The 45,906-nt window shown below is 63.6% G+C and carries 44 protein-coding genes and 1 pseudogene; 11 read left to right on the top strand and 34 right to left on the bottom strand.

All coding sequences use genetic code 11. From position 1 onward, the window contains the following. The 3 genes and pseudogenes from AC1DX4_RS34295 to AC1DX4_RS34285 all read left to right on the top strand — a co-directional run. Positions 1-185 (top strand): annotated as a pseudogene (locus tag AC1DX4_RS34295) (AAA family ATPase); the annotation flags it as partial. A 71-nt stretch (positions 186-256) separates the two neighbouring features. Continuing rightward, positions 257-1,393: a vWA domain-containing protein gene (locus tag AC1DX4_RS34290; protein WP_477224547.1), complete on the top strand. Its 1,137-nt coding sequence runs from the start codon at positions 257-259 to the stop codon at positions 1,391-1,393. After that, positions 1,393-2,280, top strand: a complete 888-nt coding sequence (locus tag AC1DX4_RS34285) for an amidohydrolase family protein (RefSeq protein WP_477224549.1) — start codon at positions 1,393-1,395, stop codon at positions 2,278-2,280. The genes AC1DX4_RS34290 and AC1DX4_RS34285 overlap by 1 nt, the downstream gene beginning before the upstream one ends. A gap of 9 nt (positions 2,281-2,289) precedes the next feature. Here AC1DX4_RS34285 and AC1DX4_RS34280 read toward each other — a convergent pair whose 3' ends face one another. From AC1DX4_RS34280 to AC1DX4_RS34250, 7 genes are all read right to left on the bottom strand, one after another. Next, on the bottom strand, positions 2,290-2,697 hold the full coding sequence (locus tag AC1DX4_RS34280) for a carboxymuconolactone decarboxylase family protein (protein ID WP_477224546.1): 408 nt from the start codon (positions 2,695-2,697) through the stop codon (positions 2,290-2,292). A gap of 398 nt (positions 2,698-3,095) precedes the next feature. After that, positions 3,096-4,592, bottom strand: a complete 1,497-nt coding sequence (locus tag AC1DX4_RS34275; RefSeq protein WP_477224545.1) for a sugar ABC transporter ATP-binding protein — start codon at positions 4,590-4,592, stop codon at positions 3,096-3,098. Next, positions 4,592-5,641 carry an SMP-30/gluconolactonase/LRE family protein gene (locus AC1DX4_RS34270; protein ID WP_477224544.1) on the bottom strand — a complete coding sequence of 350 codons (1,050 nt, stop codon included), beginning with the start codon at positions 5,639-5,641 and terminating at the stop codon, positions 4,592-4,594. The genes AC1DX4_RS34275 and AC1DX4_RS34270 overlap by 1 nt, the downstream gene beginning before the upstream one ends. Next, positions 5,638-7,761 carry an ABC transporter permease gene (locus AC1DX4_RS34265; protein WP_477224543.1) on the bottom strand — a complete coding sequence of 708 codons (2,124 nt, stop codon included), beginning with the start codon at positions 7,759-7,761 and terminating at the stop codon, positions 5,638-5,640. Before AC1DX4_RS34265 ends, AC1DX4_RS34270 begins: the two co-directional genes overlap by 4 nt. 75 nt (positions 7,762-7,836) lie before the next feature. Beyond that, positions 7,837-8,862, bottom strand: coding sequence for a sugar ABC transporter substrate-binding protein (locus tag AC1DX4_RS34260; protein WP_477224542.1), 1,026 nt, complete (start codon positions 8,860-8,862; stop codon positions 7,837-7,839). Between the two features lie 86 nt (positions 8,863-8,948). Beyond that, positions 8,949-9,935, bottom strand: a complete 987-nt coding sequence (locus AC1DX4_RS34255) for an ABC transporter permease (RefSeq protein ID WP_140892781.1) — start codon at positions 9,933-9,935, stop codon at positions 8,949-8,951. Positions 9,936-10,205: 270 nt separating this feature from the next. Further along, on the bottom strand, positions 10,206-11,639 hold the full coding sequence (locus AC1DX4_RS34250) for a DHA2 family efflux MFS transporter permease subunit (protein ID WP_477224541.1): 1,434 nt from the start codon (positions 11,637-11,639) through the stop codon (positions 10,206-10,208). Between the two features lie 121 nt (positions 11,640-11,760). On the opposite strand from AC1DX4_RS34250, the gene AC1DX4_RS34245 reads away from it, so the two are divergent. Together AC1DX4_RS34245 and AC1DX4_RS34240 are read left to right on the top strand one after the other, a co-directional pair. Beyond that, a complete protein-coding gene (locus AC1DX4_RS34245) occupies positions 11,761-12,762 on the top strand; it encodes an ornithine cyclodeaminase family protein (protein ID WP_477224540.1) in 1,002 nt (333 codons plus the stop codon). Next, complete coding sequence (locus AC1DX4_RS34240) at positions 12,759-14,267, top strand: HAL/PAL/TAL family ammonia-lyase (protein WP_477224539.1); 1,509 nt, start codon at positions 12,759-12,761, stop codon at positions 14,265-14,267. The genes AC1DX4_RS34245 and AC1DX4_RS34240 overlap by 4 nt, the downstream gene beginning before the upstream one ends. Here the strand turns inward: AC1DX4_RS34240 and AC1DX4_RS34235 are convergent, their stop codons facing one another. The 14 genes from AC1DX4_RS34235 to AC1DX4_RS34170 all read right to left on the bottom strand — a co-directional run bounded on the left by AC1DX4_RS34235 (position 14,268) and on the right by AC1DX4_RS34170 (position 28,382). Further along, complete coding sequence (locus AC1DX4_RS34235) at positions 14,268-15,071, bottom strand: 3-methyl-2-oxobutanoate hydroxymethyltransferase (protein WP_477224538.1); 804 nt, start codon at positions 15,069-15,071, stop codon at positions 14,268-14,270. 53 nt (positions 15,072-15,124) lie between these two features. Further along, positions 15,125-15,436 (bottom strand): MocE family 2Fe-2S type ferredoxin, encoded by a 312-nt coding sequence (locus AC1DX4_RS34230; protein WP_477224537.1) that lies wholly within the window; start codon positions 15,434-15,436, stop codon positions 15,125-15,127. Positions 15,437-15,464: 28 nt separating this feature from the next. After that, a complete protein-coding gene (locus AC1DX4_RS34225) occupies positions 15,465-16,547 on the bottom strand; it encodes a fatty acid desaturase family protein (protein WP_477224536.1) in 1,083 nt (360 codons plus the stop codon). Between the two features lie 49 nt (positions 16,548-16,596). Next, positions 16,597-17,772 (bottom strand): aldose 1-epimerase family protein, encoded by a 1,176-nt coding sequence (locus tag AC1DX4_RS34220; RefSeq protein WP_477224535.1) that lies wholly within the window; start codon positions 17,770-17,772, stop codon positions 16,597-16,599. Between the two features lie 10 nt (positions 17,773-17,782). After that, positions 17,783-18,565: an ATP-binding cassette domain-containing protein gene (locus tag AC1DX4_RS34215; protein ID WP_477224548.1), complete on the bottom strand. Its 783-nt coding sequence runs from the start codon at positions 18,563-18,565 to the stop codon at positions 17,783-17,785. Then, positions 18,562-19,566, bottom strand: a complete 1,005-nt coding sequence (locus tag AC1DX4_RS34210; RefSeq protein WP_477224534.1) for an ABC transporter permease — start codon at positions 19,564-19,566, stop codon at positions 18,562-18,564. The genes AC1DX4_RS34215 and AC1DX4_RS34210 overlap by 4 nt, the downstream gene beginning before the upstream one ends. A 61-nt stretch (positions 19,567-19,627) precedes the next feature. Beyond that, a complete protein-coding gene (locus AC1DX4_RS34205; protein WP_477224533.1) occupies positions 19,628-20,572 on the bottom strand; it encodes a sugar ABC transporter substrate-binding protein in 945 nt (314 codons plus the stop codon). A gap of 56 nt (positions 20,573-20,628) precedes the next feature. After that, positions 20,629-21,543, bottom strand: coding sequence for a sugar phosphate isomerase/epimerase family protein (locus AC1DX4_RS34200; RefSeq protein ID WP_477224532.1), 915 nt, complete (start codon positions 21,541-21,543; stop codon positions 20,629-20,631). A 55-nt stretch (positions 21,544-21,598) separates the two neighbouring features. Further along, positions 21,599-22,684, bottom strand: coding sequence for a Gfo/Idh/MocA family protein (locus AC1DX4_RS34195; RefSeq protein WP_477224531.1), 1,086 nt, complete (start codon positions 22,682-22,684; stop codon positions 21,599-21,601). A gap of 35 nt (positions 22,685-22,719) precedes the next feature. Continuing rightward, positions 22,720-23,781, bottom strand: coding sequence for an ABC transporter ATP-binding protein (locus AC1DX4_RS34190; protein WP_477224530.1), 1,062 nt, complete (start codon positions 23,779-23,781; stop codon positions 22,720-22,722). Between the two features lies 1 nt (position 23,782). Then, positions 23,783-24,874, bottom strand: a complete 1,092-nt coding sequence (locus AC1DX4_RS34185) for an ABC transporter ATP-binding protein (protein WP_477224529.1) — start codon at positions 24,872-24,874, stop codon at positions 23,783-23,785. After that, the gene (locus AC1DX4_RS34180; RefSeq protein WP_477224528.1) at positions 24,871-25,830 is read right to left on the bottom strand and encodes a carbohydrate ABC transporter permease; all 960 of its coding nucleotides are present in this window, start codon (positions 25,828-25,830) and stop codon (positions 24,871-24,873) included. Before AC1DX4_RS34180 ends, AC1DX4_RS34185 begins: the two co-directional genes overlap by 4 nt. After that, the gene (locus tag AC1DX4_RS34175; RefSeq protein WP_477224527.1) at positions 25,827-26,687 is read right to left on the bottom strand and encodes a carbohydrate ABC transporter permease; all 861 of its coding nucleotides are present in this window, start codon (positions 26,685-26,687) and stop codon (positions 25,827-25,829) included. The genes AC1DX4_RS34180 and AC1DX4_RS34175 overlap by 4 nt, the downstream gene beginning before the upstream one ends. A gap of 81 nt (positions 26,688-26,768) precedes the next feature. Next, the gene (locus tag AC1DX4_RS34170; protein WP_477224526.1) at positions 26,769-28,382 is read right to left on the bottom strand and encodes an extracellular solute-binding protein; all 1,614 of its coding nucleotides are present in this window, start codon (positions 28,380-28,382) and stop codon (positions 26,769-26,771) included. A gap of 357 nt (positions 28,383-28,739) precedes the next feature. Between AC1DX4_RS34170 and AC1DX4_RS34165 the strand changes: the two genes are divergently transcribed. Then, positions 28,740-29,768 (top strand): LacI family DNA-binding transcriptional regulator, encoded by a 1,029-nt coding sequence (locus AC1DX4_RS34165; RefSeq protein ID WP_477224525.1) that lies wholly within the window; start codon positions 28,740-28,742, stop codon positions 29,766-29,768. Between the two features lie 26 nt (positions 29,769-29,794). Here the strand turns inward: AC1DX4_RS34165 and AC1DX4_RS34160 are convergent, their stop codons facing one another. Further along, complete coding sequence (locus tag AC1DX4_RS34160; RefSeq protein WP_477224524.1) at positions 29,795-30,736, bottom strand: heme/hemin ABC transporter substrate-binding protein; 942 nt, start codon at positions 30,734-30,736, stop codon at positions 29,795-29,797. Between the two features lie 173 nt (positions 30,737-30,909). On the opposite strand from AC1DX4_RS34160, the gene AC1DX4_RS34155 reads away from it, so the two are divergent. Together AC1DX4_RS34155 and AC1DX4_RS34150 are read left to right on the top strand one after the other, a co-directional pair. Next, a complete protein-coding gene (locus AC1DX4_RS34155; protein ID WP_477224523.1) occupies positions 30,910-33,033 on the top strand; it encodes a TonB-dependent hemoglobin/transferrin/lactoferrin family receptor in 2,124 nt (707 codons plus the stop codon). Between the two features lies 1 nt (position 33,034). Further along, complete coding sequence (locus AC1DX4_RS34150; RefSeq protein WP_477224522.1) at positions 33,035-34,120, top strand: SIP domain-containing protein; 1,086 nt, start codon at positions 33,035-33,037, stop codon at positions 34,118-34,120. Here AC1DX4_RS34150 and AC1DX4_RS34145 read toward each other — a convergent pair. The 9 genes from AC1DX4_RS34145 to AC1DX4_RS34105 form a co-directional block, all read right to left on the bottom strand. Beyond that, positions 34,081-34,551, bottom strand: a complete 471-nt coding sequence (locus AC1DX4_RS34145; RefSeq protein WP_477224521.1) for an aconitase X swivel domain-containing protein — start codon at positions 34,549-34,551, stop codon at positions 34,081-34,083. The two genes, AC1DX4_RS34150 and AC1DX4_RS34145, sit on opposite strands and share 40 nt — an antisense overlap. Then, positions 34,548-35,798 carry an aconitase X gene (locus AC1DX4_RS34140; RefSeq protein WP_477224520.1) on the bottom strand — a complete coding sequence of 417 codons (1,251 nt, stop codon included), beginning with the start codon at positions 35,796-35,798 and terminating at the stop codon, positions 34,548-34,550. Before AC1DX4_RS34140 ends, AC1DX4_RS34145 begins: the two co-directional genes overlap by 4 nt. A 64-nt stretch (positions 35,799-35,862) precedes the next feature. After that, complete coding sequence (locus AC1DX4_RS34135) at positions 35,863-36,930, bottom strand: ABC transporter ATP-binding protein (RefSeq protein WP_477224519.1); 1,068 nt, start codon at positions 36,928-36,930, stop codon at positions 35,863-35,865. Next, positions 36,930-37,718: an ABC transporter permease gene (locus AC1DX4_RS34130; protein WP_477224518.1), complete on the bottom strand. Its 789-nt coding sequence runs from the start codon at positions 37,716-37,718 to the stop codon at positions 36,930-36,932. Before AC1DX4_RS34130 ends, AC1DX4_RS34135 begins: the two co-directional genes overlap by 1 nt. Continuing rightward, positions 37,718-38,587 (bottom strand): ABC transporter permease, encoded by an 870-nt coding sequence (locus AC1DX4_RS34125; RefSeq protein ID WP_477224517.1) that lies wholly within the window; start codon positions 38,585-38,587, stop codon positions 37,718-37,720. The genes AC1DX4_RS34130 and AC1DX4_RS34125 overlap by 1 nt, the downstream gene beginning before the upstream one ends. 66 nt (positions 38,588-38,653) lie before the next feature. Continuing rightward, entirely contained in the window at positions 38,654-39,715 is a 1,062-nt protein-coding gene (locus AC1DX4_RS34120) for an ABC transporter substrate-binding protein (RefSeq protein WP_477224516.1), read from the bottom strand. A gap of 38 nt (positions 39,716-39,753) precedes the next feature. After that, a complete protein-coding gene (locus AC1DX4_RS34115; protein ID WP_477224515.1) occupies positions 39,754-40,737 on the bottom strand; it encodes a PfkB family carbohydrate kinase in 984 nt (327 codons plus the stop codon). Beyond that, positions 40,734-41,777, bottom strand: a complete 1,044-nt coding sequence (locus tag AC1DX4_RS34110) for an ADP-ribosylglycohydrolase family protein (protein WP_477224514.1) — start codon at positions 41,775-41,777, stop codon at positions 40,734-40,736. Before AC1DX4_RS34110 ends, AC1DX4_RS34115 begins: the two co-directional genes overlap by 4 nt. A gap of 3 nt (positions 41,778-41,780) precedes the next feature. Next, positions 41,781-42,506, bottom strand: a complete 726-nt coding sequence (locus AC1DX4_RS34105; RefSeq protein ID WP_477224513.1) for a GntR family transcriptional regulator — start codon at positions 42,504-42,506, stop codon at positions 41,781-41,783. A gap of 187 nt (positions 42,507-42,693) precedes the next feature. Here AC1DX4_RS34105 and AC1DX4_RS34100 point away from each other — a divergent pair, with 187 nt between their 5' ends. From AC1DX4_RS34100 to AC1DX4_RS34090, 3 genes are all read left to right on the top strand, one after another. Beyond that, the gene (locus AC1DX4_RS34100) at positions 42,694-42,951 is read left to right on the top strand and encodes a hypothetical protein (RefSeq protein WP_477224512.1); all 258 of its coding nucleotides are present in this window, start codon (positions 42,694-42,696) and stop codon (positions 42,949-42,951) included. A 125-nt stretch (positions 42,952-43,076) separates the two neighbouring features. After that, on the top strand, positions 43,077-43,361 hold the full coding sequence (locus AC1DX4_RS34095) for a hypothetical protein (protein WP_477224511.1): 285 nt from the start codon (positions 43,077-43,079) through the stop codon (positions 43,359-43,361). A gap of 189 nt (positions 43,362-43,550) precedes the next feature. After that, positions 43,551-44,621, top strand: coding sequence for a sensor histidine kinase (locus AC1DX4_RS34090; RefSeq protein WP_477224510.1), 1,071 nt, complete (start codon positions 43,551-43,553; stop codon positions 44,619-44,621). 6 nt (positions 44,622-44,627) lie between these two features. Here the strand turns inward: AC1DX4_RS34090 and AC1DX4_RS34085 are convergent, their stop codons facing one another. From AC1DX4_RS34085 to AC1DX4_RS34075, 3 genes are all read right to left on the bottom strand, one after another. Then, a complete protein-coding gene (locus AC1DX4_RS34085; protein WP_477224509.1) occupies positions 44,628-45,113 on the bottom strand; it encodes a pyridoxamine 5'-phosphate oxidase family protein in 486 nt (161 codons plus the stop codon). 17 nt (positions 45,114-45,130) lie between these two features. After that, entirely contained in the window at positions 45,131-45,304 is a 174-nt protein-coding gene (locus AC1DX4_RS34080) for a hypothetical protein (RefSeq protein WP_477224508.1), read from the bottom strand. 274 nt (positions 45,305-45,578) lie between these two features. Next, on the bottom strand, positions 45,579-45,743 hold the full coding sequence (locus AC1DX4_RS34075; protein WP_080680761.1) for a DUF3309 family protein: 165 nt from the start codon (positions 45,741-45,743) through the stop codon (positions 45,579-45,581). Positions 45,744-45,906: the final 163 nt, after the last annotated feature.

Raw genomic sequence — 45,906 nt, 5'->3', positions numbered from 1 at the left:
TGGCCAAGCCCCCCGGCATCGCCGAAGCAGTCGAATGGGCCAACGCCGCCACCATCCTCGAAAAGGGCGGCAGCCCGTGGCCCGAAGCCTTCCGCCGCGCCATCGGTGTGCTGATCAAGGATGAGGAGGATTTGTCCTATATCGCGCCGGAGCTTGGCCGGATTGTCGAGGAGGCGCTGGCGTGATGCGGGATCTTAGCGACCGCTTCTCCCCGTTCATTCCGCAACGCTGGCAGGACAGAGCGGGGCGACACAGAATGATGCGGGAAGAAAGCTTGCCCCGCGCCGCAGCCCCCCTGCTCGGCTTCGGCCGCCTGCTGCGCCGCTACGGCTTCGCCATCGCCCCCGAACAGGTCTCCGGCTTCATGCAGGCGGTGACCCTGCTCGGCCCCCGCTCAATGGCCGATATCCGCGAGGCCGCCCTTGCCACGCTGGCGCCACCCCCCGACCGCCGCGACGAATTCGAAGCGCATTTCCAGAGCCATTTCTATGGCAACACTTCAGCCGTAATCGAAGGCGACGCCGACGAAGAAACCCGCATCAAGGATAATGACGGCGCCGACGACGAGCGGATTGGAGTCGAGCACAGCCAGGAAGGCGGCGAGCTGTCCTCCGCCCTGGAGCAGTTGAGCACCCGCGATTTCCAGCGCGACGACGACAGGCTGACCGCCTTCCGCCGCAACCTCGCTTCCGCCCTGCCAGCCCGCCGCTCCTTCCGTACCGTGCGCACCCATTCGCGCGGCAAGCTCGATTTGCGCCGCTCGCTGCGCGAAATCGTCAGCGCCGATGGCGATGTCCCCTCGCCGCTGCTGCGCCGCCGCCAAACGGTGCCGCGCAAGCTGCTGCTGCTGATCGACGTCTCCGGCTCGATGAAACTGCATACAGCGGACTATCTCAAGCTGGCGCATGCCGCCGTGCAGGGCGCGGATCGCGCCGAGATCTTCACCTTCGGCACGCGGCTGACCCGCATCACCTCGGCACTGCGCATCCGCGACCGCGACCAGGCGCTGGCGCGCGCGGCCGCCCAGGTCGACGACTGGGACGGCGGCACCCGCATGGGACCGACGCTGCTGGCTTTCCTCTCCGTGCCGCGCTTTTCGTCCTTCGCGCGTGGCGCCGCGGTCGTCATCCTGTCCGATGCGCTGGAGCGCGGCGACCATGCCGAACTGGAGATGGCGATGCGCCGCCTGAGTGCCCGCGCCTTCCGGCTGTCACTGGCCACACCCTTGGCCGGCGACCCGCGTTTTCGCCCAGTGACGGCTGCTCTCCGCGCCATCCTGCCTGACCTGGACGATCTGGTCGACGGCTCGTCGCTCGCCGGCCTCACCGATTTCATCCTGTCGCTTGCCCACCCTGCCCCAGCGGCATCGACAATCTGGAAAAGGGTTTCGTGATGCAGAAAGCCATCGACGCGCATTTCCACATCTGGCGCCAACAGGACCAGCCCTGGCTGGTCGGGCCGATGGTGCCGCGCATCTTCGGCCCCTACGAGCCGATCCGCCGCGACTATCCGATCGGCGAATTCCTCAAAGACCAGAAAGGGTCAGGCGTCGAGAAGGCCGTCTATGTCCAGACCAACTGGGCCAAGGAGGATTTCGAGAAGGAAGTTGCCTTTCTGCAGAAGAACGCTGACGAGACCGGCTGGCCGCATGCCATCGTCGGCTATGCCGACATGACGGTGGACGATGTCAGGCCGCAGATCGACCGGCTGATGAAATACAAGCTGCTGCGCGGCGTGCGCATGCAACTTCATTGGCACGAGACGCCGGCCTTCCGCTTCGCCGCCTCTGCCGACCAGGTCATCGACCCCAAGGTGCGCGCCAATGTGGCGAGGTTGAAGGACTATGGCCTGTCCTTCGACCTGCAGCTCTTCCCTGCCCAGATGAAGGACGGACTAACGCTGGTCGGCGAAAACCCGCTAACCAACTTCATCCTCACCCATGCCGGCATGCTGACCGGCATGGAGCCGGAAACCACCGAAGCCTGGAAGGCCGGCCTGCGCACGCTGTCAGCCGCGCCCAATTTCTACGCCAAGCTGTCCGGTCTCGGCACCTTCGTCCACCGCAACGATCCTGCGCTGATCACCTATATCGTCGACAACGCGCTCGACATTCTGGGCGCGGACCATCTGATGTTCGGCTCGAACTTCCCGATCGAGAAATTGTGGACCAGCCACGCCGAGCTAATCAAGGCGCACCGCGATGCGGTGGCGAAGCACGGCGCGGCGGCCGAGGTCGATATTTTCTGGAACACGGCGGAGAAAGTTTATCGGCCGGTGTAACGCGCCGCCTCACTTCACCTCGAATTGCGGGTCGACCGGGATCTGCATCGCCGTCACCAGATGGTTGGTCTGGCCGGCCAGCCCGATGATCGACACCAGCTCGCCATGCTGCGCATCGCTCATGCCCTTGGCGCGCGCTGCGGCGGTATGCGAGTGGACGCAGTAGGAGCAGCCATTGGCGGTCGACACCGCGATGTAGATCATTTCCTTGGTCAGCGGATCGATGGCGCTATCCGCCACCATCACCGCCTTCAGCTGCTCCCACACCCGCTTCAGCGACGCCGGATCATTGGCCAGCCCACGCCAGAAATTGTTGACGAAGTCGGATTTGCGCGCCGCCCTGATATCGTCGAACACCGCCTTCACGGCCGGGATCTTTTCGACCTCGGCATCGCTCAGGAGTTTTGTGGTGGCCATGGCGTTTCCTTTCGTTTCGATCGATGAATTAGGTCGTTGAATCAGGTCTCAAACAAAGATGGCTAATCGGCTCTTCTGATTCAGTTTTCGCTGCAGATTAGCGCAGAACCGTGGAGGTTGGCCGAAGCACCTCACCTTCGTCATCCTAGGGCGAAGCAGGAGCGAAGCTCCGTCGCGGAGACCCTGGGATCCATTCCGTGACGTCTATCGGAGTGTGCAGCGGAGCAGAATTCTGTACCGTGCCAGCGCATCCGAGTCCCGGCATGGATCCTCGGGTCTGCGCCGCGTCGCTACGCTCCTTGCTCCGCCCGTGGATGACGAATTGACGAATGCCTCGGCTAATCTCCAGTGTTCGATCCAACGGTGCGATCATCCGCCTTGCCTCACCGGCCAGCAACCTAATGCACCGCGGCGTACATGATCTTCTCCTCCGTCGCCTCCGCCGGCGAGAATTCCTCAACGATACGCCCTTGCCGGCACACCAGAATCCGATCCGACAGGTTCATGATCTCCGGCAAGTAGGACGAGATAACCACCACGGCCAATCCCTCATCGGCCAGCCGGTTGATGATCTGGTGGATCTCGGCGATGGCGCCGACATCGACGCCGCGCGTCGGCTCGTCGAAGATGACGATGCGCGGTTGCTGCACCAGCCCCTTGCCGATCACCACCTTCTGCTGGTTGCCGCCGGACAGCTCGACGACGCGCGCATTGTCGTTGATCGTCTTGATGTTCAACGTCTTCGTCCACTCCGCCGACAGCTGCCGCATCTCCTGCTGGTTGATCACCCAGGCCTTTTCGCGCCCTGCCGCCAGCAGTCCGCCAAACAGGTTCTCGGCAATGCCCATCGTCTCGAAAATGCCCTCGCTCTTGCGGTCCTCGGTGACATAGACGATGCCGTCGGCAACAGCTTCACTCGGCACGAGATAGCGTACCGGTTTGTCGTCGAGCTCGATCGCGCCACCGCGCAAAAAGTCGCGCTTGTAGATGCCCGACACGATCTTGAAGGTCTCGGTGCGGCCGGAGCCGATCAGCCCGAACACGCCGGTGATCTGGCCCTCGAAGATCGAGAAGGAATTGTTGCGCACGACATTGCTCATCGAAATGTCCTGCACCGACAGCACCTTCTTGCCGGCCTTGCGCAGCTTGGCCTCGTCGCGCTGGCGGTAGATCTGGCCAGACAGTGTGCGCCCGACCATGGCGGCAACGATCTTGTCGCGGTCGAAGGCCGGCGTATCGTCGGTGATGACAAGCTCGCCGTCGCGCAAAATGGTGATGCGGTCGGCAATGGCAAGCGCCTCTTCCAGCGCGTGGCTGATGAAGACGATCGACACGCCGCTCGCCTTCAGCCGCCGGATAAGCGCGAAGAAGTGGCGCTTCTCCTCCGGCGTCAGCGTCGCCGTCGGCTCGTCGAAGATGATGATCTCGGCATTATGGTGCACCGCGCGCGCGATCTCGACCATCTGCCGCTTGGCCGCACCCAGCGTCGCCACCATGGCGTTCGGATCGACCGGGAAATTCAGCGACTGCAAGAACTGCTGTGCTGAAATATACGTGCCGCGCAGCCGGTTGAGGAATTTTTCAGTACCGAGATAGAGGTTCTGCGCCACCGTCATCGATGGCACCAGGCTGGTCTCCTGGAACACCATGGCAATGCCGGCTTCAAGGGCTGCATGCGGCGAGGCGTAAGCGATCTCCCGGCCCTTGTGGAACATCTTGCCCGAGGTGGCGTCGACGACACCGGCGATGATCTTGGTCAGCGTCGATTTGCCGGCGCCGTTCTCGCCGAGCAGCGCATGGATTTCGCCCTTGCGCAATTCGAAGCTGACATTCTTCACAGCGGGAACGCCGCGATAGTTCTTGGTGACATTCTCCAGGCGAACGATCGGTTCCATCAGAAACCTCCCGCGTCGACAGCCAGCACGCAATCACCGCCCTTGGAAGCGATGAACAACCGGCCGTTCTTTTCCGCCACGCTGCAGATGCCGTGGCGCGTGCCGTTGGCGCGGCTGTGCAGGCTGAATTGCGGCTGCATCTTCTGGTCGAGCCTTACCACCAGCCCATAGGAACGGCTCGGTGACCATGGCTTGTGGATGCCCATGGTTTTGATACCGCCGCATTGCAGCGGCTCGAGGAAGCTGCGGCTGGAGGCCAGCGCCGGCGCGATCCAGTAGGCCGGCGGCACCTGGTCGATCATGTCCTGCCGGTAGTGCGTCTCCTGCAGCACGAATTCGATCAGCCGGTTGCGCGGCGCGAACAAGGTTAGCCATGCCCCGCCATCGGCGGACGGCGCCAGCCGCGCGGGATAGCCGGGCAGATGCGTCAGCACCGTCTGGCGGTTGCCAGTCGCGCCATCGAAGCGGATGAGCTGATGGCGCCAGCTCTCGCTGACCAACACATCACCGCCGACCGGATGGAGCCCATAGGGAAAAGCGAGATCGCCGGCCACCTTGCGGAATTCGCCGCCTGCCGCGTCCCGTTTCCAAAGCGAACCGGACGCGCCTTTCTTCATCAGATCGGCGGCCCACTGCGATGGCGCATGCTCGGCCGAGCCATTGGCCAGCCACAGCGTGCCGTCCTCGGCATAGGCAAGTGCTGTGATGCAGCGGATTTTGGACGGCAGCGAAAACTCCTTGCCGGCGACCAGCAGCTTGCCGCTTTCGAGCGCCACCGTCAGTTCGCCCGACGGCGACAGCGCCAACGCGGTGACGGGAGATGGAAATGTCTCGACAACCTCGGGTGCCGCGCCAGCAGCAAGCGAATAGATGGTGTTGCCGCTGGAGGCGAGCAGCCGGTCACCGTCGGCCAGCAGATTGTCCGGCTCGCTCAACTCAGCGAAAGCTGGCGCATCATCCAGCCGCGTGTTGGGGCGGAAGGCGCCGTCGAGCGGCGGGATTGTCACCGCCTTGCCGCGAAACATGTCCAGGATCGGATCGAGGATCATGATTTCGCTCCCCAATAGGAAGCGGGGCTGGTCCAGCTCGGGTCGGCGCCTGATATCTTGTAGCGGCCGATGCGGTTGTTGAGGATGCCGCCAACGAAGAGAAAACCTTTGTGCTCGCGCATCGAGGTGACCATCGGATGCGCGCCGCCTGAGAGGTCGCCCATCGCCTCGACGATGCTGCCCTTCTCCGTAAATTTCACCACGCCGCCGGTGTTGATGTTGGGAAACAGCCACTCGTCCTGCGGCAGCCGGCGCGTCATGCGCTTGCGCATGTCGGGATGACGCAGCGACAGATCGAAGCTCGGCGTGCGCATACCGAGCCACGCCATCCAGTAATTGCCGTCCGAAGCACGGTTGATATTATCGGGATAGCCCGGCATGTCGCGGATGACGCATTCGGCTGTGCCGGCCTTCGGCCCTTCCAGCCAGTAGCGATGCACGCGGCAGGCCCAGCTTTCAGCGAAGAACAGCGACTTGCCGTCATGCGCCATGCACACACCATTGGTGTAGCGGTAGCCGTCAAGCAGCGTCTTCGTCGAGCCGTCCTTCGGGTCATAGACCAGCAGCCGGCCGGTGGCGCGGTTCTCGATCGAGTCCAGCGCCCAGTCATGGGCGTCATAGCGCTTCGTCGAGTCGGTGAAATAGATGCGGCCGTCGGGTGCGATGTCGCAGTCGTTGGGATCGCGTAGTCGCGCATCGTCGACGATCGAGGTCCAGGAGCGCGACGTCTCGGCCGACAGACGTTTTACGTCCCGATCCGGCGACACGGAATAGAGCCCCATGGCGCCGACGCAGCTGATGAGATTGCCTGACTTGTCGAAGGCCAGCCCCAGCGGGAAGCCGCCAATATGGGCAAACACTTCCGATTTGACGTAGTCCGGTGCGAAGAAGCGGACGATCTCGCCATGGCGCGTGCCGCAATACAGATGGTCGTCGCGGTCGAGGATGACGTCCTCCGGCCCTTCCAGCTCGCCAAGCCCGATATGGTCGGCGGCCGACAGCCGATTGTCGAGTTCGTAGGGCGTGCCGGAGCCCGGCACCGCCGACTGCGTCTCGCCCATCTTGAGATAGACCGGCGCGACATAGACCTCGTTCAACACCTTGTGGCGGTTCTTCAGCCAGCGGATGTCGATGGTCACCGCCACCGCCAGCATGATGCCGAGCACCATCTGGTTGGTGCCGGTGCCGTAGCCCAGCCGGATAAGCCCGTTGGTCATGGTCAAGACGATGATGGCGCCCATCAACCCCTTGATCACCGAACCGCGGCCGCCGCCCAGGCTGACGCCACCGACCACCGCTGCCGTCAGCGCCATGATTTCGAGGTTGAGGCCTGTGCCTGGCCCTGCCCCGCTCAGCCGGCAGGCGATGAGGAAGCCGCCGATCGAGGCGCAGAAACCGGAGAAGACATAGGTCATGAAGACGGTGCGGCGCACGCGAATGCCGGCATTGTGCGCCGAGCGCCGGGAACCACCAACCGCCAGCACGTGCCAGCCGGGCCGCGAGCGCGTCAGCGCGATATGGGTGACGATGGCCAGGATGATCGCCAGCCAGACCGAGACGGATAGCCCCCAGAACGTGCTGTCGCCGATGAAATCGAGCACATCCGAGGTGGCGGTCGAGAGCTGCACGTCGGCGGCATAGGTGGTGACCAGGATGTCGAACAGCGCCCGTCCGAAAATGAAGGTTACCAGCGTGGTGAGAAAGGCGCGCAGGCGGAGGTAACCGACGAGGTAGCCGTTGATGGCGCCGAAGATGAGACCGGTGGCGAGCGATGCGGCCATCGCCAGCCAGATCGACTGTTCGAGGATGAAGAAGACATAGACGGCGGAAAAGCAGGACAGCGCGAAGATCGAGCCGACCGAAAGGTCGATGCCGCCACCCAGCATCACCACGGTCATGCCGGTGACCACCATCGAGAACTCGCCGAGCTGGCGGGTCGATTCCTGCAGCGCGTTCAGCTTGAAGAAGCCCGGAATGACCGAGCCGAAGGTCGCCAATGTCACCACCAGCGCCAGGAACGGAATGGCGTTGTCGGTCCAGCGTTTGGTCAGGATCTCGCCGACCAGATGGTCGGGCACGAGATTGTAGCGCCAGGACTGGAGGCGTTCGCGAAAGGACATTGGCTGCCGCTGCTCAAGAGAAAGAGGTGGCCGAACTGATCCGGCCACCTCGTGGAGTCTACTCGACGGCGTGGCTTACTTCGCCGCCGCTTCGGCCTGCAGCGCCTTCAGGTCCCAGCAGCTGTCGGGCTTGAGGTCTGCCTTGGTCGTCGCCTTCTCCAGCGTGTAGATGTAGGTGTGCGAGGTGCCGGCCGGCTGGCCGCTCTGCAGCAGGAACTTGATGATGGCGTTCATGTCACCCGACTGGCGGGCAAGATCGGTCATGACGACCGCGCCATAGGTTCCATCGGCGAGCTTGTCGCAATCGGCGGCCTTCTCGCCGCCGCCGGTGGTGACCAGAAACACCTTGCCATCGAGCTTGGCGTCGCGGATCGCGGCGGATGCGCCGGTGGCGTCACCATCCCAGAAATCGATGATCGAGCAGATGTCCGGGTTCTGCTGCAGCATTGTCGTCGTCACGTTGCGCGAGGTCGTCGCGTCCCAGTTGGAGTCGGGCTTGGCCACCACTTTGAAGTCGGGATGCTTGTCTAGCACCTTCATGATGCCGGCATACTGATAGAGGCTCGACGAGTTCGCCTGGTCGCCCTGCACCAGTCCGATCTTCTTCGACGAGTTCTCGCCACAGCCCTTGATCGCCGCTTCGGCCTCGAGCTGGCCAAGCCGATCCCAGTCGCTGCCGACAAAGGCGTCGGCCGGGAAGTTGGCGGGATTGTCGACCAGGATCACATAGGTGCCGGCGGCCTGCGCCTTCTTCATCAGCTTGGAATAGGAGTTGAGGTCCGGCGCATGGATGATCAGCACGTCAGGCCTGGTGTCCGACGAGATCGCGTCGGTGATCGCCTGAGCGCCGGCATCGACCACCCAGTTCGGATCGCGCGTCTCGAACGTGCCGCCCCAGGCGTCTACTTCCTTCTTCAGATAGTGCGCCCATCCTTGCGCGAGGTCGAAGCCCATCGCCAGCGGCACCAGCATGACGCGCTTGCCCTTGAGCGCCTGCGCGTAGGCGGCCGGGCCGGGATCGTCGGCGGCGAAGGTCGGCGCCACGAAGGCGGTAACGGCGAGCGCCGTCGCGGCGGCCATAAGTGTCTTGATCAGTCTCATGTCACGTCCTCTGGTTCGGTTTTCATTGCCGGCCGATCGTCGCGATCGCACCGGGTACCCCGAGCAGATGGGCTAGCCCATCTGCTCTAAATGTCACCCTGTTGCGCGGTCTGTTCGTCACGCGGATTGATGATGCCGTCGACGATGATGGCGCCGAGCAGGATCGCCGCCTTGATCAGGTTCTGGTAGAGCAGCGGAATGTCGATGATGGTCATGGCGTTGAGCAGGATACCGATCAGAGCCGCCCCGACCAGCACATTGCGCACCCCGCCCCTGCCGCCCGACAGGCCGATGCCGCCGATCACCGCCACCAGCACGATGTCGTAGAGCAGCGTCGAGTTGACGATGCGGGTGTTGATCGAGTGCAGACTGGCCGCCGTCAGCAGGCCGGCGATAAGCGCCACGAAAGCCGATAGCACATAACGCAGCACCAGCATCGGCCGCACCGGAATGCCAATGTTGCGGGCCGCGACCGGATTGTCACCGGCGAAATAGATGTAGCGGCCCCATTTGGTGTAACGCAGGAAGAGGAAGAACAGGAAAGCCAGCCCGGCGAAAACGAACACCTCGATCGGAATGTCGAGAAAGCGCAGGCCGCCAAGCAGTTCGACCCAATGGCCCTGCGGCACCGGCACCGCATCCTGCGTGATCAGTTGCGAGCGGACATAGCCGAAGACGAAGGAGCCGGTAGCCAGCGTCACGAAAATCGCCGGCACGTCAGCATAGGCGACGAGAAAGCCGTTGAGCAGGCCGATGGCGAGCACGCCGGCCAGCACATAGGCGAAGGCAAGCCCGTCCGAAGTGCCGGTGTTGAGCAGTTGCAGATACCAGGCGACCGACATCGCCATGATGGCCACCGCCGACAGGTCGATGCCGCGGCCGATGATGACGACCGCCATGCCGAGCGCCAATATGCCCAGCACCGACACCGAGCGGACGATGGCAACGAGGTTGTTGGGGTCGATGAAGCCCGGCAGGCCAATGGCGGCGGCAACGAACAGCACCACCGCGATGGCAAAGACAATGCCTTCCTGATTCAGGCTCCTGAGATTTAGCCAGCCAATCGCGTTCATGTCTGCATTTGCCCCGATGGCAGCGCTGCCATCCCGAACGCAGAGCTAATCGCCTCGGCGCCAGTTCGTCAAATGAATCTGCGTTCAGAACGAGCCTTGGTGTCGATATTTGCCGAGTGGACGCATCGATTGCCAAAACTGGCGCAATGCGCGGAAACTCCTGTATTTTTTGGCAATCGATTGCGCCATCGCAGCCATTCGCGAAAGCGCTGTATCAAGGCGAAAGGATGAGGCGGAATTTATCTCCGCATCAAGCGAGGAAACTCGATTTCAATTCCGAGCTTCATGGCCGGAAACCTCTGCCCCGGCGGCGGGCGGCAACACCAGAAAACGCAGCGCCGCCACCAGCCCGATGGCGCCGATCACCAGAAAGGCGATTCGAAAATCCACGAGGTCGAGCGCCGGCTGCGCCCTGGCGATCTGCGACAGGTTGAGGATCGCCGCCGCGACCGCGACGCCAAACAGCATCGCCACCTGCTGCAGCATCGATGACAGCGTCGCCGCCGAGCTGCGCTGCGCCGCATCGATATCGGCGAAGGCCAGCGTGTTGAGCGCCGTGAACTGCATCGAGCGCGACAGGCCGGCGATCAGCATCAGCGCCACCACCAGCGCTTGCGGTGTCTGCGGCGAGATCGCTCCACAAGCCATGATCGAGGCCGAGGCAATGATGCCGTTGACCACCATCACCGAGCGAAAGCCGAAACGCCGCAGCGTTGGCGTCGTCACCGTCTTCATGCCGAGATTGCCGAGGAAATAGGCCAGGATCATCAAGCCGGCATCGACGGGCGAGAGGCCGAAGCCAACCTGGAACAAAAGGGGCAACAGGAACGGCGTGGCGTTGATCGCCACGCGGAAGATGGTGCCGGCGGCAAGCGTCGAGATGGCGAAGGTCAGTACCTTGAACGAGGAGAGATCAAGCAGCGGATACACCGCGCGGCTCAGATGCCTTATCGCCAGCCAGCCGATGACGATGCCCGCCACGATCAGCAGGACCGTCGCCAGCACGCCATCCTCAGGATGCGCGATGCGTTCCAAGCCATAGAGCAGCAGGGCAAGTCCCGCCGATGTCAGCACGAAACCCGGCCAGTCGAGCGGCTTGGGATCGGCTTCGCGATCGCCGGGGATGAAGCGCGCGACCAGCGCCAGCCCGATCAACCCAAGCGGGATGTTGATGAAGAAATTCCAGTGCCAGGACAGATAGGTGGTGATGAAACCGCCGAGCACCGGCCCGACCACCGGCGCGAACAGCGCCGGCCAGGTGATCAGCGCGGTGGCGTTGAGCAGCTCGGATTTCGAGGCGTTGCGCAGGACAAGAATGCGGCCGACCGGCGTCATCAGCGCACTGCCCAGCCCCTGCACGGCGCGAGCGGCGACAAATTGGGTCAGGTTTTGCGAAAAGCCGCAGGCGAGCGAGGCCAGCGTGAACAGCGCGATCGCCACGAGAAAGATGTTGCGCGCACCAAAGCGGTCGGCGAGCCAACCCGACAGCGGCACGAAGACCGCCATGGTCAGCATATAGACGGTGATGCCGATGCTCATCGCCACCGCCGGTACGCCGAAGGATTCACCCATCTGCGGCAACGAGGTCGAGATTATCGTCGAATCCAGCAGCTGCATGAAGAAGGCGATGGCGACGATCAGCGCCACGCGCCGCGCATTGGTGGCCGTTTCGGATAAGGCTTCAGTGTCGGGAATGGCAGTCATGACGGGTCCGGTTTGAACAGCATTTGCCCGGCTGCGTCCAGACACAGCGCAACAAACTTTCGTGTCGCGTCGCGGCCTGCTATGGGATGGAAGGGGCGACGGAGGAAAGTGTGCGCGTAAAATGAAGGCGATCTATATCGACTATCTCAATGCCCTCGACATCGAAGCGCTAGATATGACCGATGGCGAAATCATTGCCGCTGTCGAAGCAGGCCTTATCGCGCAGGGCAAGGGCCAGACGGTGATCGAGCCGCGCGTCCATCTCGAACCGGATCCTTCCTTCCATGGTCATTTCAATGTCCTGCGTGGCTATGTGGCGCCGCTCGACACGGCGGGCGTGAAAATCGTTGGCGACTATGTCGACAACTATCTGCATGGCCTGCCTTCGGAATTCGGCATCCTCAATCTGTTCGACCCACGCACCGGCATGCCGCGCGCCATTCTCGACGCCACCGTCATCACCGACATGCGCACAGGCGCCGTCACCGCCATCGGCGCCAAACATCTGGCGCGCAAGAATTCGAAGGTGCTCGCCCATATCGGCGCGCGCGGCACCGCCTACTGGAATGTGCGGCTGCTCGACCATCTCTTCGATTTCGACGAGATCCGCGTCCATTCGCGCCGCCCGGAAAGCCGCGACGGCTTTGCCGCCAAACTCTCCGCCGATCTCGGCAAGAAGATCACTGCGGTTGCCGACTGGGAGAGCTGCGTTAGGGGTGCCGACATCGTTGTCGAGGCCTCGCGCCTGCCGGAGCCACAGCCGCTGCTCAAGACCGAATGGATCAAGCCTGGTGCGCTGGTTGTGCCCTATGGCACGATGAGCGCGGTCGAGCTGTCGCTGACCGACATCATGCAGAAAATGGTCGTCGACGACTGGGGCCAGTGCAAGGGCGGCAAGTTCGGCTCGCTGCGCGCCCATGTCGAGACCGGACGGCTGAGTGAAAAGACGCTGCATGCCGAACTCGGCCAGATCGCCGCCGGCCTCAAGCCGGGACGGCAGAGCGACGACGAGACGATCCTGTTCTGGCATCGCGGCCTCTCGCTGTCCGATATTGCGCTGGGGAAGGCGATGCTGGCGAAGGCACAGTCGCAAGGCATCGGCCAAAGGCTGCGTTTCGCATGAGCGCGCTCGTCCTCACCGGTAGCAATGTCAGCATCGGCGATGTCGCCACCGTCGCCCGCGAGGCGCGCAAGGTGGAGATCGGACCCGATGTCATCGGCAGGCTGGAAAAGGCGCGCAAAGTGCTCGACCAGGCCGCCGCCTCCGGCCAGCAGATCTATGGCCTAAACACCGGGCTCGGCGCCAATCTCGGCACCTCCGTTGAAGGCGACGCCAGCGCCTTCCAGCGCCAGCTTCTGGAAGGTCGAAGCGGTGCCGTCGGCGAAGCCCTGCCGGTCGAAACTGTCCGCGCCACTATGCTTGCTCGCGCATCGATGCTGTCGGCCGGCGGCTCCGGCCTCTCTCCCGCCGTGTTTGTCGCCCTGGTCGATGCGCTCAATGCCGGCGTCCATCCGGTGATGCCGTCGCTAGGCTCGATCGGCGCCGGCGACCTCGTGCTAATGACCGCGCTTGCCCGTGTGCTGATCGGCGAAGGCGAAGCCGACTACCAGGGAAGACGCATGCCGGCGGTCAAGGCGCTGATGATGGCGCGCCTCGCCCCGATCAGCCTGGCGCCGAAGGACGGACTGTCGCTGATCAACGCCTCGGCGGTCTCCTCGGGCAGCGGCGCGCTTTGCGTTACGGATGCGCTGTCGGCGCTTACCCAGCAGCAGCAGGCCGGCGCGCTGACCATGGAAGGTTTCGGCGCCAACCGCACCATCCTCGATCCTCGCCTGCAGATGGCGCGGCCGGCCGCAGGACAGCAGGAGGCGGCGAAGGCGCTGCACGATCTGCTCGCCCGCGACGAGGCGCCGGCGCCGACCACTATTCAGGACCCGCTGTCGATCCGCTGCATGCCGTCGATCCATGGCGCGCTGATCGAGGCGATCGGCCAAGCAAAACGCGCCGTCGAGATCGAGCTCAACGCCGCCGCCGACAACCCTCTGGTACTGGGCGATGACGAACTGGTGCTGTCGACCGGCAATTTCCACACGGCCGCCCTTTCGCTCGCCTTCGAGACGCTCGGCCTGGCGATCGCGCAATGCGCCGCCGCCAGCGTCGCCCGCTTCATCCAGCTCAGCGGTTCGGGCCGCAACGGCCTGACCAGATATCTGTCGCCCATCGGTGGCGCGTCGGCCGGTTTCGTGCCGCTGCAGAAGACGGCGACATCGATCCTGGCCGCCATCCGCCACAAGGCTAATCCGGTGATGCTCGACTTCCTGCCCGTTTCGGAAGGCGTCGAGGACCACGCGACCCAGTCGCTCCTCGCCGTTTCGAAATGCACCGGAATGATCGCGCTGTGGCGGCGGCTGATCGCCTTCGAGCTGATGGCCGCCGCCCAGGCCGTCGACCTGCGTGAAGGATTGACGCTGGCACCACGCACCGGTGCGATCTATGCGGCGGTGCGCGCGCATGTATCGATGCTGAAGGACGACCGGCCGCTGGGGGCAGACGCCGAGGTGCTTCACGCCATGCTCGCCGATGGAACATGGCAAGGCGCTGCGAAGCTCGGCAAAGAACTGGAGTAATCAGCTCTTTGCGTCTACCTTTTTCAGGAACAGGCTGAGCTCGGTCGGGTCCATGTGCACGATGTGCCTGTCTTCTGGATAGGCGCCGCTGTTGACGTCGGCGACATATTCGGAAAATGCCGCCACCCGCTCGGCCTGCAGCCGGTCATACTCGGCGGCGAAGTTGCGATAGACCTTGGAGTGGCGCGGCATGTGGCCCCGGTTCTGGCCGAGAATGTCGTCGGCGAACAGATATTGCGCGTCGCAGCCGGTGCCCGCTCCCATCGACAGCATGATCAACGAGGTGCGCTCCGAGATCGCCTTGGCCACCTCGACCGGCACCACTTCGATCTCGGCGCCGATGGCGCCGGCCGCTTCCAGCTGCTTCACTGCCTCGAAGACCTGCAGGGCGGTGTCGGCGGTCTTGCCGACCGCCTTGAAGCCCCCGGTCCAGGTGGCGCGGGATGGAATGAGGCCGACATGGCCGATGACGGGGATAGCATCGTCGGCCATGCGCTTGATGGTGGCATAGCCGGCGCTGCAATAGACCGCGTCGGCGCTTGCCTTGTAGAGCCGGAAGGCCCAGCGGACGAAATCATCCGCCGTGCCGATCTCGAAGAAATTCTCGCCCGGCATGGTGAACAGGCTGGGCGCGGCATCGCGGTATTGCGGGTTGAGCACCAGTTCGGGCGGTACCGAGACGATATCGACCCCTGCCCGCTCGGCGGCCTCCGCCTCGTCCAGGTTGAGCACGCGCAGCATGGTCAGCTGGCGCTTGCCCTTCATCGCGCGCAGATCGGCGACGGTCGGTCTCTTTCGGCTCATGAAAACGTCCCTCTGTGCTTACTTGACGCGGTGCCGGATCGGTCGCCACGTTTTCAGATCTGGATCATGACCTTACCGGCCTCGATCTTCACCGGATAGGTCGCGAGATTGACGCAGACCGGTGCGCCCTTGGCCTGGCCGGTCTTGTAGTTGAAGCGGCCATTGTGCTTCGGGCATTCGATGATGTCGTCCATCACCAGCCCGTCGGCCAGGTGCGCCTTCTCATGCGTGCAGAAACCGTCGGTGGCGAAGAACGCGTCATCCGGCGAGCGGTAGACCGCAAAGCTGCGTCCGCCATGATCGAAGCGGATGACGTCCTCTTCCTCGACGTCATCCACCGCGCACGCTTCAACCCAATCGGCCATCTCGTTCTCCTCAGGAAATTCGCGACCGCTATTCGGCCGCCGCCGACATATCGACCGCGTGGAACTCGCCGCGATAAGGCCTGGCCGTCGGCGGCAATTCGCGCTTGAGGTAGTAATCCTCGTATTTCAGCTGCCGGAGCAGAACCGGCCAGACCTCGCGATAGGCATGCCACATTGACGGGTTCGGCTCGGGCAGATCGTGCTTGATCAGTTCATGCAGCCTGGGCAGCGCATGGTACGGCACCATCGGGAACATGTGGTGCTCGACATGATAATTCATGTTCCAGTAGATGAACCGGCTGATCGGGTTCATGTAGACGGTGCGGGTGTTGAGCCGGTGGTCGATGACATTGTCGGCAAGTCCGATATGCTGCAGCAGGCCGGTCGTCACCATGTGCCAGGTGCCGTAAAGGCGCGGCAGGCCGATCAGCACCAGCGGTATCCATGACCTCAGCGCGATCGCAAGCGCGATCGTCGCGACATAGATGGCGACGTGCCAGCGGGCGACGACCACGGCCTTGTGCTGTTCCATCTCCGGGATGTAGCTCTTCTCGTCCTCCGACAGCGTGCCGAAGGCCTGGCGCACCAGCGTCGGCAGCGAATAGCGGAAATCGAGAATGCCGGTGAAGGCCAGCCCCGCCTTCAACAGGTCCGGCGGCCGCATGACGGCGATCTCGGCGTCGCGGCCGACGATGATGGTGTCGGTGTGGTGACGGGCATGGCTCCAGCGCCATTGCACGGGATTGCGCATCAGCATGAAGGAGGCGATGTGGTAGACGACATCGTTCATCCAGCGCGTGCGGAAGGCCGTGCCGTGGCCGCATTCGTGCCAGCGCGAGTCGCTCGACGAGCCGTAGAGCAAGCCATAGACGAACAGGAACGGCACCACCCACCAAGTACCCCAGAACCAGACGATGCCGGCGGCGGAGCCCACGATGACGGCGAGCCAAATGATGGTGTCGCGGATCGCCGGACCGTCGGAGCGCTGCATCAGCTCCTTCATCGCCTTGCGCGGCACGTCGGTGTGGTACCACTCGGCCGAGGCCAGGCCGGTCTCGATCGCGGCCCGCGTGCTTTCGCCGACCAGGCTGTAGTCGCGCTTGTTGCCCATCACACCGACCTCCGGTTTCCGGCCCGCCAGCCGGAGCATTCCTGTCGCATCATGCCCCCAATCTCGCAAAATTGCCTGACGGGCTGGGATAATCCTGCTGCGGCTGCCTGGCGATCGCGGCGATCCTGTCTTCCGCCGCCGCAATCTCGCCGGCGCCATCGAGGACGCGAAACGCCGCATCGTAGGCCCGGCTTTCGCCATGCTCCAGCCAGATCATCTCGCCGCGCTCACGCGCCGCCAGATCGCCGAGGACATGATGGGTCGAGGGCTCTATGCCCAGCGCATACTGCCCGGCCTGGAAATTCTGCCATTGATAGGCGCAAGGCAGCTGATCCTTGCGCGTCACCACTTCGAAGCCAAGGCCGAGCCGGTCGTTGACCACCGCCACTGGCACCTCCCCCTTTTCGTCAGCGCCCATCTCATGCTGCCAGACCTGCTCGCTGAACCCCAGCTGCGGCGCCGGCACGGTGCGGTAGCCGACCTTCTGCGCCTCGTAGCGCTCGCCGGCATGGCCGGCCCACACCACGTCGCGGATCGGCGCCAGATAGCGCGAGCCCTGGTCGAGCAAGGGATGGCTGACATTGACGTGGTAGAAATACATATGCGGCGTGCGGTTGAAGCCGTGGTTGACGACACGGTCGGAAAGCCGGATCTCGTTGCCGCCAACATCGGCCTCGATGCGGCGGATAAGATGCAGATCCTCACCGAACACCGCCGACTGCTGGACGATGCCTTCCGCCCACAGCACGCAGCGGTCGCCATCCCAGCTCTCGCCATAGCCGGTCAGCCGCGCCGGGATGGTGCCGACGCGGCCGTGCAGCGAATGGGTGACGGTTTTCTTGCCGGGGTAGTTGTAGCTTTCGGCCGGCACGTCTTCGCGGCCCAATATGTGGTCGAGTCCGCAAGTGACGAGCAGGCCGGAAAAGGAGCGTGCCCAGGCGAGCCCGCTCTCCCCCTCATAATCATGCAGGCCCGGATGGCGAAAGCCGCTCGGCGAATGCCAGCCGATCGCCTGGCCCTTGAAGTCACAGTCAGCGATATCAAGCGCCCGGTCGACCAGCGCGGTGAAGCGCAGGCCCGAGCCGGTGCGGAACTCCAGCATACGGATGCCGCGCTCGACGCCGTCGCCAAGCGTCATCAGCCGCACGCCCGCGAATTGCGACAGCATGCCGGAGCGCTCGGCCACTTGCCTTCGCGACAGCGTCTTGCCGTAAAGCTCTACCATGCGACGCCCTTCACTTTGCCCTCGCCTCCTTCAGCAGGGCCGACATGTCGGCGCCGGTGATGATGCTTTCCACGGTCAAGAGGTCAGTGTCGGCGACGATCTGTTCGGCGACGATCTCGCCGCGGCGCATGACGATGATGCGGTCGGCGACCTGGAAGACGTGATGGATGTTGTGGGTAATGAGCAGCACCGAATGGCCGGCGTCGCGCACCTCCTTGACGAAGCGCAGCACGCCATGGGTTTCCTCGACGCCGAGATTGTTGGTCGGCTCGTCGAGGATGATCACCTTGGCGGCGAACTGCATGGCGCGCGAAATGGCGATCGACTGGCGTTCGCCGCCCGACAGCGTCGAGACCAGCGCATCGGCGTCGAGCTTTTTCGAGATGCCGACGCGCTTGAGCAGTTCCGAGGCGGCCTTGCGCAATTTCGCCAGATCCAGCGGCGCGAAGACGCCGAGCCAGCCGAAATTGACCGGCTCACGGCCGAGGAAAAGGTTGCGGGCGATGCTGAGATCCGGCGCCAGCGACGTGTCCTGGTGGATGGTCTCGATGCCGAGGTCCATCGCATCGCGGGTCGAGCGGATCGAGACCTTTTCGCCGCGCACGAAGATATCGCCACGATCGACCGGGAATACGCCCGAGATCGCCTTGATCAGCGTCGATTTGCCGGCTCCATTGTCGCCAAGCAGCGCCACCACCTCGCCTTCCCGCAGTGTCAGCGAGGCATTCTTCAGCGCACGCACGCTGCCGAAGGATTTTTGCAGATTCTGCAACCGCAGCACTTCCATCGTCAGCTCCTTGCGGCGTTCTTCTGCAGCAGAGCGTGCAGGATGAGCATGGCGAGGATGATGAGGCCGACGAAGATGTTGTAGGCGAGCCCCGGCACGCCGATCAGCACGATGCCGTTGCGGATGGCGCGCAGCATCAGCGCGCCGACGATGGTGCCGAGGATGGTGCCGCGCCCGCCGGTCAGCGCGGTGCCGCCGACCACCACCATGGCGATCACTTCGAGCTCGTAGCCGGTGCCAGCCACCGGTGAGGCGGCGGAGATGCGGAAGGCGCTGATCATGCCGGCGAGCCCGGCCAGCACCGAGGTCGCGATGAACAGCCAGATCTTGACGGCGTCGGCCGGCACGCCGCGCGCCACCGCTGCGTTGCGATTGCTGCCGATGGCGCTGATCCAGTTGCCGAGCTTGGCGTAGCGCAGGATGTAGATGGCAAACAACGACAGGCCGACGAACCACCACAGCGAGGTGTAGAAACGGAATGAGCCGATGTTGAAGCTGCCGGCGAGCAGCGTCACGAAGAAGCCGGGCTGGTCCCAGGATTTCAGCGGAAACCCTTGCGTGATGTAGAGCGCCGCGCCGCGCACGACGAGCAGCATCGACAGCGTCACCAGGAAGGACGAGATGCCGATCTTGGTGACGATCAGCCCGTTGATCGCGCCGATCGCTATGCAGAGCAGGAGCCCTGCCAGAAGGGCGACGCCGATATCCCAGCCGCCGTTCTGAACCAAAAGCATCACCAGCACCGGCGCCAGTCCGAACACAGCGCCGACGGACAGGTCGAATTCGCCCGCCGTCAAAAGCAGCGTCATGCCGAGCGCGATGATGCCGAGCTCGGGCAGGAACGCCATCATGTTGGAGATGTTGAGCGGCGACAGGAAATTGCGGTCAGCGATTGCAAACACCGCAAGCAGGACAATGAGGATGACGAGCGAGGAGAATTGCGGCGAGCGTATCAGGCTCGATCCGCGTTTCCCGACAGGCATTTCGTCTTCTGCGGCGATCGTCATGACTGTTTGAACCATGCTTTGAAAATGGCGCCCGCCGCTTTCGCAGCGGGCGCTGCTTTTCTCACTTCTTGTCGTAGAGCTTCAGGATCGGGTCGACGCTCGAGGCGTCGTAGAGACCGAAAGTGTGGATGTCGTAGCCGATCGGTTCGCCCGAGGCGGCGAGGCCGAGTAACGCCACCGGCATGAAGCCTTGCGCTGAGGGATACTGCCAGGCGGCGGCGTTGACGAAGCCATCCTTGACGGCCTGCGCCGTCTCCTTGGAATTGCCCCAGCCGACGACCGGGATTTTGCCGGCCGCAACGCCCGCGCCGTCGAAGACACGCTTGACACTGGCCGCGACGGAATCGCCGAGCGCGATGATCGCCGGCGGATTGTTGGCGACCATATAGTCGGTCATCTTGGCGATGATGCCGGCCGGATCGGTGCCGCAATCGACCACGTCATACTTGATCCCCAACGGATCGAACACGCTGGCGATGCCTTCGGTTTCCAGCTGCTGATAGCTGGCGCCGGGAACCTCCACCGGCAGGAACACCTTGTCGCCCTGCTTCACCATCTTGTGGTCGACTAGGTACTTCGCCCAGATGACGCCCGCTTCCTTGAGGTCGGCGCCGACATAGGCCTGGCGTCCCGTCGCCGGATCATCGGTGTTGAAGAACACGATCGGAATGCCGGCCGCCTTGGCCGCCTTAACCTCCTCGGTCCACAGGCCCGGCTGCGCCGACGTGGTGGCGATGCCGTCAGGCTTGGCGGCAAGGGCCGAGTTGAAGGCCTCCTTCTGGGCCGCCATGTCGCCGCCGCTGAAGGAGATCTTGCAGGTCACCTTGAGCTGGTCGCAGGCCTTGGTCGCGCCGGCATTCCAGTCGATCCAGAACGCGTCCGACGGGCCGCCATGCGACAGCAGATAGAAGGTCTTCTGGCCATCCTGCGCCTGTGCGGCCGAACCAAGCGCGACGCCGGCAAGCACCGTCGCCGCGGCCGCCAATTTCAATGCGAATTTCAACATTCTTTCCTCCCTTGTTTGGAGCCGCACCGCCGCAAACCGGCAGCGCGGAGTGATCATCACAGGCCGTTGGCGCGGAACTTCCCGTCAAGGAATGTCTTGGCGCGCGGCACGTCGTCTTCCGACAGATGCTCGATGATGACCGGGATGTTCGGATGCTTCTCAGCCAGCCGCTTGAGGTAGAGATCATAGTTCAGCGAGCCGAGACCCGGCGCCGGCAGCTCGATCTCGCCAACGCCACGGAACGTATGGCTCTCCAGCGCATCCTCGTCGCCAATATCGGCGTGCTTCTCCGACTTGTCGCCACCCGAGCGCTTGACGTCCTTGGCGTGCGCAATCCTGATCTTGTCGGTCAGCGTGTCGAACACCTGGTTGAGGATCTGGTCCATCTTGTCGATGTTGTGGGTCTCGAAATAGTTGGTCGGGTCCATCAGCAGGCCGAGCCCGGGATGGTCGACCTGCGCGAACATCTTGACCGTCTCCTCGACCGAGCCGACGACGTTGTTGACATAGGTTTCGAGCAGGAACACAGCGCCGTGGTCGTAGGCTGTCTGCGCAAGGTCGGCGATCACCTTGCGGCATTCCTCAAAACCTTCCTCGGTCTTGTTCTTGGGGTGATGCACCCAGTCGGATTCGGTGTTGTAGGTGCCGGTTTCCGAGATCACGTAAGGCGAGCCGAAATGGCGGGCGTTGCGGATGATCTCCTTGAGATAGCCGACGCGCTTGTCGCGCTCGGCCTTGTCGGGATGGATGATGTTGGTGTAGCCCGACACGCAGCAGACGGGCAGATTGTGGTCGCGGAAGACGTCGCGCACCTTCTTCGCCTTATCCTTGGTGATCTGCCCGGCCGACAGGTCGACATCCTTGAAGTGGAGATCGAGCTGCACCGTGTTGAACCCGAGGCCGCGGATTTTTTTCGCCGTCTCTTCGAGGCCGTACGGGAAGTAGCCCGTGAAAATACCTGCCTGCATCATGGTGTGAATTCCTCCCTGTAAGCGATTCAGTTGTCTGGTGTTTCAGTTGCGGTGATCAGATGGCGATTTCGGAAAGCTTGACCGTGCGGCCCGATGCCATCGAGCGGTAGCCCGCTTCGACCAGCGCCATGGTCTTGACGTTGTCGGCGACGGAGAGCGCCGGCGGCGTGCCGGTCTTCACCGCGTGCTGCAGTTGCTCCATCACGCCGATGAAGGCGTGCGGGAACCACATCGTCTCCCAGCTTGGGGTCACCCATTCGCCGCCGGTCGTCTCGGCCGAGGCATAGGTCAGAGTCGAGGCGGCACCCGTCGGCCAGCCGATCGTGCCCTTGGCGACGCCCTTGGTGCCGTCGACGCGCCAGTTGATGTGCTGATCGTCCTTGTATCCATCCTGACGCGGGCCGGACCAGACGTCCTCCAGCGACACGGCAAGCACGCCGGACGGGAAGCACAGCGTCGACACGGTGATGCCGTCCAGATGGTCGAATGTCGTGCGCGGATCCTTGCGCGTCAGCGTGGTGATCTCGTCCGGATCGCCAAACAGGAAGCGCAGCACATCGAGATGATGCACGCTCATATTGGCGAGCGTCAGCCGGTCGTAATCCTCGAGAAAAGTCTGCCAATGCGGGATGGCGTGCATGTCGATCTGCGCGAAGACAATGTCGCCCAGCGCGCCGCTGTCCATGATCTGCTTCAGCACGCGCATCGACTGGTCGTAGCGCATGTTCTGGTTGACCGAGAGGATCTTGCCGGCCTTCGCCGCCTCGTCGCGCAGCTTGACGGCTTCCTCGACCGACAGCGCCAGAGGCTTCTGCGCCAGGATCGCCTTGATGTGCTTCTGCTTCAGCGCATGGCGGATCAGCGCCGGCTGCAGGTCGGGCGGAAAGGCCAGGTCGATGATTTCGACAGCTTCGTCCTCGATCAGCTGTTCCGGCGTGTCATGCACGGTCGGGATGCCCCAGCGCGTCGCGACCTTTTGCGCGTTCGCAGGGGTGCGCGAGGCGATCGCCACGACTGGAAACCCGGCTTCCTTGTAGGCAGCCAGATGACATTCGGCCATGATCATGCCGGCCCCGACGCAGCCGATCTTGTATTCCTTGGTGCGGACCTTCACGTCCGGCTCGAAGCCTTTGGCAGTCATATCGTCCTCCCGGAATTCTTTGCTCACGGCCGCAGTCATCGTGCCAGCGCTCCCCCGCTCTGCCCGAAATAATGCACGCGCGCCGGCTCGCAGGATATCGCCACCATCGCATCAGGCCTGATGTCAGGCTGGCCGCGCAGCAGCGCCTTGAGCCGCGCCTGCCCGGCGGCGAGTGTCACGACGGTGTAGCCTCCGAGCGGCTCGACCTCGAACACCCGCGCCGGGCGGCTTGGCAGCCCGTCCGCCCACGGTCTGACCTTGATGTCTTCCGGCCTCAGCCCAATCTCGACAGCATCGGCGGGAGCAGTTTTGTCGGCAATCCGGATCGTGCCTTCGGCGGCTTCGATGCCGCCCTCGCCCCGCGCCGATTTCAGGATGTTCATGACAGGCGAGCCGAGCAGCCGCGCCACATAGGTGCTGGCCGGTCGGTCGTAGATCTCGGCCGGCGCGCCGATTTGCCTGATCCTGCCATTGTCCAGTATGGCGATGCGGTCGGCGATTGACATCGCCTCTTCCTGGTCGTGGGTGACATAGATCAGCGTCTTGCCGAGCTCGCGCTGGATGCGCTTCAGCTCGACGCGCGTCTCCTCGCGCAGCCGCGCATCAAGCGCCGAGATCGGGTCATCCATCAGATAGGCGTTGGGGTCGCGCACCAGCGCGCGCGCGATCGCCACACGCTGCCGTTCGCCGCCCGAAAGCTGCGCCGGCGGCTTGTGCAGTATGTGGCCGATATGCAGCTTGGCCGCGACGTCGGCGACCCGCTTTTTGATCTGGAGTTCGGCGACGCCGCGTTCGACCAGCGGAAAGCGCACATTGTCGAGCGCGCTCATATGCGGGAACAGCGCCAGGTTCTGGAACACCATCGCCACATTGCGCTCGGCCGGCGACACCGCGTTGACCGGTCTGCCGCCGATCAGGATTTCACCGGTATCAGGCGTCTCCAGCCCCAGCACCAGGCGCAGGATTGTCGACTTGCCCGACAGCGGCGGCCCGAAAAAGCAGAAGAACTCGTTGTCGTTGACGGTGAACGAGGCGTCGTCGACGGCGAGTGTGTTGCCGTAGCGCTTGGTCACATTGCGAAAGACGATGTCAGCCATCTCAACCTGCCTTCATCGCAACACCAGAGGCGGCATCGAAGACACGTACCGACGACGCGTCGGGGGTGACAACTGCGGTTTGCCCGATCGACAACCCCACATCATTGTCGAAGACCGCTTTGACGGCGCCCTCGCCCTGGCCGAGATGGACGATGGTGCGCGCACCAATGCGCTCGACGAAGGTGACAGGCATGGCAAGCCCGCGCCCGTCCTGCGCCAGCGCCACCTGCTCCGGCCGGAAGCCGTAGAGCACGTCGCCGCGTGCACCGCGCAAGGTCGCCGCCAGTCCATCCGGCAGCGGCGGTGTGATGCCCAGCGGCCCGAGATCGACGACCAGCCCGCGATCACTCTCCGCCGGCTTGCCCTTGAGCAGGTTCATGCCTGGCGCACCGATGAAGCGGGCGACGAAGACGTTGACCGGATTGTTGTAGACCTCGAGCGGCGTGCCGACCTGCTGCAGCACGCCGTGGTCCATGACGGCGATGCGGTCGGCCATGGTCATGGCTTCGAGCTGATCATGCGTGACATAGACCATGGTCTGCTTGAACTGGCGCTGCAACTGCTTGAGCTCGGTTCGCATGACCGCCCGGAAGGCGGCGTCGACATTGGACAGCGGCTCGTCGAGCAGGAAGATCGCCGGTTCCATGATCGCCGAGCGGCCGATCGCCACGCGCTGCAGGATGTTGACCGAAAGCCGGTCGGCCTTGCGGTCGAGCAGCGGTGTCAGTTGCAGCAGCTCGGCGATGGCGCCGACGCGGCGATCGATCTCGGCCTTCGCCGCACCGCGCATCCTCGGCCCGTAGGCGAGGTTCTGTCGCACCGTCATATGGGTGAAGATGGCGTAGTTCTGGAAGACGAAGCCGACGCCGCGCCGGCCCATCGGCACGCCGGCCATGTCGCGTTCGCCAAACAGGATCTTGCCGCTGGTCGGCTCCTCCATGCCGGCGATCATGTTCATCGTCGTCGACTTGCCGCAGCCGGATGGCCCGAGCAGCGCCATGAACTCGCCATCCGCTATATCGAGATCCATGGTCTTCAGCGCGGTGAAGTCGCCGAACGTCTTGGTGAGGTTGCGCAGCTGGATCGTGCTCATGCCGCCACCTGCCTTGTCCGCGCCATGCGTTTCATGGCGAACACCGCAACGATCGAGAGCACGACCAGGATGGCGAGCGCGATCGCCGCGACATAGCCCCAGATCAAATCCTGCGTGGTGACCTTGTAAATGTAGACGGAGATCGTTTCCGTGGCGACGCCGGGGCCGCCGCCGGTCATGATGTAGAGCGTGTCGAAGATCTTGAAGTTCTCGATCACCCTTATCGCCAGCGCGATGATGATGATGGTCTTCATCTTCGGCAGCACGATGGTGGTAAAGCGCTGCCACGGATTGGCTCCGAGCAAGGTCGCCGCCTTGATCTGGTCCTCCGGCACGCCGACCAGGCCGGCGAGCAGGATGAGGAACATCAGCGGCGTCCACTGCCAGATATCGGCGATCATCACCGCGATCAGCGCCAGCGTCGGGTCCGACAGCCAGGCGATGGTGACTTGCGTGCCCGATAGGGCGGACAGGATGTCGTTCACCGGCCCGCCCGACTGGAACAGCATGAAGAACATGTAGCCGGCCACCGCCGGCACCACCATCATCGGCATCAGCAGGATCGAATAGAAGATGCGCTTGCCTGGAAAATCGTCGGCGAACAGCGTTGCCAGTGCGAGGCCGAGCAGGAACTCCGCCGGCACGCAGACGATCATGACGATGGCCGTGCGCTTCAGCGCGCTCCAGAAGCGGGCATCGGCGGCAAGGTCCGTATAGTTGGCAAAGCTGTTCCACATCTCCCAGGCATTCCACCAGCCAAGGCCCGAGAGCGGCGACCAGTCGGTGACGCTGATGTAGAGCTGCATCAGCAGCGGGAAGACCGAGATGAACAGCACCAGGATCTGCGCCGGCAGCGTCAGCCGGAAGCCGAGCCGCGCGCCCTCGTCACGCATGGCCGGCTTCGCACGCGCAGCACCCATTTCGTCCTCCGAAACAGTCACGGTCACCGCGCTCATTGCTTGAGCGCCCCGAAGGTGAGACCACGCACCAGATGGCGCTGGATGGCGATGCCCATGATCACCGGCGGCACGGCGGCGATGAGGCCAAGCGCCGCCTTGGCGCCATAGAGCTGGCCGGTCATCGAGGATGACAGCGAGGCCATGTAGACGGGGATGGTCACCCATTCACGCGTCGTCAAAAGCAGCGCGATCAGATAGTCCGACCAGTTGAGGATGAAGACGAAGAGTGCGGCACTGGCAAGCGGCGCACGCATCATCGGCAGCGTGATGCGGGTGAAGACGCGCAGCCGCGAACAGCCCTCGACAAGTGCTGCCTCCTCGATCTCGCGCGGCATGTCGTCGAAAAAAGTCTTCATCAGCCAGAAGGCGAACGGCAGAGTGACGATGCCATAGATCAGCGCCAGGCCCCACCAGCTGTCGGTGAAGTTCAGGAAGGCCCACATGATCATGACAGGGATCATCACCGCCATCGGCGGAAACAGCCTGAGCTGGATCAGCGCCAGCGGCAGGTTTTGGCCCGAGCCGAAGCGCGACAGCCCATAGGCCGCCGCCGTGCCCGCCGACATGGCAATCGCGGTGCCGAACACCGCTGACAGCAGCGACGACATGATCGGCTTCAGCGCCGTGCGGTCGAGCGCCACGATCAGGCTGTTGGTGGACTCGCCGAAGACGAAGCGGAAATTGCTGAGTGTCGGGTTCTTTGGCCACCATGTCAGGTCGGCGCCGGTCGCCGACCATTCGGCGATCGGCTTGAAGGCCATCGACACCATCCACAGGATCGGCACCAGCGTCACCGCCATCGCCGCGAGGATCGCGGCGTAACGGAATATCTCGAAAGGAACGGAACGCTTCATCTGGCTGCTTTTGCTGGTGGCGTTGAGTGCGGAGGGGAAGAGCTACGCCCCTCCCCTCCGGCTCTGATCCAGGGAGACGGATCAGCTGATCGGATCGAGAACGGTCGGCCAGGCCTCCTTGTTGGTTCTGATGGCTTCGAGCAATTTGTCTTCGCCAATGCGCCGGGCGATCTTCTTCCACTCGGTCTCGGTGTCTGCCATCGCCTGCTCCGATGTCTTGGCCTTGGTCAGCGAGGCCATGAGGTTTTCGTCGAGCGCATTGTGGAAGGCGGTGGCGCCGGGATAGTTGATGGTCGGCACCGTGCGGGCGACCGTCTCGCGCACCACGTCCATGTGGTAGGCGTGGTAGGTCTGGCGCACCAGCGGATCGGAGAAGTCCGAAAGCCGGAACGGATCGAGATAGCCGCCGGGATTGGCGCTCATCCAGGCGTAGATGCGGGCCGAGCCCAGCCATTGCAGCAGGAGATAGGCGACCTCCTGGTTCTTCGACTGCGACGAGACCATGCCGGTCAGCGAGAACCACAGCACCGAGCGGCTGATCAGCTTGCCGTCGATCTCGCGGCCGGGCGGCAGCATCGAGCCGATCTTGCCGGTGACGGCCGAATCCTTGTTGCCGGCATTGTCGAGGAATTTCGGCAGGTTGGAGAAGGCGCAGGTCATCGCCGCACCGCCCTTGGCGAAATTGCCATACTGCTCCGGCCAGCCCCACGAGATCGCATCCGGCGAATGGTGGGCGAGCGAGGCGACATACTCGTTGGTGGCGGCGATGCCGTGCTCGGAATTGATCAGCGGCTTGCCGTCATCGCCGAACAGGAACTGGTTGGGCGATCCCATCGAGACATAGCGCTGGTACCAGTTGGTGTAGCCCCAGCCCTGGTTGCGCAGGTCGGTCGAGCCGAACAGGCCCTTGTCCGGACGCTGGAAGAAGGCGGCGATGTCGCCATGCTGCTTCCAGGTCTTCGGCGGCGCCAGATCGTAGCCGTATTTGTCCTTGAACGCCTTCTGCTCGGCGGCGTCGCCGAACAGGTCGGTGCGGTAGACCCAGGTCTGGAAGTCGCCGTCGAGCGACACGCCATAGTTGGAGCCGCGATATTTGTTGAGCAGCGACACGCCCTTGGCGCCGTCGACATAACCGGTCTTGGGATCGTCCCACTCTGGCTTGTACTGGGCGACGAAGTCGTCGAGCTTGGCGATGCCGCCGGTCTCGGCGAGGTCGCCGAGGCGGTTCCATTCTGTGGAATAGATGTCATAGGCCCCACCCTTGGTGGAGATGTCCTGCATCGTCTTGGTGAATTCCTGGCCGTTCGGCAGGCCGACGATCTCGATCGGAATGCCGGTTTCCTTTTCCCAGAGTTCCTTGATCGACGGCGCGCCGGCCGGGAAAGGCTGTGTGAGCTGGCCGATCGAGCCGTCCGACAGGCCAAGCACGATCTTGGCCGGCGCCTTGCCGGCGCCCTTCAGCGCCTTGGCCGCCTCGATGGCGCGGCCCTCCGGCGTATCCGCGCCGTATTGATAGCGCTCAGCGCCCTCGAAACCGGTGGGGCCGCCGATCATGCCCGGCGCCAATGCGTCGGCAGCGAAGGCGCGGCCGGGACGAATGAATTGCGGTGCGATACCCGTGGCGGCAACGAACACCGCCGCCTTTCCTCCGGACGCCAGCAACCGGCGTCGCGATATGCGGATCAGATCAGACATTGGAATTCCTCCCTCAGGGCCAATGTTTCCTCCACGAGCCCATGAGGGATATTGACGGCAGGATCGGAAGGCTGTCAACATCATAAATAATCAAAATACCTCACAACATCGCAATGAGGCGAGGAAATGCGTCATACCGGGGTCCATATACCGCTCCAGATGCCTCGATTTGATGGGAAATGTGCCTTCCCGTCCCGGAATAGCCGTGCCGGGCGGCCTGATTTAGCCCGACGGCTTGCGCTTCGGCCAAGGCCGGATACATCATTTCCCATCAGAATCGCCGATGGCGAAGAGTCGTGGCCATCAGGCCGGCTCCCGGCATTGCGTGATCCTGATGCGTTGAGGAGATGAAAGACGGTGCGTTCCACCCTGACTGACATAGCCCGGGAAGCCGGCGTTTCCGCCGCCACCGTCGACCGAGTGCTCAACAACCGCGCCGGCGTGCGGGCACGGACCCGCGAAATCGTGCTCGAAATGGCGCAGCGCCTCGGCTACATCGCCGAAGGCCCGAACGGGGCGCCGCCGCGCGCCTTGCCCGGCGAGGTCATCCGGCTCGACTTTGCGCTGCCGGCCGGCACCAATTCCTTCATCAAGATGCTGCACCGCCACATTGAGGCGCAGGCTTTGGCGCGACCGGATCTCGATGTCCACATCGCCACGATAGAAGGCTTCAATCCCGACCGCCTCGCCCGTCTGCTGCAGGATTTGCGCGGACAGACGCAAGGCGTCGGCGTCATCGCGCTCGACCATCCAACGGTGCGCGAGGCGATCCGCTCGCTGTCGGCCAACGACATCAAGGTGGTGACCATAGCCTCCGACATCCTGCATGTGCCGAGGGTCGCCTATATCGGCATCGACAACCGCGCCGCCGGGCGGCTGGCCGGCTATCTGCTCAACCGTTTCATGGGGTCGGAACGCCCCGGCAAGGTGGCGCTGTTCGCCGGTTCGCTGTCCTATCGCGGACACGAGGAACGCGAGATGGGGTTCCGGCATATATTGACCGAGGAATCGCCAAATCTCGAGATCGTCGAGATGCGCGAAATGCTCGACGACCGCGAAAAAGCCTATTCGGAGGCATCAGCGCTTCTCGACCGGCACCCCGACCTTGCCGCGATCTACAATGTCGGTGCTGGCAACACCGGCATCGCCCGCGCGCTCAAGGAGCGCGGCCGCGCGCAATCGATGGTTTTCCTCGGCCATGAAGTGACGGATGGCACCAAGGACCTGCTGCTCGACGGCACGCTCGACGCGGTCATCGACCAGAACCCGCGCGTCGAGGCCCGCGAGGCGCTCAACACCTTGACCCACGCGGTCCGGGGATTGCCCTACGAGTTACACCAGCCGAGGCTGCAGGTGATCTTCAAGGAAAACATCCCAGAGATTTGAGTGGTCTGAACTGCTAATCAGCGGCACTACCCTTCCGGATAGAGCGCCTTCGCCAGGTCGCGGATCGCATCCGCTGTGCGCGGGCCGAAGCCGATCATGTAGGCGCCGTCGAGCACGACCAGTGCTCTGTTCGCCGCCGCCGGCGTTGCCGCCAGCGCCCGGTTGGAAAACACCTGCTCCGGCGTCGGGCCGCCCTTGCCGTCGCTCATCATCAGGATCACGTCCGGCGCCATCTCGACCAGCTTTTCCTCGGATGCCGGCTTGTAGCCTTGTACGACATCCATGGGATTGAGGCCGCCGGCATAGCGGATGATGGCGTCGGCCGAGGTGCCGGCGCCAGCGGCGCTCAACTTCACCAGGCCATGGAAGAACACGACTTTCTTGCGCCGCTCCGGCGGGATCTTTGCGGCCAGATCGGCTGCGGCCCGGAAGGCAGCGAGCACGTCGCTGGAAACCGCCTTGCCCTTGTCCTCGAGCCCAAGCGAGGCGGCGATCAGCGTGATCTTGCGCTCGATGCCTTGCGGGGTGTTGTCCTGCGGGATGAAGACGATCGGGATCGCCAGCGACTTCAGCACTTCCATCGCCTCCGGCGGCCCGCTGTCTTCGGCCGCCAGGATCAGATCGGGGCGCAGGCCTGCCAGCCCTTCCACCGAAAGCTGGCGGCGATAGCCGACATTGGGTTTTTCGGTCACATCAGGCGGATATTTGCTGCCCCGGTCGACGGCGATGATGCGTTCGCCGGCGCCGAGCGCATGGACGATCTCGGTGACGTCGGAGCCAAGCGTCAGGATTCTGCTTGCCGGCCCCGGCATGACAGTTCGCCCCAGCGCATCGACAACGCTCTCGGCAGCCAGCGCCTTGAAGCCGCAGGACGGCGCCAGCAGCGACAGCGTCAGAAACAGCACCGCCGCGACCCTGCCAGGCTGGAACCATGGCATCCACCTGCCCTCACCCACACTGCCGACCATATCTGGCTTCCTGTCCGAATGCCTTTTCGATGACTGACGTGGCCTATAAATTTAAAGTTGACTTGTGTCATCATGTTTTAATATGTGACCCCTGCCCGACCGCTTGGGTCAAGGGATTCCATCATGCCAGCCAAGGCCGTTCAGCCACCGCCAGCACTGCATTTGGGGCTTGCATGACAACGACAACAAACACGACCTTGATGGCGAGCACCGCGCTCGCCCTCGTGCTCGGCCTGTGGGCCGCGCCTTTCGCCAGTGCGCAGGAACAGGAGCAGGAGAAAAAGGCCGCCAAGGCCGACCGCCTGGCGCCGGCCACTGCCGGGCAGAACCAACCGGCGACCATGCTCGACGTCATCACCATCTCGGCGACGATGATCAAGACCGCCGTCATCGAATCGATGGCCGCCATCAGCGCCATCGACCAGGACGAGCTCGACCGCATCCAACCCGACACCGCCGCCGACATTTTTCGCACCACGCCCGGCGTCGCCGCTTCGATGAATGGCGATGACCCGGCGACCGCCATCAACATTCGCGGCCTGGAACAATATGGCCGCGTCGTCGTCACGCTCGACGGCGCCCGCCAGGATTACTGGCGCGTCGGCCATGGTTCGGGCTCGTTCTATGTCGAGCCGGACTTGATCAAGGAGGCCACCGTCATTCGCGGCCCGGTGTCCAACGCTTACGGTTCGGGCGGTATTGGCGGCGTCGTCTCGTTCGAGACCAAGGATGCCGGCGATTTCCTCAAGCCCGGGGAGAACTGGGCGCTGAGCGAGAAGCTCGGCTATGAAAGCAATGGCGACGGCTTCACCACCAGCACCACCGGCGCCTACCGCTTCAGCGACGACGCCGACATCATCGGCAACCTCATCTACCGCGACCGCGACAGCTACACTGACGGCAATGGCGAGACCGTGCCGTGGACCGGCGAGCGGGTAACCAGCGGTTACCTGAAGACGACGCTACGGCCGGCCGATGGCCATGAGCTGAAGCTCGGCGCCATCCTGCAGCGCTACAACGACCAGATCACCGGATCGAGCGGCTCGACCTCGCCGACGCTGAGCCGCTACGACACCAACACCACCAACCAGACCTACACTGCCGCCTACAGCTGGAAGCCCGACGACAACGACCTGATCGACCTCAGCGCCAATGCCTATCACAACCGCACGCGCGCCGAGCAGACGCAGGTGTGGCCGACCTCCGCGATCGGCAATTTCCGCTTCTACGATGTCGCCACATCAGGCTTCAACGTGAAGAATTCCTCGCGCTTCGACGCCTGGGGCCTCGCCCACACGCTGACCTATGGGCTCGACTACTACTATCTCGAAGCCTCCTCGGAAGCTGCGCATTTCGGTGCCGGCGAGCAGCAGGGCTATGGCGGCTTCCTGCAATGGCAGGGCGATTATGAGAACTGGCTGCAGGTCATCACGGCCCTGCGCTATGACGGCTACCAGCTTGACGGCGAAACCCGGACCACGCCGCCACAGCCAGCCTCGATCTCCGGTGACCGCTGGTCGCCGCGCCTGACTGTCGGCGTCACCCCGTTCGAAGGTTTTCAGCTCTACGGCACCTATTCCGAAGGCTACCGGGCGCCCGGCCTGCAGGATGTCTTCCGCGGCGGCGGCGCGCATGGCGGCGGCGACAGCTACCGGCCCAACCTTCTGCTGCAGCCGGAAACCGCCAAGAACTGGGAGGCCGGCATTAACGTCAAGTACGACGACGTGCTGACCGCGGGCGACCGGCTGCGCGCCAAGCTCAACCTCTTCCACACCGATGTCGAGGATTACATCGATGTCGACCTCACCGTGCTGCCGCGCACGGCGATCAACATCGGCGACGCGCGCCTCAGGGGTGTCGAGGCCGAAATGGTCTACGATTATGGCTGGGGTTTCGTGAACCTCGCCGGCGCGCTGATCGACGCCAAGGTGGTCAGCGGCGTCTATTCCGGCCAGGCCTTGAACAACACGCCGCTCGACCGCTTCTCGGCGACGATCGGCTTCCGCATGCTGGAGGACCAGCTCACCATCGGCGCTCAGTATCTCAGCATCGGCGAGATCACCCGCACCAGCCGCACCAATCCGAATGCCACCCCGGTGGTCGATGACGCTTTCGAGTTGGTGAATGTCTTCGCCAACTGGCGCGTCAACGACAACCTGAAGCTCGATTTCGGCGTCGATAACGTCTTCAACACCGCCTACACCGACCCGCAAAGCGCATGGTCGACGACGGCGGCAACGGAACAGGGCAAGGGCCGCACCTTCAAGGTTGCCCTCACCGGCAGGATCGGAGGATAACATGAGCCAAGCATCGGTGCGCGAACTGGCCTGCGAGGCGCGGCTCAACCTGAGGCGTCTACCCGACTACATGGACAGCATCACCGACAGGCTGCGGAGCTTCGAGGCCGATGCTTCGCATCACGGCCAGCGCATCGATTTCCGCTTTGCCTTCGGCGGCGCCTCCATCGACACGGAGCAGTTGGTGATGCGGGCCAACGCCGTCGACCGCGACGGGCTCGCCCGCATCAAGGATCTGCTCGCCACGGCAGTCCAGGTCTATGCCAGGGAGGAAAACCCAGAGATCGTCTGGACCGGCGATCTCTCCGATGAAACCAGCCTCGCCCAGTTCCGCGAGATGGTGGTGACGGAGGTTCGCGACCTCACTCCGCACATGCGCCGCATCCGTCTCGCCGGCGAGAATCTCTCGCGCTTCGCCAAGTTCGGCGGCATGCATATCCGCATGCTGTTTCCGACCCGAGATGTGCCCGATCCGCTGTGGCCGGTGCTGGGCGGCAACGGCCTGCCGGCCTGGCCCGCCGACGACCGGCGCCCGGTGGCGCGTGTCTACACCATCCGCGCGCTTGACGTGGCCAGGGGCATCATCGATGTCGATTTTCTCGTCCATCCCGGTGACAGTGTCGGCTCCGCCTGGGCCATGCAGGCGGCACCAGGCATGAAGGTCGGCATCATGGGGCCGGTCGGGCGCCCGGTACGGCAGGCCGAGTGGTATGTCATGGGATCAGATGAAACCGGTCTCCCCGCACTGGCGCGGCTGCTGGAAACCTTGCCGGCGCAAACCAGGGGTGTCGCCTTTGTCGAAATCGCCGATGAGCGCGAGAAGCAGAAAGTCGACAACGCCACCGGCATCGAATTGCACTGGCTGACGCGGGACGGCGTGCCGGCGGGCGAGGACAGGCTGCTGGCCGCGGCGGTGCGCTCGGTGGCATGGCCGCAGGACGGTTCGGCCTTCGGCTGGTTCGCCGCGGAAGCCTACGCCGCCAGGATCGTGCGCGAATATTGGCGCGACACGCTGGGGCTCGGCCGCGATCAAACGCTGGCGGCTGCCTATTGGCGGCGGGGTGCCGCGGGGCTGATGGCTGGATGAACTCTAACGATCGCCGAGCCATCCGCACCAACGCCAATTGCGATCCCATCGCCGGGAACAATCCCCGCAATGTCGCAGACCACCAGCGGCATATGTATGGCGTAGAGAAACTCGGCGACGATCGCCCCCACCGCCAGGATCGGGTCCGGCCGCAGCAAAAGAACGCCGGCCGGCGCCGTCCCCCGGCGGATCGCTTCGGCCAGCACCGAGGACGAGGAGGACGAGCCGCGTCCGCTCGGCATGACCAGGATCTTGCCGGCGACGTTCTGGCCGAGGGCCGGATGCGAATGATCGATGATTTCACCGGTCTCGGCGTCGATGCCGCCCCAGAAGCTGAGCGGCTGCGTCAACACCAGAGCCAGGCCATCGGCCTCACCGGCGAGTTGGAAAGTGCCCAGCCGTTCGACTGCCATTGCAACCGGTTGCGTCATGAGGCGCTCCGCACGACATGCCCGACCGCCGCGGAGCGGATGCAATCCTTCATGTCGGCGAAGGCGACGGTCACGCCGATATTGCCCGGCGCGTAATGCGCCCACTTGCCGGAATTGGTCATCACCACGCCGTCGAGCCGCTCGAGGATGGAGGTGACATAGGTGCAGGTGTCGGCGACGGGGATCAGGCCGAACGCTTCCATCCCGGCCAGCGCGCCCTCCTCCTGCAGCCGCGTCAGCGTCGCGCGACCCGTGTTGACGTAGATCGGGATGCCCCGGCCAGGGGCTGCCTCGCGCAGCAGCGGCAACAGGCGCATCCATTCCTCATGCGAGAAATGCGGCGTGCCGAGCGAAACCGCCGAAAGCAGCGCGCCGTCAGGCACCATCGACAGCCTTGCAAGCGCATGATCGAGATCGGCACGGGTGATGCGGATTGTCTCTTCCGGCACATGGCCGTGGAACGCTTCGTCGAGCGTCCTGGCCTCCGGCGTGATGCCGACCGCATGGAACAGCGCCACCGCGCCCGTCGTCGCCGCCGCCGCGCCCAGCGCCTTCAATTGGTCCTCATCGCGCGGCTGCGGCAGGCCTACAATGACCGGAACGCGGTCGCCACTCAATTGCCCGATGATCAGCCCGACACCGACGAACAGGCTGTCGCTTGGTTCGGCCTCGGCGATGTCCAGTTCGAACAGGATGCGGCCACGCCGGTTTTCGCTGAGATGCAGGCCCCAGGCCGGCGCGCGTCCGGTCATGGCGCAGCACAAATCGATGAAATCGCCATAGCGATTGGTGCGCGCGCCGATCACCGAATTGGCAAAGACGATGGCGTTGGATTCGCCCCATGCGATCTGCTGCCCGAAACTGGGCCGAAACCGCGTCTGATACGGCGCGCAAGTGAAGGTCGCCTGGCAGCCAAGCTCCATATGCGCCTTCATCAACCGCCGCGCCGGCACCTCTTCCGCCACCGGCATTTTCACCATGCCGGGATGGATGAGATCGAAGGAGCCGACATTCAGCGTCGTCGGCACCTGCACACGGCCGCTGCCCTCGACCAGCCGCTCGACGAAATCGAGCCCGGCCTTGCCGTGATAGAGGCATCCGTCGATATGGGCGCCTGATATGTCGAGCAGACTGCCTGCGCCGATGGCGTTGGAAAAGGCAACGAGGATCTTCATCGCGGCGGCCGCGGATGGGCCTTGCCCGCCGTCGAGCATGGATTGGTCCTGTGCGGTCAGCTCAAGCGTCATCGGTGTGTTCCAGGCCTTACTCGACCTGATGGCGGGACAGCGCCCCAGCTGTCAATGCCATCAATCAACCCGCCGCGATCAACACCGTACTTTCCGGCGACCAGCGCAGCACCACATCCTGCCCTTCGGCCAGCCTGTCGGCACCGGTGTTCTGCACGATGACCTTCAGCGTCTGGCCGGCACGCTCGACAAAATAGGTGCTGTTGTTGCCGGCGAAGATGCGCTTGGAAACCTGGCCCTTGAGCATGTTGGCATTGGCGGCATCCGAAGCCCCTGCGTCGATGCCAATCCGGATGCGCTCGGGCCGTACGGCGCAGCTCGCCTTGGCACCGGCGGCAAGCGTCGGGCCGGCGCCGGCCGCGATTGCTGTGCCATCCGGCAGCCTGATGCCGTTGCCGGTCGAGTCGCCGCGAAAAATGTTGGCGTCGCCGAGGAAAGTCGCGGCAAACTCGCTTTTCGGCCGGTCGTAGATTTCCTCCGGCGGCCCTTCCTGCACCACCTTGCCATCGCGCAAGATGCCAATGCGGTCACTCATCGTCAGCGCTTCTTCCTGGTCGTGGGTGACGAAGATGGTGGTGATGCCGATCTCGCGCTGGATGCGCTTGAGCTCGATCTGCATGTCGACGCGCAGCGCTTTGTCGAGCGCGCCGAGCGGTTCGTCGAGCAACAGCACGCGCGGCTTGGTGACGATGGCGCGGGCGAGTGCGACGCGCTGGCGTTGGCCGCCCGACAGCTGGTGCGGACGGCGGACGCCGAGCTTGCCCAATTGCACGAGGTCCAGCGCGCGCTGCACTTCGGTGGCGATCACCGCCTTGGCTTCGCCGCGCACCGACAGGCCGAAGGCGACATTGTCGGCGACGCTCATATTGGGGAACAGCGCATAGTTCTGGAACACCATGCCGATGCGCCGCTTTTCGACTGGCACGCGTTCCACACTTTCACCGCCGATGGCGATGCGGCCGGAATCGGGAAAATCGAAGCCGGCGATCTGCCTGAGCAGCGTGGTCTTGCCGCTTCCCGACGGTCCGAGCAGCGCGTAGAAGCCACCATCGGCGAAGTCGATGGAGACGTCATCCAGCGCCTTGTGCGCGCCAAAACTGCGCGAGACGTTCGATACCTGCACGCCGGCCATTATTTCTCTCCACCGAATTTGAAGAACCGTGCCGTCAGCAGCATCAGCGCCATCGACACGACGATGATGATCGTCGAGACCGCATTGATCTCGGGCGTGAAACCCTTGCGGATCGCGGCGTAGATTTCGACCGGCAGCGTCGTCTGGCCCGGCGTCGCCAGGAAGTAGGAGACGACGAACTGGTCGAACGACACGGCGAACGCAAACAGCCCGCCGGCGATGACGCCGGGCATGATCCAGGGCAGCGTGACCCGCATTGTGACCTGCCATTGGTTGGCGCCGAGCGAGCGCGCCGCCTCTTCCAGCTCGGGCGCGAAGGTCTGCAGCCGGGCCGAGACGACGACGATGACATAGGGCAGCGCCAGCGCGACATGGCCAAGCAGGATGGCGAACAGGCCGCGCCCGATGCCGACACCGAAGAAGAAGATCAGCATCGCCGTACCGGTGATCAGCCACGGAATGGCGATCGGCGGAAACAGCAGCGCCTGCAGCACTTTCTTGCCAGGGAATTCATAGCGGTAGAGCGCCAGCGACGCCGCCGAGCCGAGCACCACGCTGATGATGGTGGTGATGATTGCGATCTCCAGGCTGTTCCAGGTGGCCGCGATCAGTTGGTCGTTCTGCCACAGCGAGGCGTACCATTCCGTCGTCCACTCGAACGGCAGCTGGTAAAAGGGCGAGACGTTGAAAGACATCAGCGCCATGATGATGATCGGCAGATAGAGGAAGGCGAGCAGCAGAAAGATATAGAACCGGCCAAGTCCTTCGAGGATGCGGGTCGTCATCATCACGCAGCCCTCCGCAGCACCGGCGAGGCAATCGCCAGGATGACCAGCACCACGGCCAGCAGGATGAAGGAGAGCGCGGCACCCAGCGGCCAGTTGAACACGGCGACGAACTGGTCCTCGATGACAGTGCCGTAGAAGGTGCCGGTGCGGCCGCCGAGAATGCGCGGCTCCATGAACGAGCCGACGACTGGCACGAAGATGAGTGCCGCCCCCGCGACCAGGCCGGGCATCGACAGCGGGATGATCACCCGCTTCAGCACCTGCAGCCGCGACGCGCCGAGCGAGCGCCCGGCCTCGATCAGCGAGTCGTCGATCGCTTGCAAAGTGAGATAACAGGTCAGCACCATGTAGGGCACGTAAGAGTGCACCAGCCCGATGATGACGGCGGGATAGGAATACATGAGATCGATGTTGATCTTGAACGGCAGCACCGCATTGAGCGCCGTATCGAGAATGCCGCCCTCGCGCAGCACCATTGCCCAGGAGAAGATGCGCACCAGCCCGTTCGACCAGAAGGGCAGGATGACGAGGAGAAAAATCGCCTCGCGGCTGCGGCCCTTCAGCACCTTGGCCAGTACGTAAGCGGCAGGATAGCCGATGACGATGCACCATAAAGTCACTTCGAGGCCGAGCCGCAGCGAAGCGAGCAGCAGTGTCGGATAGAGGCTCTGCGAGAAGAAGGCGGCGTAGTTGCCGAGCGTGAACGCCCAAGGCTTTCCCGATAGCGGCAGCTCCGTCATGAAGGAGAAAAAGACCATCGCCGAAAGCGGCAGGAAGATCGCCACCGTCAGCCAGAGATAGGCCGGTGCCAGCAGCGGCAGCGCCGATCTCAACCCGCTGCGCGATGCGGTCGCGCTCTGTGCTGCCATGCCACCCTCCTCCCCAGGATTGAAGGACCAACCGGCGCGAACCGCCGGCTGGTCCGGACGCGAACTTTACTTCACGTCGACCTTGAGCTGCTGCCAGAGCGCCAGATAGGCCTCGCGCTGGGCGTCGGTGATCGGCGCCTGGAACTGGATGCGCTTGGCGACCTCAGGATCACCCATCACCTTGCGGTTGAAGGCATCCTGCGGCAGCGCGTCCACCGCCTTGGTGTTGGCGGAAACCGGGGCGCCGACCTTGGTGACCCATTCGACATAGAATTTCGGGTCGATCATCCAGTTGATGAAGGCCTGCGCGCCTTCGACATTCTTCGAACCCGCCGGGATCGAGAACGCGTCGAGCCAAGCGACGGCGCCTTCTTGCGGAATGACCAGCGAAACCGGCAGCTTGAAGTGGGTCTTGGCGCGGTCGGCCGAGCCGCTCCAGTAGGTGCCGATGTCGATCTGGTTGGAGGCGACCATCTGGTTCCAGTCGTTCTCCGAGCTCCAGAAAGTCTTGATCTGCGGCATCAGCGAAGTCAGCTTCGTCTTGACCGCATCCATATCCTTGATGTCGTTGATGTTCTGGCCGGTGGCGATGGCGCCGAACTGCACCGCCTCGACGGCGTCGTCGCGGATGACGACGCGGCCCTTGTGCGCGGGATCCCACATTTCGGCGATCGACGTCGGCGGCTTGTCGAAGGATTTTTCATTGATGGCAAGCGCCGTCAGGCCCCATACCCACGGCACGCCATAGACCTTGCCGTCATGGTCGAGCATCGGCGAGCCGGCCTTGTCCTTGCTGATGTCGGCATAGTTCGGCAGTTTCGAGGTATCGATCGGCTGGATCAGCTTTTCCGCCATCGCCTGGTCGTTGAAGGCGGCGTTGATCATGACGACGTCGTACAGGCCGGGATTGGTCCGGATCTTGGTCAGCATTTCCTGTTCGGAATTGAAGAAGTCGTTGACGACCTTGTTGCCGGTCGCTTTCTCGAAGGCCTCGACGGCCCATGGCTCGTCGGCGCCGTAGCCTTTCCAGTTGAGCACATGCACTTCAGCGGCACTGGCGGCCAGCGTGAGCGCGGTGGTGAAGACGGCGGTGGCCGTCAGCAGAGCAGTCAGTCTTGGCATGCGCATGTTGGTTCCTCTCTTTGTTTGCCCGCTTCCCGGGCTTGTCAGGCTGTCTGATGGGCCTTCTTTGTCTGGCCCGGCGTGCCGGTCGAAGGACCATTGGCCTGGCTCAGGAAAGTCTGGATTTCCGCATCGGTCGGCGCCGATGAACCGCCATGACGGGTCACCGAAATGGCCGCCGCCGCATTGGCGTAGCGCGCCGCCTCGAAGGGTGGCACACCGCGCGCCAGCGCGCTGACGAAAGCGCCGATATGGGTGTCGCCGGCGCCATTGGTGTCGATGGCATCGACCTTGAACCCGGCGATGGTTTGCGCCTTGCCGTCGGCCAGCCTGATATGGCAGCCCTTGGCGGCGGAGCGGATGACGACACCTGCGGCCTGCGGGCAATGGTCGGCAAGCAGCCGCGCCGCGAGGCCCTCGACATCGCCAGGGCCGGCAACCTCGACGGCTTCCGTCATGTTGCAGCTAAGCCATGTGGTGCGGCCAAGCACCCGCGACAGGATCGGGCGTGGAATGTCCGCAATGACCGGCGTCGGGTCGAAGACAAAGGGAATGTTTTCCGGCAGCGCCTCGATCCAGTCGGTGAGCGCGTCGCGGCTGTGGGGATAGCTCAGCGTATAGCCCGAGGTGAACACCCAATCACCAGGCGCCACCGAGACCGGCGCCATCATGTCGAGGCTGAGCACACTTTCAGCACCTGGCCATGACACGAAAGTGCGTTCGGCATCGCTCGAGATCATGGCGACGCAATTGCCGCTGTCCATCACAGGGGACGGCAGGGTCAGCGTTTCGATGCGCTCGGCGGCGAAGGCGGCGCGCAGGAAGTCGCCATTCGGCCCGCTGCCGAGCTGGCCGCCGAACACCACTGTCATACCGGTGCGGGTGGCAGCGACCATCATGTTGAAGCCGCCGCCGGCGACCTGCGCATAGCTCGATGCCGTCTTCTCGGTGCCGGGCGCCGGCAAGGCGTCGATGCGGTAGACATAGTCGACCACCGCGCTGCCGATATGGACGAGGCGCCCGCTCATGCCGCCGCGTCCTTGCCGGAACCGGTTTTCGGCACGCTACCCTTCGACGCCCGTGCCGCCACGAGATCGACCGCCAGCGCCTGGACTTCCGCCATGTCGATGCCCCTGAGGCTGGCGACGCGTTCGCTTGGCAGTCGTGAAAAGCCGGTGCAGGCGCCGGCCATGCCGGCCGCGATGGCGCCAATCGTGTCGGTGTCGCCGCCGAGATTGGCGCTGATCTCAGCCGCTTGCCATGGGTCGCCGCCAGCGACCTCCAGCACGGCGAAGGCCGCCGGAATCGATTCCTGGCTGGCGACGCCGGTGCCGACCAGATCGGTGATCAGCCGGATCGCATCCCTCATCACCTTGCCGCGCACCAGATCCTGCGCCCAGACGATACGCGCGGCTATGTCGCCGCCGGTCACCCAATGGCCAAGCGTCGCCCCTCGCCTCGCTGCCGCGATGGCACTGTCGGACGCGGCGCGCCAGTCACCGCCGGCAACGCCACGGCTGACGGCGGCCGCAACCGCTGCGGCCGACGCTATGGCGATCGAGGTGTTGTGCGTTGCCCGGCAGGTCTCCGCCACCTTGGCGACGAACGTGTCGAGCGGCTCCAGCGGCATCATGATGCCGACCGGCGCGATGCGCATGGCCGCGCCATTGGTGTCGCCGCTGCGTCCCGCCTCCTCGGCCGGCACGCCATTGTTGATGGCGTCGATGGCGCGCTTGGTTGACGGCCCCAGAAGATCGTAGCTGCCGCGCGCCTTCACCTCGCGCTCCCAGTCGAGCAGCGCGTTGACCCAGCGGGCATGGTCGAAACGCTCGCCGGACTCAACCAGGATGCGGCCGAGCAGCAGCGCCTGTTCGGTATCATCGGTGATGGTGCCGGCCGCGAGCCCCTTCGACACCGGATGGCCGGCGAAGGGCGCGATGAAATCCTCGACATGGCCGTAGAGTTCGGCAATGCGGACCGGCGACAAAAGCTGCGTCGGCATGCCGAGCGCGTCTCCGAGTGCTCCACCGACAAGCGCGCCCATGGCGCGATCAAGCGTGTCCGGCATCACTCAGAACCTCATATGCAGCGCGAAATGCGCGGGATTGAGCAGGCTGGTGACATATTCGATCGGCCGGTCGTCGGCGGCGCGGGTCAGCCGGCGGCCACGCAGGAACGGCGTGCCCTGTGGGCAACCGAGGATGGCGGCATCCTCGGCATTGAGCATCTCGATGCCGACCCATTCCTCGCCATGGTCAGGGATGAGGCCGGCGCCACGCAGCGTCTGGTGCAGCGACCCTTCGCGCAGGCCGCGCAGCGGCACATCCTCGAGCTCCGGAGACAGCGGCAGGCGGCTGCGCTCGATGGAGATCGCATGTCCGTCGCTGGCATTGGTGCGCACCCGGTCGACTGCGATGAAGAACGGGCTTTCGATCTCCAGCAAGGCTGCGAGATCGGCGTCTTCGATGACCTCCAGCCGCAGCGTCCTCGTCTCGGCATTGGCGCCGGCATTGGCCAGCGCCCGCGACCAGCCGATCGAATCGTCGACCGGCTTGCCGTCAAAGGTCACGAAGGAGCCGATGCCGACCTTGGTGGTGATCAGCCCGCGGCTGGATAGTTCCTCGAGGCCCTTGCGGATCGTGTTGCGGCTGACGGAGAAGCGCTGGACGAGCTCATTCTCGCTTTGCAGGCGATCACCGAAGCCAAGAACGCCGGAGCGGATTTCATGCTCCAGAACGGTGGCGATCTGCTCGGGCTTGCCCGTGCCGGGAGACAATTGAACCGCGCGCCGTTTCATATGCGTACCTGTTCAGTGAACCTGTATAGTCCTGTTCAATATACGACAACAAAACGCGTGTCAATGCGGTGCCGAAGGCACTCAAAAACAGGCATTGGGTCCGGAGACCCGGGTAAAATAAGGTTGAAAGCCAGACAACCGACCCCTGGCTCCGGCAGTGTGATACGGTTCTCGTCGAAGGAGCACCATGTCCCAATCAACAGAGCATAAAAATCCCAAGCTGATCGTCGTGGTCGCGTTCGACCGAGGCGAGGACGGTGAATTGTTTCCGGCCTTCGGCCCTGCCGACCAGCAGAGCGAAGACCGCGCCATACGCACCGCCAGGGCGCTGGCGGCAAAACATGTCGGCGTCATCGCCTGGAGCCGCGATGCCGACCCGACACTTGGCGACTACGGGCCGCCGACCACGCTGTTTGTCAGCGGCGACGTACCGGACATGGAATAATTCGGCAGGTCAGGTAGAATAAAATCTGATTTTAATATTCGCTCATCCAAAGGAACTGTTTTCTCGCGATCCCGTTTGTCTGCAGGTCGTTTATTCCAATGACCTCTACAGAGAGGAATTTCCAGATGAACTTCAAGATGCTCACAATGGGCGCGATGGCGCTTGCGATGATGACCGGCTCGGCGCTGGCCGGCAACACCTCCGCACTCGACAATCCGGAAAAGATGGCCCCCTTCTATACGGACTCCGGAATGAAGACGATGAAGTCCGAGGCGGAATTCAAGACCGCCTGGATGGCCATGAAGGAAGAAGACCGCGCAGGCATGATGAAGGAATGCGGCGACGAGGCCATTGCCAAGTCGCATGACAATTTCTGCAAGATGACCAAGCAGCTCGGCGGCGCGAATTGACGCATCGCGATTTGGTCGTATACCCAAATCGAACAGCGAGACGAAGGCGGGCCGAGTGCCCGCCTTTTTCAATGACACCATGGGACATCACGTCGTCGTGGCCGGCGATTCACTTCGCGACAACGGCCGGGCAAAAGGATAGAGTCCATGCTTGGAGAGGCAAAACGCCGCTCGTCTGGCTTTTTGCCCATGTTTCAACCCATTGCGAACATCGAAGACGCGCAGACGCTGGCGCAGGCGATCGTCAATACGATCACCGAGCCGTTCCTGGTCCTCGACGAGCAGTTTCGCGTGCTGGCCGCCAGCCGCTCCTTCTACAAGACATTCGAAGTCGACCCCGCGCAGACCCAGGGCTCGTTGCTCTACGCGCTCGGCGACGGCCAATGGGACATTCCCGCACTTCGCCTGCTGCTGGAAACGATCATCCCTGAGAAAACCGCCATGGACGGTTTCGAGGTCGAGCATGATTTCCCGCGGATCGGCCGCCGCACCATGCTGCTCAACGCCCGCAAGGTGCTTTACGACCACAGCTCAGCCATCACCATCCTTCTCGCTTTCAACGACATCACCGCCCGTCGGGTGATTGAGAGAGAAAAGGAGGAGCTGCTCAAGCGCACGGAAGATCTGCTCCACCAGAAGGACGTGCTGCTGCGCGAGATGGAGCACCGGGTTGCCAACAGCCTGCAGATCATCGCCAGCATCCTGTTGCTGAAGGCACGCTCCGTCACCTCGGAAGAGACGCGCCAGCATCTCAAGGATGCCCACCAGCGCGTTCTGTCCGTGGCCGAAGTGCAACGCCATCTCCACACCTCGGCCGGCATCGAGGAGATCGATGTCGGCTCCTACCTTCCGAAACTGTGCAGCAGTCTCGCCTCGTCGATGATTGGCGAAAGTCAGCCGATCACGGTCACTGTGACCGCCGAAGGCGGCAGGATGGACTCGCAAAAGGCAGTCAGCCTCGGTCTGATCGTCACCGAACTCGTCCTCAATGCCATCAAATATGCCTTCCCCAAAGAGAAGGACGGTGCTCGCATACAGGTGAGCTATGAGACGGCCGGCAGCGACTGGAAACTTACGGTTTCGGACAATGGCGTCGGCAAGATCGCCAACGACCTGCCGGCCACCGGCCTTGGAACGGCCATCGTCGAGGCACTGGTGAAACAGCTCGATGCCAAGGTGGACGTCGTAAGCGACACCGACGGCACAAGCGTCTCGGTCACCCGCGCGACATTTACCTCACGTGTACCGCGCGCGGCGTAACAACCGCTACCACGAGGCCTGCCTTCCCGACATCGCCTCGATCCTGATCTGATAGAAGAGATGGCTGCCCGAAGGTGCGAGGGCATCGCCGGGCTTCAGGGCGCCCGGCTCCCACCAATTCGCGTGCGTGGCGAGAAGCGACCAGGCAAGCCGGCGGTCGCCATCGACCGGGGCGTTCACCCTTTCGACGCCGGTCATGCCGGCATCCGGATCAGGCGCTTTTGAAAGTTCCTCGAACAGGCCCTCCACCACGACGCTCTTCCAGCCATTGCCACCGCCGACATCGTCGACCTGAAAGCAGACATGGGGGTTTGCCCGCATCCAGTCGACTTTCCGGCCAGGAAGCGAGAAACTGAAAATGGAATTCTCGCCAAAGGCGAAATGGACCGGCACCACATAGGGTTTCTGGTCACGCACACAGGCCAGGCGACCAAGGCGTTGCGTCTTCAGAAGGGCGACGCAGTCCTGCCGCGTCATCTCCTTGATGTTCATTCAATCCTTCTTCCTGTTCAGACCGCGCGATCGATCCGACTGATAACCTTGATAGCCTCTGCTTCAGCGATGCCGATCAACGCATCTATGCCCTGGATGGTCTCTATATGGCCGCGAGCCGCCACCATCCGCCGCAGGAAGTGAAGATCATCGCGAATTTCGCAGAGTGTCGTTCTGAGTGTTGCGGGCATTGGGCAGCCTTCCGCAAACTCAACTGTCTCGACGCAAGCCGGTTCCCTCGGCCTAAACGCAAAAGCCCGCTCCGGCATACCGGGGCGGGCCTTGGAGGAGGATGAAGGGGTGGGACCCTCTCCTCTTGTTTCCACGGGGGGTGTGGACCGAAATCAACATACGAAATACGCCCCCGGATGTCGGATCACAAGCCGGCTTGCTTGCATCACAATCCGGTGCGCTTCGATCGCGACGCGGTCACGCGATTGCGATTGTCCGAAGGCTTGCGAGCCTCTAGATCCGCCCTAGCACGACAAGGACAATGATGATCAGCAGCACAAGGCCGAGGCCGCCGCCGCCATAATAGCCGGTGCCATAGAATGGGCCACCGCCGAGGCCGCTGAAGCCGCCAAGCAGCGCGATGACAAGAATGATGATGAGGATGGTGCCGATGCTCATGGTATTTTCCCGCTCCTGTAGGCGCTGACACGCCGGTTTGAACATCGTCGCATGCGATGCTTCGAAGACGAGAACGTCCGAGCAGCCTTACCGTTCCGCCATGTTGTGACAGCGCGTCCGCACCAAAGACGTTAGCCGGAACAGGGCTTAGCCGGAACAGGGC

The sequence above is a fragment of the Mesorhizobium sp. P3_A8 genome (assembly GCF_056402995.1).
Note: the sequence above shows the minus strand (reverse complement) of the source record. Positions and strands in the feature narration are given on the sequence as shown.

Bases quoted from the DNA above. Each gene is read 5' to 3' on its own strand.
- AC1DX4_RS34125 (WP_477224517.1), bottom strand. From the start codon at position 38,587: ATGGCAGCACAGAGCGCGACCGCATCGCGCAGCGGGTTGAGATCGGCG.
- AC1DX4_RS34150 (WP_477224522.1), top strand. From the start codon at position 33,035: ATGAGCCAAGCATCGGTGCGCGAACTGGCCTGCGAGGCGCGGCTCAAC.
- AC1DX4_RS34170 (WP_477224526.1), bottom strand. From the start codon at position 28,382: ATGTCTGATCTGATCCGCATATCGCGACGCCGGTTGCTGGCGTCCGGA.
- AC1DX4_RS34205 (WP_477224533.1), bottom strand. From the start codon at position 20,572: ATGTTGAAATTCGCATTGAAATTGGCGGCCGCGGCGACGGTGCTTGCC.
- AC1DX4_RS34225 (WP_477224536.1), bottom strand. From the start codon at position 16,547: ATGGGCAACAAGCGCGACTACAGCCTGGTCGGCGAAAGCACGCGGGCC.
- AC1DX4_RS34185 (WP_477224529.1), bottom strand. From the start codon at position 24,874: ATGAGCACGATCCAGCTGCGCAACCTCACCAAGACGTTCGGCGACTTC.
- AC1DX4_RS34195 (WP_477224531.1), bottom strand. From the start codon at position 22,684: ATGACTGCCAAAGGCTTCGAGCCGGACGTGAAGGTCCGCACCAAGGAA.
- AC1DX4_RS34190 (WP_477224530.1), bottom strand. From the start codon at position 23,781: ATGGCTGACATCGTCTTTCGCAATGTGACCAAGCGCTACGGCAACACA.
- AC1DX4_RS34080 (WP_477224508.1), bottom strand. From the start codon at position 45,304: ATGCCCGCAACACTCAGAACGACACTCTGCGAAATTCGCGATGATCTT.
- AC1DX4_RS34285 (WP_477224549.1), top strand. From the start codon at position 1,393: ATGCAGAAAGCCATCGACGCGCATTTCCACATCTGGCGCCAACAGGAC.
- AC1DX4_RS34105 (WP_477224513.1), bottom strand. From the start codon at position 42,506: ATGAAACGGCGCGCGGTTCAATTGTCTCCCGGCACGGGCAAGCCCGAG.
- AC1DX4_RS34270 (WP_477224544.1), bottom strand. From the start codon at position 5,641: ATGATCCTCGATCCGATCCTGGACATGTTTCGCGGCAAGGCGGTGACA.
- AC1DX4_RS34180 (WP_477224528.1), bottom strand. From the start codon at position 25,830: ATGAGCGCGGTGACCGTGACTGTTTCGGAGGACGAAATGGGTGCTGCG.
- AC1DX4_RS34145 (WP_477224521.1), bottom strand. From the start codon at position 34,551: ATGACGCAACCGGTTGCAATGGCAGTCGAACGGCTGGGCACTTTCCAA.
- AC1DX4_RS34200 (WP_477224532.1), bottom strand. From the start codon at position 21,543: ATGATGCAGGCAGGTATTTTCACGGGCTACTTCCCGTACGGCCTCGAA.
- AC1DX4_RS34140 (WP_477224520.1), bottom strand. From the start codon at position 35,798: ATGACGCTTGAGCTGACCGCACAGGACCAATCCATGCTCGACGGCGGG.
- AC1DX4_RS34175 (WP_477224527.1), bottom strand. From the start codon at position 26,687: ATGAAGCGTTCCGTTCCTTTCGAGATATTCCGTTACGCCGCGATCCTC.
- AC1DX4_RS34115 (WP_477224515.1), bottom strand. From the start codon at position 40,737: ATGAGCGGGCGCCTCGTCCATATCGGCAGCGCGGTGGTCGACTATGTC.
- AC1DX4_RS34095 (WP_477224511.1), top strand. From the start codon at position 43,077: ATGAACTTCAAGATGCTCACAATGGGCGCGATGGCGCTTGCGATGATG.
- AC1DX4_RS34100 (WP_477224512.1), top strand. From the start codon at position 42,694: ATGTCCCAATCAACAGAGCATAAAAATCCCAAGCTGATCGTCGTGGTC.
- AC1DX4_RS34230 (WP_477224537.1), bottom strand. From the start codon at position 15,436: ATGGCCGATTGGGTTGAAGCGTGCGCGGTGGATGACGTCGAGGAAGAG.
- AC1DX4_RS34160 (WP_477224524.1), bottom strand. From the start codon at position 30,736: ATGGTCGGCAGTGTGGGTGAGGGCAGGTGGATGCCATGGTTCCAGCCT.
- AC1DX4_RS34135 (WP_477224519.1), bottom strand. From the start codon at position 36,930: ATGGCCGGCGTGCAGGTATCGAACGTCTCGCGCAGTTTTGGCGCGCAC.
- AC1DX4_RS34085 (WP_477224509.1), bottom strand. From the start codon at position 45,113: ATGAACATCAAGGAGATGACGCGGCAGGACTGCGTCGCCCTTCTGAAG.
- AC1DX4_RS34075 (WP_080680761.1), bottom strand. From the start codon at position 45,743: ATGAGCATCGGCACCATCCTCATCATCATTCTTGTCATCGCGCTGCTT.
- AC1DX4_RS34090 (WP_477224510.1), top strand. From the start codon at position 43,551: ATGTTTCAACCCATTGCGAACATCGAAGACGCGCAGACGCTGGCGCAG.
- AC1DX4_RS34275 (WP_477224545.1), bottom strand. From the start codon at position 4,592: ATGGAACCGATCGTTCGCCTGGAGAATGTCACCAAGAACTATCGCGGC.
- AC1DX4_RS34250 (WP_477224541.1), bottom strand. From the start codon at position 11,639: ATGACTGCCATTCCCGACACTGAAGCCTTATCCGAAACGGCCACCAAT.
- AC1DX4_RS34255 (WP_140892781.1), bottom strand. From the start codon at position 9,935: ATGAACGCGATTGGCTGGCTAAATCTCAGGAGCCTGAATCAGGAAGGC.
- AC1DX4_RS34280 (WP_477224546.1), bottom strand. From the start codon at position 2,697: ATGGCCACCACAAAACTCCTGAGCGATGCCGAGGTCGAAAAGATCCCG.
- AC1DX4_RS34130 (WP_477224518.1), bottom strand. From the start codon at position 37,718: ATGATGACGACCCGCATCCTCGAAGGACTTGGCCGGTTCTATATCTTT.
- AC1DX4_RS34210 (WP_477224534.1), bottom strand. From the start codon at position 19,566: ATGACGATCGCCGCAGAAGACGAAATGCCTGTCGGGAAACGCGGATCG.
- AC1DX4_RS34265 (WP_477224543.1), bottom strand. From the start codon at position 7,761: ATGTCCTTTCGCGAACGCCTCCAGTCCTGGCGCTACAATCTCGTGCCC.
- AC1DX4_RS34260 (WP_477224542.1), bottom strand. From the start codon at position 8,862: ATGAGACTGATCAAGACACTTATGGCCGCCGCGACGGCGCTCGCCGTT.
- AC1DX4_RS34110 (WP_477224514.1), bottom strand. From the start codon at position 41,777: ATGCCGGACACGCTTGATCGCGCCATGGGCGCGCTTGTCGGTGGAGCA.
- AC1DX4_RS34245 (WP_477224540.1), top strand. From the start codon at position 11,761: ATGAAGGCGATCTATATCGACTATCTCAATGCCCTCGACATCGAAGCG.
- AC1DX4_RS34120 (WP_477224516.1), bottom strand. From the start codon at position 39,715: ATGCGCATGCCAAGACTGACTGCTCTGCTGACGGCCACCGCCGTCTTC.
- AC1DX4_RS34235 (WP_477224538.1), bottom strand. From the start codon at position 15,071: ATGAGCCGAAAGAGACCGACCGTCGCCGATCTGCGCGCGATGAAGGGC.
- AC1DX4_RS34155 (WP_477224523.1), top strand. From the start codon at position 30,910: ATGACAACGACAACAAACACGACCTTGATGGCGAGCACCGCGCTCGCC.
- AC1DX4_RS34220 (WP_477224535.1), bottom strand. From the start codon at position 17,772: ATGGTAGAGCTTTACGGCAAGACGCTGTCGCGAAGGCAAGTGGCCGAG.
- AC1DX4_RS34290 (WP_477224547.1), top strand. From the start codon at position 257: ATGATGCGGGAAGAAAGCTTGCCCCGCGCCGCAGCCCCCCTGCTCGGC.
- AC1DX4_RS34240 (WP_477224539.1), top strand. From the start codon at position 12,759: ATGAGCGCGCTCGTCCTCACCGGTAGCAATGTCAGCATCGGCGATGTC.